The organism is uncultured Algibacter sp., assembly GCF_947487575.1.
In the GTDB taxonomy this organism is placed as follows: Bacteria; Bacteroidota; Bacteroidia; order Flavobacteriales; family Flavobacteriaceae; genus Algibacter_B.
The window spans coordinates 1-57,671 of record NZ_CANKXG010000008.1 but is presented as its reverse complement, the minus strand read 5'-3'; the positions used below and the strand labels follow the sequence as shown (position 1 = coordinate 57,671).

The 57,671-nt window shown below is 32.8% G+C and carries 55 protein-coding genes and 1 tRNA gene (1 of these 56 running past the window's edge); 24 read left to right on the top strand and 32 right to left on the bottom strand.

Features of this window, described 5'->3' with window-relative positions:
• The 3 genes from Q0870_RS10215 to Q0870_RS10205 form a co-directional block, all read right to left on the bottom strand.
• Positions 1-44, bottom strand: the 5' end (the start) of a protein-coding gene (locus Q0870_RS10215; protein WP_298555318.1) for a hypothetical protein. It extends 514 nt beyond the left edge of the window; only the first 44 of its 558 coding nucleotides appear in the window; the start codon lies at positions 42-44; its stop codon lies beyond the left edge, outside the window.
• A 44-nt stretch (positions 45-88) separates the two neighbouring features.
• The gene (locus Q0870_RS10210) at positions 89-1,630 is read right to left on the bottom strand and encodes a helicase HerA-like domain-containing protein (RefSeq protein ID WP_298555316.1); all 1,542 of its coding nucleotides are present in this window, start codon (positions 1,628-1,630) and stop codon (positions 89-91) included.
• 68 nt (positions 1,631-1,698) lie between these two features.
• Positions 1,699-2,424: a hypothetical protein gene (locus Q0870_RS10205; RefSeq protein ID WP_298555314.1), complete on the bottom strand. Its 726-nt coding sequence runs from the start codon at positions 2,422-2,424 to the stop codon at positions 1,699-1,701.
• A 114-nt stretch (positions 2,425-2,538) separates the two neighbouring features.
• Here Q0870_RS10205 and Q0870_RS10200 point away from each other — a divergent pair, with 114 nt between their 5' ends.
• Positions 2,539-3,168 carry a 7-carboxy-7-deazaguanine synthase QueE gene (locus Q0870_RS10200; protein ID WP_298555312.1) on the top strand — a complete coding sequence of 210 codons (630 nt, stop codon included), beginning with the start codon at positions 2,539-2,541 and terminating at the stop codon, positions 3,166-3,168.
• A 66-nt stretch (positions 3,169-3,234) separates the two neighbouring features.
• On the opposite strand, the gene Q0870_RS10195 is transcribed toward Q0870_RS10200, so the two are convergent.
• Positions 3,235-3,777, bottom strand: a complete 543-nt coding sequence (locus Q0870_RS10195; protein WP_298555310.1) for a DUF2911 domain-containing protein — start codon at positions 3,775-3,777, stop codon at positions 3,235-3,237.
• Between the two features lie 185 nt (positions 3,778-3,962).
• Here Q0870_RS10195 and Q0870_RS10190 point away from each other — a divergent pair, with 185 nt between their 5' ends.
• Positions 3,963-4,274 (top strand): DUF202 domain-containing protein, encoded by a 312-nt coding sequence (locus Q0870_RS10190; protein WP_298555309.1) that lies wholly within the window; start codon positions 3,963-3,965, stop codon positions 4,272-4,274.
• Positions 4,275-4,833: 559 nt separating this feature from the next.
• Here the strand turns inward: Q0870_RS10190 and Q0870_RS10185 are convergent.
• Entirely contained in the window at positions 4,834-6,099 is a 1,266-nt protein-coding gene (locus tag Q0870_RS10185; RefSeq protein WP_298555308.1) for a YCF48-related protein, read from the bottom strand.
• 395 nt (positions 6,100-6,494) lie between these two features.
• On the opposite strand from Q0870_RS10185, the gene Q0870_RS10180 reads away from it, so the two are divergent.
• Positions 6,495-6,788 (top strand): T9SS type A sorting domain-containing protein, encoded by a 294-nt coding sequence (locus tag Q0870_RS10180; RefSeq protein WP_298555307.1) that lies wholly within the window; start codon positions 6,495-6,497, stop codon positions 6,786-6,788.
• A 72-nt stretch (positions 6,789-6,860) separates the two neighbouring features.
• On the opposite strand, the gene gatB/aspS is transcribed toward Q0870_RS10180, so the two are convergent.
• Genes gatB/aspS through Q0870_RS10165 form a run of 3 tightly spaced genes read right to left on the bottom strand, consistent with a single transcriptional unit; the run spans position 6,861 to position 11,862 of the window.
• Positions 6,861-10,193, bottom strand: coding sequence for a bifunctional amidotransferase subunit GatB/aspartate--tRNA ligase AspS (gene gatB/aspS / locus Q0870_RS10175; RefSeq protein ID WP_298555305.1), 3,333 nt, complete (start codon positions 10,191-10,193; stop codon positions 6,861-6,863).
• Complete coding sequence (locus tag Q0870_RS10170; protein ID WP_298339128.1) at positions 10,193-11,593, bottom strand: amidase family protein; 1,401 nt, start codon at positions 11,591-11,593, stop codon at positions 10,193-10,195. The genes gatB/aspS and Q0870_RS10170 overlap by 1 nt, the downstream gene beginning before the upstream one ends.
• A gap of 2 nt (positions 11,594-11,595) precedes the next feature.
• Positions 11,596-11,862 carry a hypothetical protein gene (locus Q0870_RS10165; protein WP_298555303.1) on the bottom strand — a complete coding sequence of 89 codons (267 nt, stop codon included), beginning with the start codon at positions 11,860-11,862 and terminating at the stop codon, positions 11,596-11,598.
• A 900-nt stretch (positions 11,863-12,762) separates the two neighbouring features.
• On the opposite strand from Q0870_RS10165, the gene gyrB reads away from it, so the two are divergent.
• From gyrB to secDF, 5 genes are all read left to right on the top strand, one after another.
• On the top strand, positions 12,763-14,712 hold the full coding sequence (gyrB, locus tag Q0870_RS10160) for a DNA topoisomerase (ATP-hydrolyzing) subunit B (RefSeq protein WP_298555301.1): 1,950 nt from the start codon (positions 12,763-12,765) through the stop codon (positions 14,710-14,712).
• 158 nt (positions 14,713-14,870) lie between these two features.
• Positions 14,871-15,878 carry a DUF6588 family protein gene (locus Q0870_RS10155; RefSeq protein ID WP_298555299.1) on the top strand — a complete coding sequence of 336 codons (1,008 nt, stop codon included), beginning with the start codon at positions 14,871-14,873 and terminating at the stop codon, positions 15,876-15,878.
• Between the two features lie 254 nt (positions 15,879-16,132).
• Positions 16,133-17,059, top strand: a complete 927-nt coding sequence (locus Q0870_RS10150; RefSeq protein ID WP_298555297.1) for a malate dehydrogenase — start codon at positions 16,133-16,135, stop codon at positions 17,057-17,059.
• A 74-nt stretch (positions 17,060-17,133) separates the two neighbouring features.
• On the top strand, positions 17,134-17,751 hold the full coding sequence (locus Q0870_RS10145; RefSeq protein ID WP_298555295.1) for a hypothetical protein: 618 nt from the start codon (positions 17,134-17,136) through the stop codon (positions 17,749-17,751).
• A gap of 243 nt (positions 17,752-17,994) precedes the next feature.
• Complete coding sequence (gene secDF / locus Q0870_RS10140) at positions 17,995-20,976, top strand: protein translocase subunit SecDF (RefSeq protein ID WP_298555293.1); 2,982 nt, start codon at positions 17,995-17,997, stop codon at positions 20,974-20,976.
• A gap of 276 nt (positions 20,977-21,252) precedes the next feature.
• On the opposite strand, the gene Q0870_RS10135 is transcribed toward secDF, so the two are convergent.
• Genes Q0870_RS10135 through Q0870_RS10115 form a run of 5 tightly spaced genes read right to left on the bottom strand, consistent with a single transcriptional unit; the run spans position 21,253 to position 25,390 of the window.
• The gene (locus Q0870_RS10135; protein ID WP_298555291.1) at positions 21,253-21,741 is read right to left on the bottom strand and encodes a DUF192 domain-containing protein; all 489 of its coding nucleotides are present in this window, start codon (positions 21,739-21,741) and stop codon (positions 21,253-21,255) included.
• Positions 21,728-22,654, bottom strand: a complete 927-nt coding sequence (gene lgt / locus Q0870_RS10130) for a prolipoprotein diacylglyceryl transferase (RefSeq protein ID WP_298555289.1) — start codon at positions 22,652-22,654, stop codon at positions 21,728-21,730. The genes Q0870_RS10135 and lgt overlap by 14 nt, the downstream gene beginning before the upstream one ends.
• Positions 22,655-22,709: 55 nt before the next feature.
• Complete coding sequence (locus tag Q0870_RS10125; RefSeq protein ID WP_298555287.1) at positions 22,710-23,834, bottom strand: peptidylprolyl isomerase; 1,125 nt, start codon at positions 23,832-23,834, stop codon at positions 22,710-22,712.
• 1 nt (position 23,835) lies between these two features.
• Positions 23,836-24,378, bottom strand: coding sequence for a gliding motility-associated peptidyl-prolyl isomerase GldI (gene gldI / locus Q0870_RS10120; protein ID WP_298555285.1), 543 nt, complete (start codon positions 24,376-24,378; stop codon positions 23,836-23,838).
• Positions 24,371-25,390 (bottom strand): bifunctional oligoribonuclease/PAP phosphatase NrnA, encoded by a 1,020-nt coding sequence (locus tag Q0870_RS10115; RefSeq protein WP_298555284.1) that lies wholly within the window; start codon positions 25,388-25,390, stop codon positions 24,371-24,373. The genes gldI and Q0870_RS10115 overlap by 8 nt, the downstream gene beginning before the upstream one ends.
• A gap of 87 nt (positions 25,391-25,477) precedes the next feature.
• On the opposite strand from Q0870_RS10115, the gene Q0870_RS10110 reads away from it, so the two are divergent.
• Entirely contained in the window at positions 25,478-25,897 is a 420-nt protein-coding gene (locus tag Q0870_RS10110; protein WP_298555282.1) for a nucleoside-diphosphate kinase, read from the top strand.
• Between the two features lie 198 nt (positions 25,898-26,095).
• Here the strand turns inward: Q0870_RS10110 and Q0870_RS10105 are convergent, their stop codons facing one another.
• The 4 genes from Q0870_RS10105 to Q0870_RS10090 all read right to left on the bottom strand — a co-directional run bounded on the left by Q0870_RS10105 (position 26,096) and on the right by Q0870_RS10090 (position 28,599).
• Complete coding sequence (locus tag Q0870_RS10105; protein WP_298339087.1) at positions 26,096-26,287, bottom strand: cold shock domain-containing protein; 192 nt, start codon at positions 26,285-26,287, stop codon at positions 26,096-26,098.
• 107 nt (positions 26,288-26,394) lie between these two features.
• Positions 26,395-26,586, bottom strand: a complete 192-nt coding sequence (locus tag Q0870_RS10100; RefSeq protein ID WP_067150460.1) for a cold shock domain-containing protein — start codon at positions 26,584-26,586, stop codon at positions 26,395-26,397.
• Positions 26,587-26,684: 98 nt separating this feature from the next.
• Complete coding sequence (locus Q0870_RS10095) at positions 26,685-26,981, bottom strand: DUF721 domain-containing protein (protein WP_298555281.1); 297 nt, start codon at positions 26,979-26,981, stop codon at positions 26,685-26,687.
• 538 nt (positions 26,982-27,519) lie between these two features.
• Complete coding sequence (locus Q0870_RS10090) at positions 27,520-28,599, bottom strand: DNA replication/repair protein RecF (RefSeq protein WP_298555280.1); 1,080 nt, start codon at positions 28,597-28,599, stop codon at positions 27,520-27,522.
• A gap of 139 nt (positions 28,600-28,738) precedes the next feature.
• Here Q0870_RS10090 and Q0870_RS10085 point away from each other — a divergent pair, with 139 nt between their 5' ends.
• The 7 genes from Q0870_RS10085 (at position 28,739) to Q0870_RS10055 (ending at position 35,186) form a co-directional block, all read left to right on the top strand.
• Positions 28,739-29,509: a tetratricopeptide repeat protein gene (locus Q0870_RS10085; RefSeq protein ID WP_298555546.1), complete on the top strand. Its 771-nt coding sequence runs from the start codon at positions 28,739-28,741 to the stop codon at positions 29,507-29,509.
• A 2-nt stretch (positions 29,510-29,511) separates the two neighbouring features.
• Entirely contained in the window at positions 29,512-29,997 is a 486-nt protein-coding gene (ribH, locus tag Q0870_RS10080) for a 6,7-dimethyl-8-ribityllumazine synthase (RefSeq protein ID WP_298555278.1), read from the top strand.
• 417 nt (positions 29,998-30,414) lie between these two features.
• The gene (locus tag Q0870_RS10075) at positions 30,415-30,702 is read left to right on the top strand and encodes a riboflavin synthase subunit beta (protein WP_298555276.1); all 288 of its coding nucleotides are present in this window, start codon (positions 30,415-30,417) and stop codon (positions 30,700-30,702) included.
• Positions 30,703-30,705: 3 nt separating this feature from the next.
• The gene (mutL, locus tag Q0870_RS10070) at positions 30,706-32,556 is read left to right on the top strand and encodes a DNA mismatch repair endonuclease MutL (RefSeq protein ID WP_298555274.1); all 1,851 of its coding nucleotides are present in this window, start codon (positions 30,706-30,708) and stop codon (positions 32,554-32,556) included.
• Between the two features lie 2 nt (positions 32,557-32,558).
• Complete coding sequence (locus tag Q0870_RS10065; protein ID WP_298555272.1) at positions 32,559-33,287, top strand: rhomboid family intramembrane serine protease; 729 nt, start codon at positions 32,559-32,561, stop codon at positions 33,285-33,287.
• Positions 33,287-34,156: a rhomboid family intramembrane serine protease gene (locus Q0870_RS10060; protein WP_298555270.1), complete on the top strand. Its 870-nt coding sequence runs from the start codon at positions 33,287-33,289 to the stop codon at positions 34,154-34,156. The genes Q0870_RS10065 and Q0870_RS10060 overlap by 1 nt, the downstream gene beginning before the upstream one ends.
• 310 nt (positions 34,157-34,466) lie before the next feature.
• Positions 34,467-35,186 carry an endonuclease/exonuclease/phosphatase family protein gene (locus tag Q0870_RS10055; RefSeq protein ID WP_298555268.1) on the top strand — a complete coding sequence of 240 codons (720 nt, stop codon included), beginning with the start codon at positions 34,467-34,469 and terminating at the stop codon, positions 35,184-35,186.
• Between the two features lie 92 nt (positions 35,187-35,278).
• Here the strand turns inward: Q0870_RS10055 and Q0870_RS10050 are convergent, their stop codons facing one another.
• The 13 genes from Q0870_RS10050 to udk all read right to left on the bottom strand — a co-directional run bounded on the left by Q0870_RS10050 (position 35,279) and on the right by udk (position 46,878).
• Positions 35,279-35,587, bottom strand: a complete 309-nt coding sequence (locus Q0870_RS10050) for a DUF6122 family protein (protein ID WP_298555266.1) — start codon at positions 35,585-35,587, stop codon at positions 35,279-35,281.
• Positions 35,587-36,210 carry a WbqC family protein gene (locus Q0870_RS10045; RefSeq protein WP_298555264.1) on the bottom strand — a complete coding sequence of 208 codons (624 nt, stop codon included), beginning with the start codon at positions 36,208-36,210 and terminating at the stop codon, positions 35,587-35,589. The genes Q0870_RS10050 and Q0870_RS10045 overlap by 1 nt, the downstream gene beginning before the upstream one ends.
• A 3-nt stretch (positions 36,211-36,213) precedes the next feature.
• Positions 36,214-36,939 carry a M15 family metallopeptidase gene (locus tag Q0870_RS10040; RefSeq protein ID WP_298555263.1) on the bottom strand — a complete coding sequence of 242 codons (726 nt, stop codon included), beginning with the start codon at positions 36,937-36,939 and terminating at the stop codon, positions 36,214-36,216.
• A 53-nt stretch (positions 36,940-36,992) separates the two neighbouring features.
• Positions 36,993-38,576: a signal peptidase I gene (gene lepB / locus Q0870_RS10035; protein WP_298555262.1), complete on the bottom strand. Its 1,584-nt coding sequence runs from the start codon at positions 38,574-38,576 to the stop codon at positions 36,993-36,995.
• 65 nt (positions 38,577-38,641) lie between these two features.
• A complete protein-coding gene (dapB, locus tag Q0870_RS10030) occupies positions 38,642-39,346 on the bottom strand; it encodes a 4-hydroxy-tetrahydrodipicolinate reductase (RefSeq protein WP_298555261.1) in 705 nt (234 codons plus the stop codon).
• A 38-nt stretch (positions 39,347-39,384) separates the two neighbouring features.
• On the bottom strand, positions 39,385-40,002 hold the full coding sequence (locus tag Q0870_RS10025) for a DUF5683 domain-containing protein (protein WP_298555545.1): 618 nt from the start codon (positions 40,000-40,002) through the stop codon (positions 39,385-39,387).
• Complete coding sequence (locus Q0870_RS10020) at positions 39,992-40,906, bottom strand: ParB/RepB/Spo0J family partition protein (protein ID WP_298555260.1); 915 nt, start codon at positions 40,904-40,906, stop codon at positions 39,992-39,994. Before Q0870_RS10020 ends, Q0870_RS10025 begins: the two co-directional genes overlap by 11 nt.
• A gap of 2 nt (positions 40,907-40,908) precedes the next feature.
• A complete protein-coding gene (locus Q0870_RS10015; RefSeq protein WP_298555259.1) occupies positions 40,909-41,673 on the bottom strand; it encodes a ParA family protein in 765 nt (254 codons plus the stop codon).
• 114 nt (positions 41,674-41,787) lie between these two features.
• Positions 41,788-43,908: a methylmalonyl-CoA mutase gene (scpA, locus tag Q0870_RS10010; RefSeq protein ID WP_298555257.1), complete on the bottom strand. Its 2,121-nt coding sequence runs from the start codon at positions 43,906-43,908 to the stop codon at positions 41,788-41,790.
• A 5-nt stretch (positions 43,909-43,913) separates the two neighbouring features.
• Positions 43,914-44,603, bottom strand: coding sequence for a hypothetical protein (locus Q0870_RS10005; protein ID WP_298555256.1), 690 nt, complete (start codon positions 44,601-44,603; stop codon positions 43,914-43,916).
• Entirely contained in the window at positions 44,593-45,954 is a 1,362-nt protein-coding gene (locus Q0870_RS10000; RefSeq protein ID WP_298555254.1) for a methylmalonyl-CoA mutase subunit beta, read from the bottom strand. The genes Q0870_RS10005 and Q0870_RS10000 overlap by 11 nt, the downstream gene beginning before the upstream one ends.
• On the bottom strand, positions 45,951-46,271 hold the full coding sequence (locus tag Q0870_RS09995) for a septum formation initiator family protein (RefSeq protein WP_298555252.1): 321 nt from the start codon (positions 46,269-46,271) through the stop codon (positions 45,951-45,953). Before Q0870_RS09995 ends, Q0870_RS10000 begins: the two co-directional genes overlap by 4 nt.
• A gap of 1 nt (position 46,272) precedes the next feature.
• Complete coding sequence (gene udk, locus Q0870_RS09990; RefSeq protein ID WP_298555250.1) at positions 46,273-46,878, bottom strand: uridine kinase; 606 nt, start codon at positions 46,876-46,878, stop codon at positions 46,273-46,275.
• Positions 46,879-47,037: 159 nt separating this feature from the next.
• Here udk and Q0870_RS09985 point away from each other — a divergent pair.
• Positions 47,038-47,112, top strand: a tRNA-Pro gene (locus tag Q0870_RS09985).
• Between the two features lie 70 nt (positions 47,113-47,182).
• On the opposite strand, the gene Q0870_RS09980 is transcribed toward Q0870_RS09985, so the two are convergent.
• Positions 47,183-47,578, bottom strand: a complete 396-nt coding sequence (locus tag Q0870_RS09980) for a transcriptional repressor (RefSeq protein ID WP_298555247.1) — start codon at positions 47,576-47,578, stop codon at positions 47,183-47,185.
• Between the two features lie 63 nt (positions 47,579-47,641).
• Here Q0870_RS09980 and Q0870_RS09975 point away from each other — a divergent pair, with 63 nt between their 5' ends.
• The 6 genes from Q0870_RS09975 (at position 47,642) to Q0870_RS09950 (ending at position 55,413) form a co-directional block, all read left to right on the top strand.
• Complete coding sequence (locus Q0870_RS09975; protein ID WP_298555246.1) at positions 47,642-48,046, top strand: MerC domain-containing protein; 405 nt, start codon at positions 47,642-47,644, stop codon at positions 48,044-48,046.
• Positions 48,047-48,154: 108 nt separating this feature from the next.
• Positions 48,155-50,557: a TonB-dependent receptor gene (locus Q0870_RS09970; RefSeq protein WP_298555245.1), complete on the top strand. Its 2,403-nt coding sequence runs from the start codon at positions 48,155-48,157 to the stop codon at positions 50,555-50,557.
• Between the two features lie 27 nt (positions 50,558-50,584).
• The gene (locus Q0870_RS09965) at positions 50,585-51,808 is read left to right on the top strand and encodes a DUF4374 domain-containing protein (RefSeq protein ID WP_298555242.1); all 1,224 of its coding nucleotides are present in this window, start codon (positions 50,585-50,587) and stop codon (positions 51,806-51,808) included.
• Position 51,809: 1 nt separating this feature from the next.
• Positions 51,810-52,511, top strand: a complete 702-nt coding sequence (locus tag Q0870_RS09960) for an ABC transporter ATP-binding protein (RefSeq protein ID WP_298555239.1) — start codon at positions 51,810-51,812, stop codon at positions 52,509-52,511.
• A 42-nt stretch (positions 52,512-52,553) separates the two neighbouring features.
• Positions 52,554-53,990 (top strand): DUF3526 domain-containing protein, encoded by a 1,437-nt coding sequence (locus tag Q0870_RS09955; protein WP_298555237.1) that lies wholly within the window; start codon positions 52,554-52,556, stop codon positions 53,988-53,990.
• Positions 53,983-55,413 carry a DUF3526 domain-containing protein gene (locus Q0870_RS09950; RefSeq protein ID WP_298555235.1) on the top strand — a complete coding sequence of 477 codons (1,431 nt, stop codon included), beginning with the start codon at positions 53,983-53,985 and terminating at the stop codon, positions 55,411-55,413. Before Q0870_RS09955 ends, Q0870_RS09950 begins: the two co-directional genes overlap by 8 nt.
• Before the next feature lie 60 nt (positions 55,414-55,473).
• Here the strand turns inward: Q0870_RS09950 and Q0870_RS09945 are convergent, their stop codons facing one another.
• Positions 55,474-56,436, bottom strand: coding sequence for a D-2-hydroxyacid dehydrogenase (locus tag Q0870_RS09945; protein ID WP_298555233.1), 963 nt, complete (start codon positions 56,434-56,436; stop codon positions 55,474-55,476).
• A gap of 171 nt (positions 56,437-56,607) precedes the next feature.
• On the opposite strand from Q0870_RS09945, the gene trxB reads away from it, so the two are divergent.
• A complete protein-coding gene (trxB, locus tag Q0870_RS09940; RefSeq protein ID WP_298555231.1) occupies positions 56,608-57,588 on the top strand; it encodes a thioredoxin-disulfide reductase in 981 nt (326 codons plus the stop codon).
• Positions 57,589-57,671 lie beyond the last annotated feature (83 nt).

The window sequence follows — 57,671 nt, the reverse complement described above, 5'->3', positions numbered from 1 at the left end:
AAAAGGATAGTTATTACTATGACGCTGAAAATTGAATTACGCATTAATTGAGGCTTTTGTTTAGTTAATTTAAGGTCGGTTTATCGACTTATTTTTTCATCACTTTAGTTAAAATACCAAATACGCTTCTTATAAAAGTGGCACTGGTTAATACTTTAACAATAGGATTCATTCGTGTACTTTTTCGGCGTGTACTTGTTGTTCTTTTTTTAGATTCGGCTTTTTTAAGCGCTTCTTTTTCTTTTCTAGCTTTCTCATTAGCTTCTTCGGCTTCTGCTAGTTTTATTTTTTTGTTAAGCATTTCATATGCACTTTCCCTATCAATGGTTTCATTGTATTTTTTAACCATTTTAGATTTTGAAAGTAGGGTGCTCAATTCAATTTCAGTTAAAACATCCATTCTACTCATTGGTGCACGCATCATAGTTGCGGCAAGTGGAGTAGGGCGCCCTTTTTCGTCTAAAGCAGATACTAAAGCTTCTCCAATTCCTAATGAAGTTAAGATTTCAGTAGTATCATAGTACTCAGAATCTGGATAGTTTTGAGCTGTTAATTTAATCGCTTTTCTATCTTTTGCAGTAAACGCTCTTAATGCATGTTGAACTTTTAAACCGAGTTGTCCTAAAACAGCCTCAGGTACATCGGTTGGATTTTGGGTAACAAAATATAAACCAACCCCTTTACTACGTATCAATTTTACAATACTTTCAATTTGATTTAAAAGTGCTTTTGAAGCTTCATTGAAAATTAAATGTGCTTCGTCAATAAACATGATAAGCTCTGGTCTATCACTATCGCCTTGTTCTGGGAATGTAGAATAAATTTCAGCTAATAAACTTAGCATAAATGTTGAAAACAGCTTTGGTCTATCTTGAATATCGGTTAATCTAAGAATGTTTATATAGCCACGCCCATCATTATTAACACGTAATAAATCATCAACATCAAAAGACGTTTCTCCAAAAAATAATTCAGCTCCTTGCTGCTCTAGTTCAATAACTTTACGTAAAATAGCTCCGGTTGAGGCTGTTGAAATCCTTCCGTAAGCCTCGGTGAATTCTGCCTTCCCTTCTTGAGTGGCATATTGTAATATTTTTTTAAAATCTTTTAAATCTAGAACGGGCATTTTATTGTCATCGCAATACTGAAATATGACTGCAACAACTCCCGATTGCGTTTCAGATAAATCTAAAATTCTTGATAATAATACTGGGCCAAATTCACTAACTGTTGCTCGTAACCTTACACCATCTTGCTCAGAAAGTGTTAGAATTTCAACAGGAAAAGGTTTTGCTTCAAACGGGATACCAATTTTTTCATGACGTTCATCAATTTTAGGATGTCCAGGACTTGGTTGTGCTAAACCACTTAAATCACCTTTAATATCCATTAACAAAACTGGAATACCCTTGTCACTTAAATTTTCTGCTAAAACCTGTAAAGATTTTGTTTTTCCCGTACCTGTTGCTCCAGCAATTAAACCATGGCGATTCATTGTCTTAAGCGGAATTTTTACGTGTGCACCAGTTATGGTTTCTCCATCTAACATGGCTGCACCAATGGGAATAAAATCTCCTTTTGTTTTATTGCCTTCAGTAATATATTTAAAAAAAGTCTCCTTATTGCTCATGCATAATAATTTTGCATAAAAATACAGGAAATATGAAGAAGAAAAAAATGCGGTTTAGTTGAAAAAAATCATTTGATTCTTTCAATATATATATTAGAAGTACCAGAACTTCTAAAATTTGCAGGAGCAGAATTACCTCCTCTTCTGGTTTGTACACTAATGGTTTGTCCTGCTGTAATATTAAAAACTTCAGTAATATGAAGTGAGGCCTCATTATGTCCATTGGCTAGTCTTACATAGCCTGTATTGCCAATTGCTCCTGTTGGAGTTCCATTAATTGCAATTTGAGCTTCAACTGATACACGTTGATCTGAAGAGCCACTAATTGATGGAACTCTATAAGCAATATTTACTGCAATTTTGTAGCGTCCAGTTGTGTTAATGGTTAATGTATTTCCAGATTGATTGTACATGGTTGTATCGTCATTCCATCCTAAGTTGCCAAATATTGGAATATTAGTGTAAGCTGCTGAGTTAATGTTGGTAGTGGTATTTGAATTGCTGTATTTTACAGAAATGGGGTGCGAAATTTTACTCCAGTCTGGGGTAGCTGTAGTTCCACAATTAAATTGAAACTCCTTGATGTCACTATTATAAACTGTTAGCCCATTTGCAGGGTTTGTTATGGCGTTGATTTCAGCGGTAGTTAGTCTAGGTAAAAGAATGCCTTTGTCGGTAGATTCTACATCAAGTATAGATGATGCATCAGGAGTTGTTGTGCCAATACCAACTTGAGCGGCACTATAATAATAGCTGCAACAAAGCAGTATTATTAAATACGCAGTTTTTTTCATTTAGAGAGTGCTTGAGAGCAATTTACATTGGATTAATCCAATACAAACTTATGAAAATTGAATTGGATATCAAAACATACAGAATTATAAGTGGAATATGTATCTTTGCAAACTATGAAAACGGAGATACAATCGAAGGTTAATAAAGGCGAAATGCTACCCTTAATGGAGGAATTTTACACCATTCAAGGCGAGGGCTATCATAAAGGGACAGCAGCATATTTTGTGCGTATTGGTGGTTGCGATGTGGGATGCCATTGGTGTGATGTAAAAGAAAGTTGGAATGCCAATTTACATCCACCTACCGAAACCTCAAAAATTGTTTCAAATGCTAAAAAATATAGCGATACCATTGTAGTAACTGGAGGCGAACCACTAACTTGGGATATGACGGCTTTAACAAATCAACTAAAATCTGAAGGCATGCAAGTGCATATTGAAACTTCAGGAGCTTATAAACTAACAGGCGTTTGGGATTGGATTTGTTTATCACCTAAAAAAATAAAACTACCAACAAACGAAGTTTATGAAAAGGCAGATGAACTTAAAATGATAATTTACAATAAAGATGATTTTCGTTTTGCTGAAGAGCAAGCTACCAAGGTTAATAAAGACTGTATTTTATATTTACAACCCGAATGGAGTAAACGTGATAAAGTTGTTCCTGAAATTGTAGAATATGTTATGGCCAACCCAAAGTGGAAAGTGTCATTACAAACACATAAGTATTTAAATATTCCTTGATTATTTATTAAAAAAAAGTTCCGATAGCTTATAAGTTATCGGAACTTTTTTATTTCATTTAAATATTTAGTTTGTGAATGGTACAGCTAATCTCATAGTTCCCCATGCTAAGTGCATATTTGCTCCAGATTCTGTTTTTTCAAAAGCAATAGAGAAGTTTTCTATAGATGTGCTACCAGTAGAAACGGGTACTTTTACTCTAACAACATCTTTTGATTCGTTATACGAATAAGCTCCCCAAACATTTATGTCGGAGTTTAATATAATAGTCCACTCTTTTTCCCCTGGAATAGTAAAAAGCGAATAAGTTCCTGCTTCTATAGTGTCTTCTCCAATTTTCATGTTATTGTAAAAGGTGATATCAGCGGCTTCATTTGCGCCTGTTCTCCATACTTTTCCATTAGGAGCTAGTTTGCTTAAATCTCGCCCTTTTAAATAAGGTCTGCTGTATACAACTTTTATAATGGCTGGACTTTTCCGGTCATTTTTATAAAAAGATGCGTCTAATGGACTTTTATCTACATCAGCAAATTTTTGAGCGCTAACATTTGTGGTTAATAACAAGATAAAAGCAAAAGCGATAGTAGATAACAAAGTTGTTTTTTTCATGATGAATTTTTTAAAGGTTTTAGAATGGGTTAAAATTAAACTAAAAAGGTCTTAATTTTTTTATAAAAGTTGTTCGCAGATGTTAAAGTTTACAACTTACTTATATTATTTTTTAATCTCGTGATAAAATGAAATACATATTGCTTTTAAAAATGTATTTTTATATTGATTTAAAATTGAATACTATGAAGCTATTAAAATTTGGACGTGATTTTAAACCTGATGAAAAAGTGATTTTAAGAGATTATTTAGCCATCGAGCGTACAAGATTAGCAAACGAGCGTACTTTATTATCTTATATCAGGTCGTCGTTATATTTGCTTATTGGAAGCATTGCTTTTTATCAACTTAAAGAATTTCCAAATTTTAAATATTTAACATTTGTGTCCTTAACCTTTAGCGCAATCTTTTTTGTAATTGGCGTATTCCGATTTAGGTTACTTAAAAAAAGTTTGAAACGTCTGTATTATATGTCTGAAACGGCCGAAGTAGAATAACTCAGGTTAATAAAGTTTAAATTCCCGATTTATTAAATCTGTTATTTGGGCGTTACCCAAAGGGTCGGGCTTTATTCGTTGATTTCAATTTTAAAATAAAGAACTCATAAATATAAATATTTCACTACTCGCTTCCTCCTTCGTCGGCGAGCTCAAACATGCCGTTCAATCCCTAACGCAAGCTAGTTTACTGTTTGTAATCTATTATTTTCACTACTATTCAACTAGTAATATCGTTCAAATTTCTGCCAAGTTCCACCTACGTATTTTCGTTCAGCGAAATGACCTGGAGGTAAATCAAACAGCTCATTCACTGTTTTGTCCCATTGAGTTACTTGTTCCATACTGGCTGAAGTAAAACTCCATTTGTCATGAGTTTTTTTGTCACAATAAAACTCCCAAATATTTTTCAATTTGTTGTTACATACCTTAAGGATTTGTCGCTCTTTTGATTGAACGCAAGAACAAACTAAGCATTTTGCACTTTTAGGTTCATTGAATTTATAGTCCATATGATTTTATTTTCTACAAGCCAAAACAGAAGAAATGCTTTAAGTATTTATAGCTTAATAAACTTTTTAGAAGTTCTTCCTGTATTACTGTGGAAATCTAAAATATAACTTCCTGCAGCCAAGTTTTCAACCAAAAAGGAGTATGTTTTAGAAGTTTCGTTTTGAATTGAATCTCTGGTTAATTGTTTTATAAACTGGCCGTTAATAGTATACAACTCAATTAGGATATTATCATCAGTAATATAATTGATAGTAAATTCTAATAATTTGTCTACAGGATTTTTTGAAAAAGAGATGTCAAGATCTTTCCTGTATATTTTTGAATTTTCAGTATTTAAAGTCTGTGTTGTGTATTTGTAAACAGTAGCTCCAGCTGCATAAGCAAGCGAGTTATTCATTATAAAAATTCGATTTAAGTTGCCTCCTGTGCCTAAATCGGTCCAAGTTGCACCGCCATCGGTGGTTTCATGAAAGCCCGTTGTGTGGCCTCCCATCCAGCCTGTGGTTTCCGAAACAAAACCTACAGCTTCTATACCGCTTTCAGGAGCATCATAAGTTGTCCAAGTATTACCGCCATCTAAAGATTTTATTAACTTCCCTGGGTTGGGTTGCGATGCATATATAGCTCCAAACATAACATTAGGATTGCCATCTAAAATTTGAATTTTCCAAACATATTCGCCAGGAATATTTGCTTGGAATATGTTAGACCATGTTACGCCACCATCTGTTGTTTTAATAACTATAGCACCTGCGTCATTTCTGCCAGCGGCAAACCCATTTAGTTCATCTAAAAATTTTATTTCTACTAAAGCATTGGCATAAGCAGACATATCGGTGTGCGTCCAAGTATTTCCACTATCTGTAGATTTAATTATGTGAGCAGGTTGAAAATAAGCACCACAACCATAAATTGTAGAGGAACCAACAGTATTGATGCCGCAAATGGCGTTAGGATTTGGATTAATAGTTACGGCAGACCAATTATCGCCACCATCTGTCGTTTTATAAAATGCACCATCTAATGTGCCTAAAAAACCTATATTTTGATTTAAAAATTCAATATTTCTAAAATATTGGTTATTACCGGGTAATTCAGAATGATTTAATTGTTCGATCCAATTTAAACCTCCATCTGTCGTTTTAAAAATAGCGCCATGTTGTCCGTTTGCTGCCCAACCTAAATTTTCATTTAAAAAAAACACATCGTCAAAACGTGTGCCGTCAATATTAGTAACGATGTTAGGCGCAGCTTGCCATGTTTGTGCAAAAGTGCTAAAACTTATTAGTAAAAAAAGATATCTAAAATTCATAGTAACAAAATTACAGATTATTTTTTTAGAATTCGCACATTCATTTCTTGAATCTTTTTGTCAGATAGTATGAAAGGTGCGTAAAATAATAAACTTTACACGTTTCTTTTTTGGGAATGTAATTACCTCTCTAATAGGTGCTCTTTTCTCTAAAATCATCATCAATCTATCCATATTTAATGCAATTCATCCATATTTGGATTTTCTATAATGGAACACTTTATAGTTGTAGTCTTATTTTTTTATTGAGTAATATTTTTAATACAAAGTTATACATCGAAAATATTTAGAGTTCAACCCGTAATTTAAGTAAAATCGATTGGAAAGAATAGTTTAATTTTGAGGCGTTTATACCTCAAAACTATACAGGAGGATCCAAAGCATTAGTAGATAATGTGTCATTAGTTATAGATGTGGCTCTTTCTAATGAGGAACCTATTCTGTCAAATGATAAGTTGATGATTTATCCAAATCCAAATAAAGGGAATTTTACCATAGAAAATAAAAATGGACTAGAAATTAATGCTGTAGAGATTTTTGATGTGTCTGGAAGGTTGATAACAAAAAACAAATTAAGTAGCCCTTCAAATAAAACTAACATAAATCTTAATCATGTTGATTCAGGTGTGTATTTTGTGAAAATTCATGTTTATGGAACGACATCAACTCGAAGAATTATTATTGAGTAAGTTTATTATAAAACTAAAAAAAAAGAGCTATTTAATTTTAAATAGCTCTTTTTTTGCTCTAAGGTATAGGAATTATTTCCTCATCACCTTTACATTCATTTCTTCCACCTTTTTATCAGATAATTGAGAAGGTGCTCCAAAGAGTAAGTCTTCACTGGTTCCTGTTTTCGGGAAAGCCATCACTTCTCTAATGGATCCTTTTTTCTCTAAAATCATCATTAATCTATCCACGCCCCATGCAATACCACCGTGTGGAGGTGCACCATAATGAAAGGCTTTGTGCATAGTGCCAACACTCTTCATCATCTCGTCTTTATTGTAGCCCATATTTTTGTAAGTAGCTTCCAGAATTTCTGGTTTGTGCGCACGTACTGAGCCACCGCCAATTTCGTAACCATTTAAAATAAGGTCGTATTGTTGTGCAATGATGCTTCCAATTTCATCTTCTTTACCATTCATGTGTTTATCAATATCATAAATAGCAGGCATAGAGAATGGATTGTGTGTAAATGTCCAACGGCCTTCATCTGTTTTTTCAAACATAGGGAAATCAATAACCCAAGCAGGTCTTAGTTCCTTAGGATTGATTAAACGTAACATGTTACCTAATTCTTGACGCACTGCATCTAAGGCTTTATTAGCAGTTGCATAATCTGCAGCAGAAAAGAACACAATATCTCCTACTTTAGCATCTGTTGTTTTTATAATGCCTGCGGCAATTTCTTCGCCTAAAAATTTAATAATTGGCGATTGCAAATCGTTTTCATTTACGATAATATATGCTAAGCCTCCTAAACCATGACTTTGTGCCAATGCGGTTAACTTTTCAATTTGCCCTTTTGATAAACGTTTGTTGCCTTGTTCTTCTGCAGAAACTTTAATACACTTTACAATACCGCCTTCGTCAATAGGTTTACTAAATACTTGAAAGGTGGTATCTTTAACAATGTTGGTAATGTCTTGGAGCTTTAAACCAAAACGTAAATCTGGTCTATCACAACCATAATCGTCCATGGCTTGTTTATAGGTTAGCACTTCAAACGGGCGTAAAATCCATTTTTTACCATATATTTTCTCAACAATCCCATTAAACATGTTTGTGTTCAAATCAATGATTTGTTGCATGCTAGCGTATGCCATCTCAATATCCAACTGTGTAAATTCTGGTTGCCTATCGCCACGAGAATCTTCATCTCTAAAACAGCGGGCAATTTGGAAATACTTCTCGTAACCACTAACCATCAACATTTGCTTGAATTGCTGAGGTGCCTGTGGTAAGGTATAAAACGAACCTACTTGTTTACGAGTAGGTACAATAAATTCACGAGCGCCTTCATCAGTTCCTGCACTTAAAATAGGTGTTTCAATTTCCAGGAAATCTTGCTCGTCTAAAATATCACGCATCATTTTGATAACCTTATGTCGGTTAACAATTACTCTGCGTACATCATTATTTCTATGGTCTAAATATTTATATTGAAAACGTACATTTTCATTCGTTTTTGTTGCACGCTTAATTTCAAAAGGTAGGGTTTTAGAAAGGTTTAGAATCTCTAAATCTTTGGCTTCCATTTCAATTTCACCTGTTCTTAAAGCGGCGTTATAATCATCTTCTTTACGTTGCACAATAGTTCCAGATACCGTAATAACCGATTCTGGTTTTAGTTTTACCAACTCATCTAAATTAGCAAACGATTCTCGACTTAAACGTACCTGAAACATCTGTGTACTTGAATCGCGTAAATCAATAAATATCAGTTCTCCGTGGTCGCGCACGCTTGAAATCCATCCAGAAAGCGTTACGTTTTCGGAAATATTATCATCTGAGATTTCAGAAATAACGTGTGTTCTGTATTCGTCTTTTATAACAATAGGAATCTGTGGTAAAACTTCTTCTTGTTTGGTTACTGGTTGTTGGTTATTTGTTATTGGAGCGTCACTTTTGCCTTTTGTCTCTTGACTTTTAACTTCTCCTGCAAGCGCATTTAAAATCCCTTCACGAATAACTTTTCCTGAAGCACCTTTTCCGATAATACCAATAACTTTTCCAACCAGAATTCCTGCTTTTCCTTGGTTACCAGCTATAATGTCATTTGCAACCGCTTCATTTTCTGCAATAACTTTTGCAATCGCATCTTTTATTTGAGATTCTGAAATCGTGTTATCTTCAAAATATTGGTTGTAGTTAAAGTCTCTATCTTTTAAATAGGATGTTATGGCGTTTTGAACTAAAACTGATGTGATTTTTTCATCTTTGAACAACTGAAAAATTTCAATTAGATGTTCAATTCTGTGAATATCACCATAAGCTTCAGCGTCAATATTATTAACTAATGTTTTTGCAACAAACGATGGGTCTTGAATAACGTTGTTAATTGCTACAAACGTTTCAGAGCGTAATGAGTCGGCTGTAAAAAACTTTGCGTCTTGCGGTAGAACTCCACCTTTAATTAAGATGCGTTCTACTGCAAAAGGAAGCGTGCTTAAATCGACATCAATAGATTCAACCACCTCTTTTATGCTCACAAAAGGTAAATCGGGCTCTGAAATAAAACGATAATCGGCTTCAAACTCTTTTTTACGCATGGTTTTGGTTTGCTTTAATTCAGCATCCCATAACACCGTAGTTTGGTCTGGTCTAAAAGTCTTGTTTTCTAAGAAATAGTTGAGTTGTTTTTCAACTTCTTCTTTTAAAGCCTCAACCATAAACTTAAACGAGTTTAAGTTTTTTATTTCGGTACGTGGATTTAAATTATAATCGTGTTTTTTACGGAGCGACACTGAAACATCCGATTTGAATTCGCCTTTTTCAAGGTTAGCTTCAGAAATTCCTAAATTCTGAACAATACGTTGAATGTATTGTGCATAGGTTGAAGCATCTTCTATATGGCGAATACAAGGTTCGGTAACAATCTCGATAAGTGGTACACCTGCTTTGTTAAAATCAACTAAAGATACCTTCTTTTCGTGCATTAATTTTGCTGCATCTTCTTCTATATGCACTTGAGTTAAGTTTACCGTAAACTGGGAGCCATCATTTCGGAAACAAGATACTGAACCATCAGGAATCACAGGGTTGTGAAACTGCGTAATCTGAATATTTTTTGGATTATCTGGGTATTCATAATGTTTTCTATCCCAAGAAATTACTTCGTTTTCAAAAGTTGATTTCACTGCTTTTCCAAAGTAAATCGCTTTATTAATAGCTTCTTTATTAATAGCTGGTAAAACCCCCATTTGCCCTGTACAAACAGAACAAATATTTTGATTTGGTTGCTCTGTTTCCTGATTAGCACAAGAGCAAAATAACTTTGTTTTTGTATTTAATCGAACGTGTGTTTCCAGACCGATTACTAACTCTAATTCGTGCTTTTTAAGCAAGTCGTTTAATTGTTCTAGTTCCATTATATCGTGTCTTTTAAGAAGTTAGCAAACTTCAAAACGAGTTCGTCATTATGTTTTGCAGCCGTAATTTGTAAGCCTGTTGTAGTCCCTTGAGGAATTGTTAGTGTAGGTAGTTGCCCTAAACTAAAACCAACCGTATAGGCATCAGATAAATACATGGCGTGCGGATTTTTTAAACTATCTCCAATTTTTGGAGGTGTACTTGGTGTAACAGGCGAAATGATAATATCTACTTCTTGAAAATCATTTTCAAAATTGTTAGCGATGTTATCTCTAAGTGCTAATCCTTTTAAGTAGATTTCATCTGAAAATCCTTGAGATAATACTTGGTTTCCACCAACAATTCTGCGTTTTGTTTCTTCAGAGAAATTCTCAGAACGTGTTACTGCATAAGTTTCTTTTAAATTATCAGATTCAATACGGTTACCATAATTTGTACCATCTAATCTAGAAAGGTTAGACGCGGTTTCAGCCATGGCCAATGTATAATAGGTAGAAACTAAAGTTTCAGATTCAAAGAAATCTAAAGCTTTTACTTGAATACCTTTGGCTTTTATTTTTTCTATTGTTTCTAAGAAATCAGATTTGATTTTTGCATCAATAGCATCTGTTTCAATAAAGTTCTTAAAGTACCCAACTGTTTTTATATTATCAGTAGTTGAAATAGCCTCTTGAGTTATTTCCGCGGAAACGTAAGACGTTTGATCTTTAATATCTTTTCCACTCATAACATTTAGCACAATGCGAATATCTTCGATTGATTTTGCAATAGGGCCCACACAATCTGTTGATGATGCGTAAGCCATTAATCCGTAACGCGAAATACGTCCGTATGTAGGTTTTAAACCATATACATTATTGTAACCTGCTGGTTGACGAACAGAACCACCAGTATCTCCTCCAATAGAAAAAATGGTATAATCTTTAGCTACGTTAACCGCAGAACCGCCACTAGAACCACCACCAACTAAATCGGGGTTAATAGCGTTTTTAACGGCACCAAAAATGGTGTTTTCGGAAGAAGAACCGTGACCAAAACTATCACAGTTTTCTTTTACTAACGGTATAGCGCCAGCATCCAATAATTTTTGAATTGCTGTTGCGGTGTAAGCCGATTTGTAGTTTTTAAGCAAATCTGAACTTGCTGTAGTATATGTACCCTGAACCATGTACACATCTTTAATCCCGAAAGGAATACCTTCCAGTAAACCAATAGTTTCTCCGTTAGCTATTTTTGCATCTACTTTGGCGGCCAAATCAAGTGCTAAAGTATCTAGTAGGGTATTAACCGTATTATGAGTGTTCTGTTGTAGTAAGTTTAATTTTTCTTGAACCAGCGCGGTACAAGTAATGTCTTTGTTCATCAATTGCTGATGAATTTTATATATCTGCGAGCTCATAATTATTCTTCTATAACTTTAGAAACTACCAAATAGCCATTTTTTTCTTTTGGGAAGTTTTCAATAATGATTTGTTTTTCTGTATCAGAACTATCTATAACCACATCGTCTCTTAAATCATTTAAAGACAATGCGTTATTGTGATTATTGAAAGCGTTATTATTTGTTGTGTTGGCATTTTTAATAACCTCAAATAACTTGTTTACAGCCTCGGATGGCTGTGCTCCTTTAATACTCGACAATACGTCGACTGTCATAATTTTGCTCATCTTTTTTGATTTTTTATTATAAAGACGCTTTTAAAATGGTCTCAAAAAAAAGCCTTCCGATATCGGAAGGCTTTATATATTTTAAACAATAACCTTCCGCACCCTAAACATTAGGATTATTGAAATTATTATTATTGTTATTGTTTCTCATGATTTTTTAATGAGTTCAAATATATATAGAATAAATAGAGTATACACTATTTTTAAAGACATACTGTATTGTATTATGAAATTATTAAAAAAGGTAAAGTTAATTTGAAAGGTTGCTAGTGTATTTGTGTTAATTGCTTATTTATGTTTAATGTATTTTAAAAATAATAGAGCTGTTTAATGTAGTTTGATTGTCTTTTTGTGAGTGAAATGATGTATAACTAGAAGCTAAAAAATGCCATTTAAGGCGTTTTGAGTTTTGATAGTTGTGTAAAGCAAATTGAAAACCATAAAATCAATTTTAAAGCACTTTTTAGTCGATTTAAGCAACTTTTGAGTAATTAACAATTGTTGATAATTATTGTTTTACCTCGTTAAAATGCTTTTTAAAGGGCGCAAAATTTCGTATATTTGTTTGTATTCAGAAGGATGCTATTTAGCGTCTTTTTTTATGTTAATGAAACTCTGTTTTAAAGAGGTTGAAAAACCGAAATTAAAACAGTAAGTTAAATTAATCCCGATGAAAATCGGGATCATTTAAAGTTAAATATTAGCTCTGGCAAACAGAAAATTAGGATTGGTTTTGAGCTTGAATTTAGCAAATGAATGCGTTAGGGATTGCAGTGAAAAGCCCACAGCCCGACGAAGGAGGTGCGAGGACTTGAAACGTAAAGCCCGACCCTTTAGGGTAACGCCCAAAATAGTTTTGTGGTGTTTTTAAAATAAATTAAAACAAACTAAATAGATAGTATGAGCGAAGCAAAAGAAGAATTTAACAAGCATAATTATTCGGCTGATAGTATTCAGGCTTTGGAAGGTATGGAGCATGTGCGCATGCGTCCATCCATGTATATTGGTGATGTGGGTACAAGAGGTTTGCATCATTTGGTTTATGAGGTGGTGGATAACTCGATTGATGAGGCTTTGGCTGGACATTGTAATAATATTACAGTGATTATTAACGAGGATAACTCGATTACTACCGAGGATGATGGTCGTGGTATTCCAGTAGGATTGCATAAAAAAGAAGGTGTTTCTGCACTTGAGGTTGTAATGACTAAAATTGGTGCGGGTGGTAAGTTTGATAAGGATTCTTACAAGGTTTCTGGTGGACTTCACGGTGTTGGTGTAAGTTGTGTTAATGCCTTATCTGAGAGTTTAAAAGCTACAGTTTATAGAGAGGGTGAGATTTGGGAACAAGAGTATGAGCGCGGAAAAGCATTATATCCTGTTAAAAAGACGGGTGCGACTGATAAAAGAGGAACTACGGTTACTTTTAAACCAGACCCAACTATTTTTACACAAACTTTAGAGTATAGTTATGATACTTTAGCGAGTAGATTACGTGAGTTAGCGTATTTGAATAAAGGAATTACGGTACATTTAGTTGATAAGCGAGCTGTTAAGGAAGATGGTGAGTTTGAGGGCGAAACATTTCATTCTGAAAATGGATTGTCTGAGTTTATCCAGTATTTGGATGCGACACGTGAACCTTTAATGAAAAATGTAATTGCTTTTGAAGGTGAAAAGAATGGTGTGCCTGTTGAGGTTGCTATGATTTACAATACATCTTATGCAGAGAATTTACATTCTTATGTGAATAATATTAATACGCATGAAGGAGGAACACATTTATCTGGTTTCCGTAGAGGGTTGACGCATACGTTGAAAAAATATGCGGATGAATCTGGCATGTTAGATAAATTGAAGTTTGATATTGCTGGTGATGATTTCCGAGAGGGATTAACGGCTATTGTTTCTGTAAAAGTTCAAGAGCCTCAGTTTGAAGGACAAACGAAAACGAAATTAGGTAATAGAGAGGTTTCTGCATCTGTAAGTCAAGCAGTTTCTGAAATGTTAACGGATTATTTAGAGGAAAATCCTGATGATGCTAAAACCATTGTACAAAAAGTGATTTTAGCGGCGCAAGCACGTCATGCAGCCCAAAAGGCGCGTGAAATGGTACAGCGTAAAACAGTAATGAGTATTGGTGGTTTACCAGGGAAATTATCTGATTGTTCTGAGCAAGATCCTGCAAAATGTGAAGTATTTCTTGTTGAGGGAGATTCGGCAGGTGGAACTGCAAAACAAGGTCGTGATAGAGCATTTCAAGCTATTTTGCCTTTAAGAGGTAAGATTTTGAATGTTGAAAAAGCGATGACGCACAAGGTTTTTGAAAACGAAGAGATTAAAAACATATTTACTGCACTTGGTGTAACTATAGGAACGGAAGAGGATAGTAAAGCTTTAAACTTATCTAAATTAAGATACCATAAAGTGGTTATTATGTGTGATGCCGATATTGATGGTAGCCACATTGCAACGTTGATTTTAACGTTCTTCTTTAGATATATGAAGGAGTTGATTGAAAACGGACATATTTATATAGCTACACCACCTTTGTATTTAGTGAAGCGTGGTGCGAAAAAACGATATGCATGGAGTGATGCTGAACGAGACGAGATTGTTTCTGAATTTGGAGATGGCTCTAAAATCCAACGTTACAAAGGTCTTGGGGAAATGAATGCTGAACAACTTTGGGATACAACTATGAATCCTGAGTTTAGAACCATGCGTTTGGTGCAAATTGATAATGGTACTGAGGCGGATAGAATTTTTTCTATGTTAATGGGTGATGAAGTACCACCTCGCAGAGAGTTTATTGAAAAGAATGCTATTTATGCTAATATTGATGCGTAAATAAAAGATTTTAATACTATAGTATAAAAGCTCTAATATGGATTTATTAGAGCTTTTTTTGTCGACAAAACAAATAAATATCCGTTTAAAAGCATTTTTTTTCGATAAAATGTTGTTTTGTGTGATTTTTTTCCTATGTTTGTAAAACCAAATTTTTAATGATGAAAAAAATACCCTTATTTATTTTGCTCTTTTTTGTGGCACATGTTTCAAAATCTCAGGAATTAGAAAGTATTTTGTTGGCATCAAAGGATGATGCTTCAAAATTAACCGCCGGATATATCGCTCCAGGAATGAAAGGATTGATATATGGTATGAATAGTGGCTGGTATCATACAGCTAAAGTTCATAAAAAGCTAGGTTTTGATATTTCTATTGGTGCAAGTTTGTCTATGGCTCCAACAGAGGATGAAATTTTTAATATAGCAGATTTAGGTCTAACAAGTATTTCATCATCTTCAACAACTACGCCTACATTATTTGGTTCAGATGATGGAGCTCAAATGAATGTAAATGCAGTTGTACAAGGTCAAAGTGTTACGGCGTCATTTAATATGCCATCAGGAATTAGTGAAGATTTACCAATGAATGCTGTACCAACTCCTGCTCTGCAATTAAGTGTTGGACTTCCTTATAAATTTGACATTATGTTGCGTTTAGTGCCAAAGGTGGGAAGTGATGATGCAAAAGGAGATTTGTTTGGTTTAGGACTTAAAAAAGAAATTACAAGCATATTTGGCCCTTTGGATAAGTTACCATTACATGTTTCGGTATTAGCAGCTTATTCATCTATGAATGTAGATTATGGTATTGATGGAAATGTTTTAGGAGGTAGTAATCAGAGTGCCGTGTTTAAATTAAACTCCTTTACAGTTCAAGCAATTGGCTCATTAAATTTTCCTGTTATAAATATTTACGGAGGTATTGGGTATTCTGGAGGAAGCTCTTCTTTGCAAATGTTGGGAGATTATGATTTAACTTATAGTACGGGTAGCGGAACCATTGTGGAAACTGTAACAGATCCGTTGAATTTAGATTTTGACGCTAGTGGTTTTAGAACGACTATTGGTGCAAGGTTGAGTTTAGGATTCTTCAAAATTTTTGGAGATTATACACTACAAGAATACAACACACTATCAGCAGGAATTGCTTTTAGTTTCAGATAGAATTTATAAAGAAATTAATTGTTTAGTTTTAGTTAGTTATATTTAATTTTTGTTTAAAAAAAGCGCAGGATATTATCCTGTGCTTTTTTCGTTTACAGTATTTTAATTCGTAATTTTGCAGGAGTTAAATTTCACGTATTTATTGATGAAATAATTGAAGTTCATGATTAAAATCATTTAAATTAATAGGTTTTATATTGAATTTTGTAGATTGATAATAATAATTAAATACTAATAAAAAAATAATAAGAAAAATGAAAGTAACAGTTGTAGGTGCAGGAGCAGTTGGTGCAAGTTGTGCAGAGTATATTGCTATTAAAAACTTCGCTTCAGAAGTAGTGTTGTTAGACATTAAAGAAGGTTATGCTGAAGGAAAAGCCATGGATTTAATGCAATGTGCATCATTAAATGGTTTTGATACTAAAATTACAGGAGTAACAAACGACTATAGCAAAACAGCAAATAGTGATATTTGTGTAATTACTTCTGGTATTCCTCGTAAACCAGGAATGACTCGTGAAGAGTTAATTGGTATCAACGCTGGTATTGTAAAAGCTGTGTCATCTAGTTTACTTGAGCATTCTCCAAATATGGTTCTTATTGTTGTAAGTAATCCAATGGATACCATGACCTATTTAGCACATAAAACACTTGATATTCCAAAAAACAGAATTATTGGAATGGGTGGTGCTTTAGATTCTGCTCGTTTTAAATATAGATTAGCAGAGGCTATGGAAGCTCCTATTAGCGATATAGATGGTATGGTAATTGGTGGTCATAGTGATAAAGGTATGGTGCCATTAATAAGTCACGCTACAAGAAATAGTATTAGAGTTTCTGAGTTTTTAAGTGCAAAACGTTTAGAGCAAGTTGCTGCAGACACTAAAGTTGGTGGAGCAACACTTACAGGGCTTTTAGGAACTTCTGCTTGGTATGCACCAGGAGCTGCAGTAAGTGGTTTAGTTCAAGCTATTGCTTGTGATCAAAAGAAAATGTTTCCATGTTCTACATTCTTAGAAGGTGAATATGGTTTAAATGATATTTGTATTGGTGTACCAGTAATTTTAGGTAAAAACGGTATAGAACGCATCGTCGATATTCCTTTAAGTGATGCTGAAAAAGCACACATGCAAACAAGTGCAGAAGGTGTTAAAAAAACTAACGGATTGTTAGACGTGTAATACGTAAACATTATAAAACATAGATTTATATAAAGACTGTAGCAATACAGTCTTTATTTTTTTATATTTGGCCCATGATTGCAAGATGGTGCATTAGTATTTTAATCTTTGGTTTAACTTTATTTGGTGTTGTTTCACAACAGCAAATAGCGGTGCCTAATCAAGAAATTGTATTGCAGTTTGAAGATGTTAATTTAACATCTAAACAAGCTGATGATGCGGTAGTTAATGTAAAACAGCAGTTACAAAATTTAGGGGTTAAAAATATTAAAGTCCTTTCTTTAGATGCTGGTAAACTGAAAATAACGTATTTCAGTGATGCAGATATTGCCAGTATAAAGCAACTGTTTCTAGACCAAGAAACGCTAGCACTTCAATTTACTTCTCAATCACAGGATAAAGATTCATCAAAATTACCATTTCAAGAATCTAGTATTATTTATGATATTAATGTTTACGAAATCCAAAACGGACAACATTCTGGATGGGATTTTGATGGCGCTATAAGTTTAAATGTTGAGGTAAAAAGCGATAGGTTTTTAGATCCAAACTATATATCTGTAGAAAGCCTAAGTTATGATTATACAGATAACCTAATACATGTCACTTATAAAATTCGTAGAGCTATTACGATACAATTAAGTGACCCACTTCATGTTATTCCAGAAGTTAGAGCAGGACCCATCTGTTAAATGGGATAATGTTTTGTTTTTTTGAAGTAGAAATGATGACTTCAAAATGCAAAATTATTAGAGTTTACCCATTTGCTTTCATTAAATAAATTGAATTGAAAACGATTACCATTAGAACTTGTTCTCTATTAGATTTATAAGAATCATATCCAAAAAATAAAAAATTGTCAAATTATAGAGTAAATTCTATATTTGTTCGCCTGAAAATATTCAGGTTTAAAAATTTGACGTAAAAAGTATAACATGCAAAACAAAGGATTAGTAAAATTATTTGCTATTTTGTTTGGTTTGGTAAGTCTTTACCAATTATCATTCACATTCACAGCAAATTCAGTTGAAAAAGAAGCACAAGAAGTAGCGATTAATAAGATTTCTGAATCGGAAGAAAATTATCGTGCACTACGCAGTCAAGAAGAAGCTAACTTTCTTCAAGAAAAAGGAACCGATACGGTTTATAATATTGGTGTTGCAAAATTCACTTATAATGAAGTGAAGCAAAAAGCCATGAATCTTGGTTTAGATTTAAAAGGAGGTATTAACGTTATTCTTCAAGTATCTGTGAAAGATATCTTAAAAGGTTTAGCAAATAATACAACCGACCCAGTTTTTAATAAAGCATTAGAAGATGCTTCAGAAATTCAAAAGAATAGTCAAAATACATACTTAGAAGATTTCTTCATAGCATTTGATAATATTAAAGGCGATACTAAATTGGCATCTCCAGATATATTTTATACTCGAGAGTTAGATGGTGAGATTGATGGTAGTATGTCTGATGATGATGTAAAAGCTATTATAGAAACAAAAATAGACGAATCTATAGTTTCAGCTTTCGAGGTGTTACGTAAGCGTATTGATGAGTTTGGTGTGACATCACCAAACATCCAACGTTTAGGAAACTCTGGTCGTATTTTAGTAGAACTTCCAGGGGTTAAAGATGTTGAGCGTGCTACAAGTTTATTACAAAGTACTGCACAGTTAGAGTTTTGGGATGCTTATAAAGGTGAGCAATTCTACCAATTTATAGATCAAGCAAATGCTGTTTTAAAAGGTATTGTTAAAACTGATGACGTTACAGAAGCAGAACCTCAAGATGAAGAAGATGCACAGAGCGATCAAATTGATGATTTATTAGGAGATGCAGAAACAGACTCTACAGCAGTTGTAGAAAACAACCCACTTGGAAAGTTAATTAGAGGTCTTGGTTACCAAGGCGGGCCAATTATTGCTAAGTTCGAGGTTAAAGATAAAGAAACGGTTTTAGATTATTTAAACAGACCAGAGGTAAGAGCTTTACTTCCTGCAGAACAACGTTATGCAAAGTTTGTTTTTGGCAAACCAGAAAAAGATAGTGAAGTAGTAGATTTATACGCTTTAATAGGAAACAGGGAAAATGTACCACAACTAAGCGGTGCTGTTGTAACAGATGCTAGAAACCAATTTGGTCCAACAGGAAAATCAGAGGTGTCTATGCAAATGAATGCTAAAGGTGCTAAAATCTGGGAAGAAATGACTGGAAAAGCATACACTCAAGGTAGTCAAATTGCAATTGTTTTAGATAATGTTGTGTATTCGGCTCCAGGAGTAACTACAGGTCCAATTGCGGGAGGTAGTTCTTCAATATCAGGAGATTTCTCATTAAATGAAGCGATAGATTTAGCAAACGTATTACGTGCGGGTAAATTACCAGCATCTGCAGATATTATTCAAAGTGAGGTTGTAGGACCATCTTTAGGTAAAGAAGCTATTGAAAGTGGTACCATGTCATTCTTAATAGCCTTAGTATTAGTATTACTTTGGATGATTTTCTATTACGGAAAAGCAGGTGTATTCGCAGATATCGCTATGTTATTAAACCTATTGTTAATCTTTGGTATTTTATCAGGATTAGGAGCGGTATTAACACTACCTGGTATTGCGGGTATTGTATTAACCATTGGTATGTCGGTAGATGCTAACGTACTTATCTTTGAGCGTATTCGAGAAGAATTAGCTAAAGGAAAAGGACAAATAGAATCAATTAAAGATGGATTTAGTAATGCCTTGTCATCAATTTTAGATGCCAACGTTACAACTGGTTTAACGGCATTAATCTTATTCATTTTTGGTACAGGGCCAATTAAAGGTTTCGCAACTACATTATTAATAGGTATTGCAACATCTTTATTTACAGCTATTTTTATTACTAGATTATTAATCGATTGGTATGCTAATCGTGGCGGGAAATTAGATTTCTCTACAGGTATAACTAAAAACCTTTTTAGAAATATCAATATCAACTTTTTAAAGAAACGTAAAGTAGCCTTTATTATTTCTGGTGCTTTAATACTTTTAAGTTTAGGGTCGTTATTTACAAATGGATTAAACCAAGGTGTCGATTTTGTTGGAGGTAGAACCTATCAAGTGCGTTTTGCACAGGATATAAGTGCTTCAGAGGTTACAAACTTATTATCAAGTCCAGAAGTATTTGGAAGTGCAGATGCCAAAACATTTGGAGATGCAAACCAGTTAAAAATTACAACTAAATATAAAGTAAATGAGTCTGGAGCAGCGATAGATGAAGAGATTAGAAAATCACTTTACCAAGCCTTAGTGCCACATTTAGAAGGCATAACTTATCAGCAATTCATCGATTTAAATGATGAAAACAAACAAGTAGGTTTACTGGAATCGTACAAAGTAACACCAACCATTGCCGATGATATTAAGCAAGCATCTTTCTGGGCAATTTTAGGGTCGTTAATCGTAGTATTCCTATACATCTTAATTCGTTTTAAGAAATGGCAATACTCTTTAGGAGCAGTAGCAGCGGTATTCCACGATGTGTTAATTGTACTAGGTGTATTCTCATTAACATACAAATTTATGCCATTTAACATGGAAATAAACCAAGCGTTTATTGCAGCAATATTAACAGTAATTGGTTACTCGTTAAATGATACCGTGGTAGTATTCGATAGAATTCGTGAATTCTTCAATGAGCACACAAGTTGGACATTTGATAAAGTTGTAAACGTATCATTAAGCAGTACATTGAGTAGAACCTTAAATACATCATTAACAACATTAGTTGTATTGTTAGCCATCTTCATATTTGGTGGTGATTCTATTAGAGGCTTTATGTTTGCCTTAATAGTAGGTGTTATTGTAGGAACATATTCATCACTATTTATTGCAACACCAATTATGTACGATAGTGTAAAAAAATTAGAAGACAAGAATTAAGACTAACTCAAATTTTCTAAGTAAAAAGCCTGTCAGTTTTATGTTGATAGGCTTTTTTATTTTAATTATTTGGGCGTTACCCATATAGGGTCGGGCTTTCCACTGTATCTTTTTAAAACGTCATAGCTAGGAGTGAGCGACGTGGCTATCTGTTTGTTTTTAGTAAACACTTAAATTCGTTTTATTAAGTTTTTTAAAAAGGATGTCGTTTCAATCCCTAACGCGCTTACCTGATAGATTTCGTGTTTATGCATTAAACAAAGTATTTTGAATAATTTAAAAGGAAATAATATCTCCAACTGAAAGCCCCCATGTATCAACTAAGCCAGCGTTAACTTCCAGTACGTATTTAGCAGGCCCATTTGATGGTAATGAAGATTCATCAAAAGGCTGTGCATTCTTTTGGAAACTAACAATGCTTTTAGATGCGCTAATATAAATAAGGTCTAATGGAATTTTAGTGTTTTTCATGTAAAAGAAGCGCTCTGTTTCATCATCAAAAACAAAGAGCATGCCTTGTTGTTTTTTCATAGAGTTTCTATACATCAACCCAGTTTGAATATCAAAATCTGTATCAGCAATTTCAATATCTAAAGTAACCTTTGTAGAGTCCGAAACTTTAAAAATAGTAAGCTCGCCTTCTTTAGTAAAAGTAACCTCGGTTTGCTTAATAATTTTCTTATTGTCTTTACAAGCAGATAGACTTAAAACAAAAGCGATAAATAATATTGTAAATTGTTTAAAAGGCATTTTACTTAGTTGCATGTTTTGATTTGTAAACAAACATAAAATATAATCCTATTAATACAAACGGAATACTTAGCCATTGACCAGTGTTTAAGCCAAACCAATTAATATATTCTTCCCCTTGAGGTTCTTTGGTAAACTCAATAAAGAAACGGATAGTCCATAGGAGTACTAAAAACAGTCCAAATAAAAAGCCTAATTGATCTTTTTTAATCGTTTTTGTATAGAAATACCATAAAATTAAAAACACAAAAATATAGCAGAACGACTCGTAAAGTTGTGATGGATGTCTGTAAGGAACGACATCTAATAAATTTTGAAATTGCGAATTTTCAGTAACTGCATTATATGCTTTTTGAACATCTTTGATTCCTGTACGTTGTACAATTTCACTTTTGTAATATTGGTCTTGAATAAAACGAACACCTAAATTAGAGTCTGTTATTTTACCAATAATTTCTGAATTAATAAAATTACCAATTCTAATAAAAACAGCTCCAGAAGCTACCGTTATTACAACACGATCTAAAATCCAAAGCACAGATTTATACTTGTACTTTCGGCGGTATAAATACATGCCTATAATAATACCAATAGCTGCGCCATGACTTGCAAGTCCTTGAAAACCTGTAAATTCAAATCCGTTCTTAAAGCTGAATGGTAAAAAAATACTAAAAAAATCTTCTTTAATTAATTCCGATTGATAGAATAATACATGACCAAGCCTTGCACCTAGCATAGTTGCTAAAACAGTGTAAATAAATAGCGGGTCTAAATAATCTAAAGACACTTTCTCTTTAGTAAAAATACGCTTCATAATATACCAACCTAGTATAAAGGCAACCACCCACATCATACTATAAAAGTGAATCTTAAAAAATCCTAGATCTATTCCTGTTACTGGGTTCCAATCAAATTTCAATGCGTACATAGGTTTTGTTTTTCAGCGTAAATATAAAGGTTTATAGTAGCTTTAGTGTTAAAATTTATTTAAGAAGTTTTAATATTTCAACTTCAAAAATAATATTTGATTTTGCAGGAATACCTCGTCTTCCAGCTTCTCCATAAGCCAAATGATAAGGAATAAATAAAGTGGCTTTATCTCCAATATTTAATTGTTGAAGACCTTCTTTAAATCCAGCAATCATTTGTGCGTCTGGGCCTATATCTGCTGTTAATGGTTGATATCTATTAGCTGATTTACGTTTTTCGTTAACAGCATCAAGCCTTTCGGCAACTTCTAAGCTGCTAGTTTCAAGTAGTTTTCCGTTTTCAAAGTAAACCGTGTAATGGGTTAAAACTTTAGAGGTTTCCTTTAAGTTTTTGCCAGTTCCTTTTTCAGAAATATAATATTGCAATCCAGAATCTAAACTTATAGCCTTTTCTTTTTGCTTTTTAAATTTATCTTGCGTAGCTTTTAATATGGCTGCAGCTTTAGCTTTTTTTTCTTTTTCAAGTCGTTCGGCTTCAATAAAATGATTTTCAAAAACTGATGGTGCGTCAAACTGTTTTGCCGTTTTACCTTTTCGAATAATATTAACGGCTTCAATAGTGACATCTTTTAACGGCTTGTCTTTATTATCGGTTTTTACATTCGAAATGGAATCTTGAATATTTAGACCTATTACCAATGCACCATACACATTGTATTTATTATCTAGATGAGGTTTAGGTACTTCGGTTATAAAAAATTGACTTCCATTGGTATTGGGCCCAGAATTGGCCATTGAAAGAATGCCAGGTTTGTCGTGTTTTAAATCTGGATGAAACTCGTTATTAAATTTATAACCAGGATCGCCGTGTCCAGTACCTAAATGGTCGCCTGTTTGAATCATAAATTTATCTATAACACGGTGAAAAATAAGACCATCAAAGAATTTTTTATTTTTAAAGGCTTCTTTAACCATAGTATTATTTCCTTCTGCTAACGATACAAAGTTTGCTACTGTTATTGGAGCTTTTTCTTGCTCTAGTTTAGCAACCATAACACCCTTATTTGTTATGAATTCGGCATATAAACCATCTTCAAGTTCGGGATATTGAACTTTGCAAGATGATAAGTTTACTACTAAAATTAATAATACAATTTTTAAAATAGGCTTTGATAACATATTAGCGTGTTTGATTTAAGGTAATAGAATTTATTGTAACCTCGCAAATAAGAGGTGTGTTTCTGCCAATTTTGTTTTCATCACCATAATAACCGTAAGCCTTTTGAGAAGGGAATAGAAAAGTTACAGTTTCGCCAGATTTCATAAGCTTTAAACCCTCACGAAGCCCAGTGAATAACTCTTCTTTATCCATGGTGTAATTTTGTGTTTTTAATTCTTTAGTAGAATAAATTATATGCCCATTAAGAGATTTAATATTGTAGTTATAGTTGATAATATCTCCAAAAGCAGGGGTTTTTAAGCTGTCTATAGATGTTTTGTTATTATAATAATACCAAAAACCACTTTCAGAGGCTATATAATCTTGCTCTTGTAGTTTCATTAGTTTCTCTATTGATGCTTTTTCTTTAGCGTTAAGCTTTTTATTGCGCTCTACAGAGGCATCAATGAAAGAACCTGATTTTACTGAAACAGGGCGTCTTGCTTCTGGGGTTTTACAGCCAAAAACTAGCAAAAATAGGGCTAAGATAAGTAGTTTATTCATTATTTAGGGCTTTGTTATAAGTAGGTAATATACTAATAAATTTTTCAACTGTTTTTTCTAGAGATAAGTGGCTTTTGCCTCCGGCAGCGTTGGTATGGCCGCCTCCTTCAAAATGTGCTCTAGACATTTCGTTAACTGAGAAGTTGCCTTTTGATCGTAAAGAGATTTTTATAATACCCTCATTTCTGTCTTCAATAAATATAGCTGCGAGTACAACACCATTCAAGGACAATCCGTAGTTTACAACGCCTTCAGTATCTCCTTTTTTGTAATCGTATTTCTGAAGTTCATCTTGGGTAAGTGTAATATATGCGGCTCTAGATTCTGGAATAATCCTTAAATTACTTAAGGCACAGCCTAGTAGTTGTAAGCGCTCATAACTATTAGTGTCGTAAATATTATTGTGTATTTCGTTGTTATTGGCTCCATGTTCTATCAGTTTTGAAACGATTGTATGGGTTTTACTTGTTGTTGATCGAAACCTAAAAGAACCAGTATCTGTCATAATACCAACATATAAACACGTAGCAATATCACTATCAATCATTTTTGTGTTACCTAACATATCAATAAAATGATATACCATTTCACAAGTAGAACTCATTGTAATATCACTAAAAGTGTATTTTGCATAATTGTCTGGTGCTTGATGGTGGTCAATCATTATTTTAATGGCATTACTGCTTTCTAAAACAGTTTCCATATTACCAGTTCTATGAAACGCATTAAAATCTAGAGTAAAAATAATATCTGCCTTTTCAATTAAAGCTTTACAAACATCAGTTTGTGTATCATATTTTAAAATAGTTTCATTTCCAGGAATCCATTTTAAAAACTTAGGGTAATCATTAGGAGTTATAACACTAACCTCATGATTTCCTTTTATTAAATAATGAAATAATCCTAAAGTAGAACCTATAGCATCACCATCTGGGTTTTTATGTGGTACTATAACTATCTTTTTTTTGTTAGATAAAAGCTGTTTTATGCTCGCAATGTCTTGTTTATTCATAGCTGACGAAGATACAATTTTTTAGAATTAGAATTATTGCAAATCCATAGAAATAGATTACTTTTGCACCCACATAAAACAAAAATAATGGCAACAAATAGAACATTTACAATGCTTAAGCCAGATGCTGTTGAGAAAGGACACATTGGGGTAATATTAGAAAAAATTGCAGTTTCAGGGTTTAGAATTGTAGCAATGAAATTAACACAAATGACAACTGCTGATGCAGAAACATTTTATGCAATACATAAAGAACGTCCGTTTTTTCCAGAATTAGTAGAATACATGACACGCGGACCAATTGTAGCAGCAATCTTAGAAAAAGATAATGCTGTTGAAGATTTTAGAACTTTAATAGGAGCTACAAATCCTGCAGATGCTGCCCAGGGAACTATTAGAAAGATGTATGCAGATTCAATTAGCGAAAATGCAGTACACGGAAGTGATAGCGATGATAATGCAGCCATTGAAGGCGCATTCCATTTCTCAGGAAGAGAGCAGTTTTAATTCATAGATTTATCCTACTAGGTTTTCAAAACCTTGTAGGTATTCATTATACACACAAATAAGTTATATTTTGCGTAAACAAAAAATCCCGCAACTATGTTGCGGGATTTTTGTTTTAAAAAGTATAGTTTCCCGCTTTCGCAGGAATGACAAATTTATTTGAACATCTAAGATAAAAAATCTCAGATTGTTTTTTTACTAAACTACTTTTACGTTTACGGCGTTTAAGCCTTTTCTACCTTCCTGTAAATCAAACTCAACAATATCGCCCTCGCGAATTTCATCGATTAATCCAGAAATGTGAACAAAATGTTCTGTGTTTGAACCTTCTTCAGTTATAAACCCGAATCCTTTAGAATCGTTGAAGAATTTTACTGTTCCTTTACTCATTGTATTAAATTTTAATTATTATAGTTATAGTAAAGCAAAGTCTGTGCCACAAAAAAAGCCTATCATTAATGATAGGCTATTAGTTGTAATTGTGAAATAGTATATCGTTAGACTACTTTTACGTTTACGGCGTTTAATCCTTTTCTTCCTTCTTGAAGATCGAATTCTACAACATCACCTTCACGAATTTCATCGATTAATCCTGAAATGTGTACGAAATGTTCTTTGTTGTTGTCTTCTTCAACGATGAATCCAAAACCTTTAGAATCATTGAAAAATTTTACTGTACCTTTACTCATTGTATTTGTATTATAATAAATTAAGTTCCAAAGGTAAGGTAAAAAGTAATACGTTTTAATATTTTGTTATATTTTTTATAATAAAAGCTAATATCTAATTATCTTAAAATCAGTTTTTTAATAATTTCTTTACCTAATTCTTCATTAAGCATATTAATAATCTTTTCCTTTCCGTAGCTCAATTCTTCCCTCAAAACGCTTGAACTTAACTGCACATACAGCGTTTCACGCTCTAAACTTACTGCAGTTGTATAGTTGTTAATCCCATTACCCATAAGCTTTTCCCAGGCATCCGCAACGTTCACCTTATCCAATCCTTTCTCCAATTTGTTCGTTTCCACAAACTCTTTCAAAGCATCACTAATACTCAAATTTTCGTTATTACGTTTTGCCATGGTACAATAAAACTTAGGTGAAAATTAATTTTTTGTAAAAGTATTAAATTATTTGTGCCTTACCACAAGGGTCGGGCTTGAGTTTATCCTGAGCAGAGTTGAAGGGTTTCAATTTTTGTGCTTCTTTTGTTGTACTGTGGCCTATGTGCTACTAGCCCTAACGCGGACAAATTTGTTATCTTATCTTTTTTAAATCGAAATTTATTTTGTTTTTGGGAAAGTTCGTTTAACGTCCCCGCGAATAAGATTTGTTTCAATGAATTTTATTCGTTGTTGGTGTGAGTGCCTTTTGGCAGTCGCTCCAAATCTTATTCGCGGGGACGTTGGAGTGAATGACGCAGGAATTCACTCCAACTGTTCCACGGATATGAAATCGTTTTAATGTTTTATATCCGAGGTTAAACGAAGGTAGCTGAAATTTTTTACAAAGTCAAGGGTAAACTAAATCGATATTACAAATTTGTGGTTGAGTAATGCTAATTAATTCAAGTCATAGAAATTACCATAATTATCTATGTCTTGTCTTTTTTTTTAAAACTCACAATCTAAAAACTTCGTAAGATTGATGTACCTGTTTTACAGCATGTTCTGTGCGTTCAGCATGAGTGTCACTGATAAACAATTGCCCAAAATTTTCATCATCAACAAGTTTTATAATTTGTGCAACACGTTGTTCATCTAATTTATCAAAAATATCATCAAGAAGTAAAATAGGGTTTGCACCGCTTTGTGTCTTAATAAAATCAAACTGAGCCAATTTCAAAGCAATTAAAAACGATTTTTGCTGCCCTTGACTACCAAACTTTTTAATAGGATACTTGTTAATATTAAAATGCAAATCGTCCTTATGTATACCAATACTTGTGTATTGCAAAGCCTTATCTTTATTTACCGAAGCTTTTAAAAGCGTATTTAAATCATCATCAAATAAGTGGCTGTTATAAATCAAATCAACAGATTCGTTACCATTACTAATGGCCTTGTATCGCAATTTAAAAATGGGGATAAAAGCCTTTAAAAAAGCAGCGCGTTTTTCAAAAATCTGTGTACCATAATCTGTAAGTTGCTCATTATAAACCTCAAGAGTGTCATTGTTAAACGTATGGTTTAGTGCAAAATATTTCAATAAAGCATTACGCTGTGCCAACACCTTATTGTAATTAATCAAGTGATTTAGGTAGCTTTTATCGCTTTGTGAAATTACACTATCAATAAATTTACGCCGTGTAGTACTACCTTCAATAATTAAATCTCTATCGGCAGGAGATATAATAACAAGAGGTAAAAAACCAATATGTTCACTAAATTTTTCGTAAGCTTTTCCGTTGCGTTTAATTACTTTTTTTTGCCCACGTTTTAAACTAATAGCTACTTTTTCTAGTTTTTCATTTTTATCATAATCGCCATTAATCACAAAAAAGTCTTCTTCGTGTTTAATATTTTGAGTTGAAACTGGGTTAAAATAACTTTTTCCGAAGGATAAATGGTAAATAGCATCAAGCACATTTGTTTTTCCAATACCGTTATTGCCAACAATACAATTTATTTTTTCGTTGAAAATGAACGATTTACTATCGAAATTTTTATAATTAAGTAAAGAAAGCGATTTTAAAATCATACAAATAGCAACTTTAAGAGCTTTTCTAGGTTAAACTCTTGAAAAGAAGTGCAAATTATTGAAAAATATCAAATAAATACCCTTTTAGTTATGAAGAAAAATTATATTTTTGCGCGACAATAATTTTAGAAAGCATACAATGGCAACTTATAAGAAAAGAGGTTATAAACCAAAAACACAAGCAGAGAAAGAACAGAATATTGAAGAAGGTTCTACAACTGCAGAGGTTTTTAATACACTTGATGAAACAGCTTCTAAAACAGAAGACTTTGTAGCAAAAAATCAAAAATATATTTTTATCATAATTGGTCTTGTTGCAGCTGTTGTTTTAGGATCTTTAGCATATAAAGAATATGTTGCAAAACCAAAGCAACAAAATGCTATGAACGATATGTTTCAAGCACAAAAATATTTTGATCAAGCCGTTACCGGAGCAGCAAAAGACTCGTTGTATAATTTGGCATTAAATGGAGGTGAAGGCAAATTTGGAATGTTAGATATTATTGAAGAATACAGTGGTACGCCTTCAGCTAATTTGGCAAGCTACTATGCTGGTACGGCTTATTTAAGATTAAAAGATTATAAAAATGCAATTGATCATTTAAGTAATTTTAAAAGTAGCGATGAGATTTTAGCACCTTTAGCTAAAGGAAATATCGGTGATGCATTTGTTCAATTAAATCAAGTAGAAGATGCTTTGGGGTATTATGAGCAAGCTGCCGAAATGCGTGATAACGCATTTACAACACCAATGTATTTATTTAAAGCAGGTACAATTGCTTTAGGTTTAGGGAAAGCTGATAAAGCATTAGTATATTTTGAAAGAATAAAAAACGATTATACCAATTCTACTGAGGCAACAAAGGTTGATGTGTTTATTGGTAAGGCGGAAGTTTTAGCAAACAAATAAAAATGGCTACGGCAAATAAAAATTTATCAGATTACGATAAAGCAACAATCCCAAACGCGAGTAAATTTCGGTTTGGGATTGTTGTTTCTGAGTGGAACGATAGTATAACAGAAGGTTTGTATCAAGGCGCTTATGCTGCACTTATAGAAAATGGTGCATTGCCGAATAATATTATACGCTGGAATGTGCCAGGTAGTTTTGAGTTAATTTATGGTTGCAAAAAAATGCAAGAACAAATGGTTGATGCTGTTATTGCAATTGGTAGTGTAATTCAAGGGGAGACTAAGCATTTTGATTTTGTTTGCGAAGGTGTAGCACAAGGTATTAAAGACTTAAATGTAATGCACGAAACCCCTGTAGTTTTCTGTGTATTAACTGATAATAATGTGCAACAAAGTATTGACCGTTCTGGAGGTAAGCATGGTAATAAGGGTACTGAAGCCGCTATTGCTGCTATTAAAATGACAGAACTTCGTAAAAACAGTTAAGTTTTAGTGCTTCCTAGTTCTTGCTTTCAACTTCAAATCTCTTTGTTTTCTTAACATTTTTTGGCACTTAAACTTTCTATTTCTGCCTGCTTTTAAGTATTTTTGAAAAGACGAGCAATGTCAATAAATTTCAAGTTTAATTGACATAAAAACTAGATTTTGTTTAAACAACGCAAAAATAAAAGGTTTAATTATCAATCCAGATTTTCACAAGAAAATCAATCAGACTCTAGTTTGAATAATGATTCGGACACCAAGGAATTTGTTTCAAAATGGAAACGCGCAAGTGGCACTAAAATTAAAACACGAGGTGCTATGTCAATGAGGGTATTAATCTTGGTTTTGGTATTATTATTGATTTGTATGTATTTACTAGAAAAAAAATACATGTAAAACCGAATTAAAATCTAAGAAATCATGGGAATTTTAAAACTTCGCAAAAACAAAAAATTTAGCTACACACCTCGTACTTATGATGATAAAGGAGAAGGTAATCCATATGAAATCAAGCATAAGTTTGACGAGCATAGAAAAACTGTTGGGGCTAATAAAAGTTTAAAAGGGAAGTTTAATGATGCCTTGGACGATTATAAAAACAACCCAGATACCAGTGTTAATAAGCGTGTTTTGATAATTGTTGGTATTCTTATTTTAATATTTTTATTCATTATCGATTTCGATTTATCTATATTTTTACCTAAATAACATATGGCAGACATCATACAGCTTTTACCCGATCATGTTGCAAATCAAATTGCAGCTGGAGAAGTTGTACAACGTCCAGCTTCTGTAGTTAAAGAACTTCTTGAAAACGCTATTGATGCAGGAGCAGATACTATAAAACTTATTATAAAAGATGCTGGTAAAACCCTTGTTCAAGTTATTGACAATGGTAAAGGTATGAGTAATACAGATGCACGATTAAGTTTTGAGCGCCATGCTACATCAAAAATTAGAAATGCCGAAGATTTATTTCAATTGCATACAAAGGGTTTTCGTGGCGAAGCTTTAGCCAGTATTGCTGCTATTGCTCATGTAGAATTAAAAACAAAACAAGAACAGGATGATGTTGGTAACACATTAATTATAGAAGGAAGTAAAGTGACTTCACAGGAAGTTGTTGTTACACCAACAGGAACTTCGGTTTCTGTGAAAAACCTCTTTTTTAATATTCCTGCAAGGCGTAATTTTTTGAAATCTGATACTGTTGAGTTACGTCATGTTATCGATGAGTTTCATCGCGTGGCATTAGCACACTCCAATATTAGTTTTGCTATGTATAACAACGGTAGTGAAAGTTTTAATTTACCAATTAGTAACTATCGTCAACGTATTGTAAATATCTTCGGAAATAAAATCAATGAAAAGCTTGTGCCTGTTGAGGAAGATACCGAAGTACTTAAAATTTCAGGTTTTGTAGGTAAGCCAGAGTTTGCTAAAAAAACAAGAGGCGAACAATTCTTTTTTGTGAACAATCGTTTTGTTAAAAGTGCCTATTTAAATCATGCCATTGCATCAGCTTTTGAAGGTTTGCTTAAGAATGGAACGTATCCTAGTTATTTTTTAAACTTAACAGTTAACCCGCAAACTATAGATATTAATATTCATCCAACAAAAACAGAAATTAAGTTTGATGATGAACATACACTGTATGCACTATTACGTTCTGCAGTAAAACACAGTTTGGGACAGTTTAATATTGCACCAGTACTTGATTTTGAGCGTGATCCTAATTTGGATACACCTTATAGTTTTAAAAAAGATAGTACAAATGCTCCGAAAGTTGAAGTAGATAAAAGTTTTAATCCATTTCAAAATGAAGAAACTTCTAAAGCTAGAGCTGTAACATATAAAAAAGAACCAACAACAAGTTGGGAAAGTTTATATGTTGGTTTAGAATCTAAGGGGAATGACTCCAAATCAGATTTTACAGAAATCCAATTTGAAAGCGAGGAACGTACAGCATCCATTTTTGATGATGATAAACAAGTAGAGAAAACTCATACAACCTATCAGTTACACAATAAATATATTGTAAGCGCTATAAAATCAGGCATGTTGGTTATAGATCAACACCGTGCGCATCAGCGTATTTTATATGAAGATTTTTTAAACAATTTAACCATAAAAGAAGCTGCAAGTCAACAATTATTATTTCCGCTTCAACTTCATTTTTCGCCACAGGATATTACTATTATAAATCAGTTAAAAGTTGATTTAGAACATACGGGTTTTGTGTTTTCTAGCGTTAAGGAAGAGTTGGTTGAAATTACAGGTGTTCCTGTAGGTGTTCCAGAAAGCGAAGTGTCTATTATTTTAGAACAGTTAATAAGTGATGTTGAAAACGAAGTGCCAGAGAGTCATTTTAGTGCTTCTGATTTGTTAGCAAAATCAATGGCAAAGAGTTTAGCTATTAAAACAGGGCAATCCTTGCAAAAAGATGAACAAGAACATTTAGTAAATAAGCTATTTGCTTGTAAAGAACCAAATGTATCTCCTACTAATAGAACAACATTTGTAACTATGAGTGTTGATGAATTAGATAAAAAATTTATATAGATATGATGCGAATTTCAGACACCGTTAAGCATTTAATAATCATTAATGCCTTAATGTTTATCGGCACGTTAGCAATTGGAAATGGAAATTTATTTTACGAGTGGTTTGCTATGTATTTTCCAAAGAATGATGCATTTAAACCTTGGCAAATTATAACGCACATGTTTATGCATGGTGGTGCAATGCATATTTTCTTTAATATGTTCGCGCTTTGGATGTTTGGTTCACCAGTAGAGCAAGTATTAGGCTCTAAGCGATTTTTGTTTATTTATATTTCAGCTGGATTAGGGGCTGTTGCATTACAGGTTGGGTATTACTATTTTAAATATTTGCCAATGGAGGCTGAAGCTTTAGCTCTTGGTGCAACTAATGACCAAATTATCGAGGTTTTCAAAGAAGGAAAGGTTTTTACCGCAATTGGTCAAGAGTTTAATGAAATATACTATGCATCAATGGTTGGTGCTTCAGGTTGTATTATGGGAATTATGGCAGCTTTTGGTATGATGAATCCAAATGCAGAATTGATGATGATATTTTTACCAATACCAGTAAAAGCAAAATACTTTATTCCAGGTATAATTATTTTAGATTTAATTTCTGGTATAACAGGTCAATCGTTTTTTAGTCCTAGTAATACCGCTTATATGGCCCATGTTGGAGGCGCATTAACAGGTTTTTTAATTATGTGGTATTGGAAAAAAACGCAGTTTAATAAAAACCGTTGGAATTAATGACAACACTCACCCAAGACATAAAAAAGAAACTATCTAACCTTAATGTACTAGAAAAAATAATAGCCATTAATGTTGTAGTTTTTCTATTGGCTTTAATATTAAGAATGAGTTTTGGTTGGTTTGAACTACCAAGCGATTTTTCAAGCTTTATTGCAAAACCATGGAGTATTTTTACTTATGCCTTTCTGCATTATGATATTTGGCATATTGTATTCAACATGCTTTGGTTATATTTTTTAGGCCGTATGTTCTTAAATTTATTTAGCCCCAAAATGGCTTTAAATATTTATTTTTTAGGTGCTATTTCAGGAGGCTTATTATTTATGTTATGTTATTCCTTATTTCCAAGTGTATTTGGAGGTCATTCTAAACTCCTCGGAGCCTCAGCAGCAGTTAGGGCATTGTTGGTTTTTCTTTGCGCTTATATGCCAAATCAAGAGGTTCGATTTTTTACTTTTAATTTAAAACTGTGGTATGTTGGAGCAGTCATTGTAGTTTTAGATGTTGTTGGTATCTTTTCAGGTATAAGGGAACCCGTAACTGGAAATGCTGGAGGGAACTTAGCACATTTAGGTGGTGCAATTCTAGGTTATGTTTACGCTAAACAATTAGTTAAAGGGCGAGATATTGGTAAAGGTTTTGGAAGCTTAATAGATAGCATAGTAAATATATTTAAGCTTTCAAAAAAAGGCCCATTAAAGACAGTACATAAAAACAAAAGTAAAGTTGGTGGATATACGAAAGCCGATTTTTCTGCTTTTAATAATCAAAAGAAAGTTGATGTTATCTTAGATAAAATCAGTAAAAGTGGTTATGATAGTTTAACTTCAGAAGAAAAAGAATTCTTATTTAGAGCAGGTAAATAGATACATGAAAAAACTAAGCTTCATAAATAAAATAATATATTTTATAAATGTTACTGTAGCTATATTGCTTCTGCTGTCTTATGTTTTACCTTTTTTGCCACCTAAAACATTTTCCATATTATCGGTGGTTAATTTAGGGGTTTCGTTTTTAATTTTGATTAATGTATTATGCTTTTTGTACTGGGTGTTTCGATTGAAAAAGCAGTTTATGTTATCGCTGGTAGTGCTAATAATTGGTTATTTTTCATTTGGATCTTTATATAAATTTGCATCATCTAAAAAGATTGAAAGCCCGAAAAACATTAAAGTAATGAATTACAATGTTAGGCTATTTAATCTTTATGAATGGATTCCTGAAAAGGGTATTGAAACTAAAATTGTTGATTTTATTAAAACAGAATCTCCCGATGTTTTGAGTATACAAGAATATCATCCGCACAAAAATATAAATTTGTCTTTTTTTAAATATAAATTTGAAAAGCTTTCAGGTAAAAAAACGAAGTATGGCCAAGCTATTTTTTCACAATTTCCAATTATAAATTCAGGGTCTATTGAATTTCCAGACACAGCAAATAATGCTATTTTTGTTGATGTATTAAAAGGAAATGATACCATAAGGTTCTATAATATTCATTTAGAATCAATGCGAATTGATACTAAAGTAGAAAACCTTAAAACAGAAGATTCTGAACGTCTTTTTAAACGTATTAGCACAACATTTAAAATGCAACAGTTTCAGACCGAATTGTTTTTAATGCATAAAAAACAATGTAATTATAAAATGGTGATTTGTGGCGATTTTAATAACACCGCATTTTCGTATGTATACAGACAGATTAAAGGTGATTTAAACGATACATTTAAAGAGGCTGGAAATGGATTTGGTCGTACTTACGATTTTAAATTTTTCCCAGTTAGGATAGATTTTATTTTTGCCGACGAAGCGTTTAATGTGAATGGTTTTAAGGCTTTTAATAATCATTATTCTGATCATTATCCAATTATGACAACCTTGAACCTGAAGGAATAGTTTACAGTTTCAGTCTTAGTTTTTAGTAGTTTACGTGAAATTTATAGTTTCTTTTAGCATTTCAAATCTTAGCGACTTTGGGCGATTATTTTTTACATTAAAGAGCAATCTACAAAATCTGAAATAATATGAATCATCAATCCCAACCCAACCAATCGTGATTTCTTAGGAAAGCATAAAAAGAAATAAAACAAAATAGCAAAAGAAGAGTGGAGTGGGTGAAAACCAATACTACATCGGTTAGGGTTGAAAATAGGAGTTGCTAATAAGTGATCTAAATCAATTAACATACCCGCAATCATAATGAGATAGGCGTACTTCCAATTGGATTTAAAAAACAGTAAAGCAACTACGAGTGGCAGTAAAAAATGACAACCGTAATGAGCAAATGTTTGTAACATTATAATGGAGTTACTGTTTGAGATTCTAAATAATTTAAGGCATTTGGCCCTTCGTTAAAAAGTAAATCTAAAATACTTAAGTTTTGAATAAAACCATGTTTGTTATTGAAAACTTGTGTGTATTTTTCAAAAGTATAAATAGGTTCTTTTTTAGCATTTACTAACTGTCTGAAATCTGTTTTGTTGGTAATATGCTTTTGGTATATTTCTGTTTTTGTCGTATTTAAATCTAGCTGTAAACAATCACAAACTACCTCAAAACATTTCAAATTATAATCTAATAGAAAATCTGCTTTTTCTGTGAATAAATGCTGAAGTTCATCTTCATAATATTCAAAAAAAGGAGATGTTCTATAAGCTGAAAGCAACGATTTCCAATGTAGACTTTGCCAATTATCTTCATTGTAAATTTTAACATCTCTATATTTTTGGCGATTCTTTTGCGTATGAATCACAGGAATATTTAATCCTAATTTTCCATTAGCACCATAGATATATGTTCGATTTCTATAGGTTTGTTTCAAGAAATTATCATCCGTTTCAAAAACAACTTCATTTGATGCTACGATAGCTATAAAGTGAGCTACATTTGGAAAATAGGTTGGGTGAATAACAATTTTCATGTATTAGTTTTTAGTGCTTATTTGGACTTCATTCGAAATGCCATTAACATATTCAGGAATAATTTTCAAGATATTGGAGAGTTCGGAACCTGTAAAGTCTTTAATATCAGAATCGACAACATGTGTGTTGTAAAAACTAAGAAACTTACTTGCTAAGGGCATGTAAGACCAATGCCAGCGTTCTAAATTATAGCCAGTTCTTCCAGTAGTTCTATCAGTGTAAACTTGATAAAAGCCATACTTGTTCGCATTTTTTAATAGCCAATCATATTCTCTTTTTCCTTGACCTTTTTCAAAATAAAAATTTGAAAAACTATTCAAATCAATATCTGTGCCCCAATGATGACGGGATGTGGAGGGCATAGCGCTATATTCTAATATTTTTTTTGCTCTTTCAATAGGTTTTAAAATATTATACTTTTTCCATTTACGTTCCCAAATAGCTTTCTGTTCATTAAAGTTTCTAGTTCCAGAAATAATTTTTAAAGAAATACTATCCGTTTTGGCATGATTGAACATATTAATAAATGCAGTATAAACGTCTTTGTTTAAATACGTGGTCTTAGAAGAATGACTAGGATGTGTTTTTATGAATAAATCATGATTTGTATAGTTGAATTTTCCCAATACAAAATCTTTAGTAAGCTCATGGTTTTCTATAGCCGTTGGGTTCTGACCGAAAGAAATAGCCGAGATAAAAAGAGCAATAAAAACCCCTTTAATATTCATATAAGTATGCCTAGTTTTCAAAAAGTTGAATTTAAGCAAAAATACATTAAAGTTTATTTGCTTTCTTTTTTACGGTTTCTCCATTTGTTGAATCCTATCCAACCAAATAACAATACTAAAAATGGTATAAGGAATGAAGTTGCTTTTCCACTTCCGCTAACAGTTGTAAAGAAACGCTCCCATCTGGCATTTGGAAAACCATCCCAACTCATCCAAATAAATACTGGTTTCCCGATTACATGATTAAATGGAACAAACCCCCAACGCCTAGCATCAATGGAGTTGTGTCGATTATCACCCATCATCCAATAATAATTCTGTTTGAAAGTATAGGTGTCTGTTACAGCACCGTTAATTAGAATTTGATTGCCTTTTACTTGCAGTGTGTTACCTTCATATTCCGTAATAACACGTTTGTATAATGGTAAAACATCAAGATTAATAGCGATAGTTTTTCCTTCTTCAGGAATATATAAAGGTCCAAATTGATCCACATTCCAATTGTAATTTGGATCATGAGGAAAAATGTTTGAATCCCGAACACCTTTTTCTTGAATATTAGATTTAATACTAGCTACATTAGGGTGGTTCTTAAACTTAGCTAGGGCTTCATCAGAAATTGCAGAAAAATAGTAAGTGTTTTGGGCATTCATTATACCAAAACCATCTGTAATATCGTAGCGATTTTTAACGAAATTAGGATTAAACTGATTCGCTTTTGGTTGTACTAAATAACTAAACTGTAAATGAGCTCTATCTGGTAATTCGTTTTTCTTTCCGTTAATGTAAACATAACCATCTCTAACTTCAAGAGAGTCGCCAGCAACACCAACACATCGCTTAACTAAGTTGGTCTTTTTATCAATGGGTTTGTAATAATTTCTTTTTGGAGTGAAATCATTCATATCCAACAATGTATCTGCTGGTTGATTGAAAACCACAATCTCATTTCTATCAATTTTTTCAAAACCAGGAAACCTTAAGTAAGGCAATTGTAATTTGTTTTTCCATGATGTTTTACGTTCTTCAAAATTATCATCAAATAGATATGATTTCTTGTTTAAACCAGGAATAGTGTCATGTACCATAGGTGCGCCAACGGTGGTCATTGGTACCCTTGCTCCATAGTGAAACTTGCTTACAAAAAGAAAATCGCCTACAAGCAATGATTTTTCTAGTGATGATGAAGGAATCGTAAACGGTTGCATAAAATAGGTGTGTACTATAGTTGCGGCTACAATAGCAAATAAGATGGAACTTGTCCATTCCCCTGAAGCTGATTTTGGTTGTAAACTTCTATTTTCAATAGAGTTTACATCTGCTACATAGTTTAAGTAGTAATTATAAAAACCTAGTGAAACAACAGCTAAAACAGTGTCTAGTGTGGCGTTCTTTCCAAAACTTCTAGCTGTTTCAACCCAAACCACAGGAAACATAATAAGATTAACAATAGGTAGAAACAGTAGAATAATCCACCACCATGGACGATTAATTATTTTCAATAATACGATACCATTATAAACGGGGATAAAGGCTTCCCAAGCTTGTCTGCCTGCTTTGATGTATAGTTTCCAAGTACCTAAACCATGAATTACTTGTATTATTAGAATGAAAATAAACCATTGTGTCCAAGTCATAATTTCAAAATTTTAATTTTTTGTTAGTAGTAGCCGTGTTTGTTTTGTTACAGGTTTATTTAGTGTTAACGAATATTTAACACATCATTCATTGTGAAAACACCTGTTTTTCCTGCAATCCATTCTGCTGCTACCACAGCACCTAATGCAAACCCTTGTCTTGTATGCGCAATATGCTCTATGTTTATAGTGTCTACTTCGCTTTCGTAAGTAACGGTATGTGTACCAGGAACATCTTCAATACGTTTAGCTGTAATAGGAATGGTGTTTTCTCCATTTTCATCGAGTTTCCAAGTGTTATAGCCTTCATGTTGATTAATAACGCCATTAGCTAAAGAAATAGCAGTTCCGCTTGGAGCATCTAGCTTTTGTGTATGATGAATTTCTTCCATAGAAACATTATACTGTTTCAAGGTACTCATCATTTTAGCCAGTGTTTTATTCAATTCAAAAAAGATATTTACACCTAAACTAAAATTTGAAGCATAAATAAATGCGCCTTTTTTTTCTTTACAAAGTGCTACAGCATCATTGTATTTATCTAACCATCCTGTAGTTCCAGAAATGACAGGAACATTATTGTTAATGCAATTTGTAATATTATTAAAAGCAACATTTGGGATACTAAAATCTATGGCAACATCTGCTTTTGTAATATCATAATCGCTATCTCCTTTATCAATAGTCAATACCACATTATGCCCGCGCTTTAAGGCAATCTGCTCGATGGTTTGCCCCATTTTTCCATATCCAAGTAATGCTATATTCATATATTTTTGTCTATTATTTGCTTAATATTCATTAAGTACTAAAATTTAAAATTTAAAGTTAATCCTAAATCGCTTGATGCGTCAAAACTATTTATTTTATAATGCGGTGATAAAGACAAGTTTTCATCAATATTATATTGTAACAAATGGGCATCTACATTAGCATCAATTATGTTTAATGCATAGAAGCCTATGGTTACTAAAAGAGACATTTCTCTGTTACGACTATAGAATTCTTGTGCATCCTCAAGTTTTTCTGTAGAAACTGTTGGCGTGCTTAACTGATTTCCATTGGAGTCTAAATAAAATTCATCATTAGTAAAACCAGCAAGTCTACTTTTGTAAGCATCTCTATACCTGTTGTATTGCTCATTATTATTGATGTAAAAATAAATACCAGAGCCAATAGCAGCCCAAACAATAGGGATTTTCCAATATTTTTTATTGTAAGCCTGGCCTAAACCTGGTAATATTGCCGAGTAGAATGCTGCTTTTGCTGGCGAAAGAGGATTTATTGGGTTACTAACTTTAATGACAGAATCAATAACAGCTTCTTTTGGAAGCTCTTTTATTTCTTTCTCCTTTTTGCTTTGAGCGAAAGAAGAGAAACAAAGTAAGCATGCTATTATTCCTATTATTAGAATTTTATTTGGAATCACCTTGAACTAATTTTTTTATACGATTAAAATCTTCTTCAGAATGAAAAGGAATTGTAATTTTTCCTTTCCCGTTTTTAGAGACTTTAACGTCTATTTTATGTCCAAAGTATTCAGAAAATGCAGTTATACCTTTTTTAACAAATTTTGGCATGTCATTATCTTCTGGTTTTTTTGAAGTTGTTTCTGTATTTTTAGAATTATTGAAATCGCGAACAAGGTTTTCAGTTTCTCTAACAGATAGTTTGTTTGATAGTATGTTTTCGTAAATGTCTAATTGATTCGATTGGTCTTCAATAGCAATTAAAGCACGCCCATGGCCCATAGAAATAAACCCGTCGCGCATCCCTGTTTGAATGATAGGATCTAGTTTTAATAAACGCAGGTAATTAGCAATGGTAGAGCGTTTTTTGCCAACGCGTTCACTCATTTGTTCTTGGGTTAAATTGATTTCGTCAATTAAACGTTGGTATGATAAGGCAATTTCAATTGGGTCTAAATCTTGACGTTGAATGTTTTCAACCAAAGCCATTTCAAGAGATTCTTGATCGTTTGCAATTCTAACGTAAGCAGGAATTGTTTCTAAACCTAATAATTTTGAAGCTCTAAAACGACGTTCTCCAGAAACTAATTGATATTTGTTTAAGCCTAATTTTCTAACCGTTATTGGTTGAATAATACCTAATTCTTTTATAGATGAGGCTAATTCACGAAGTGATTCTTCACTAAAGTTTGTACGTGGTTGAAACGGGTTAACTTCAATAAAATCTAAGTCTAATTCAACTATATTACCAATAACTTTATCAGCATTTGTATCTTGAGCCGATTGTATATCATTACTTGGGTCTTTTAACAGAGCCGATAAGCCTCTACCCAAAGCCTGTTTTTTAGTTGCCTTAGCCATAATTAAGCGTTTTTATTGATGACTTCTTTTGCCAAACTTAAGTAATTGTTAGCACCTTTACTACTTGCATCGTAATTAATTATGCTTTCGCCATAACTTGGTGCTTCACTGAGTCTTACATTTCGTTGAATGATGGTTTGGAACACCATATCGTTAAAATGTTTTTGAACTTCTTCAACTACTTGATTTGATAATCGTAAGCGTGAATCGTACATAGTTAATAACAAGCCTTCAATATCTAATTCTGTATTATGTATTTTTTGAACACTTTTTATCGTGTTTAATAATTTTCCTAAACCTTCCAATGCAAAATATTCACATTGAATAGGAATAATTACTGCATCTGCTGCTGTTAAAGCATTTAATGTTAATAAGCCTAATGACGGTGCGCAATCAATAATTATAAAGTCATAATCATCTTTAGTATCAGTTAATGCTTTTTTAAGCATATATTCTCGTTCATCTTTATCAACAAGTTCTATTTCAATAGCAACTAAATCGATATGCGCAGGAATAACATCTAAATTTGGTGTTTCGGTTGTTACAATAGCTTGTTTTGCTGTGTTAGAATGTTCTAAAAGTTGATAGGTTCCAATGTTAACAGTTTCTACATCAATTCCAATTCCAGAAGTTGCATTTGCTTGAGGGTCAGCATCTATAAGTAGTACTTTCTTCTCTAGAACACCTAGTGAAGCTGCTAAATTAATTGAGGTTGTTGTTTTACCAACACCACCTTTTTGATTAGCAATTGCAATGATTTTACCCATTAAATGATTTGGTTTTATTAACTACAAAAATACAATTATTTATGTGGAATAAAAGTGGAACTTGTTAACAAATCTATTAACGGAAAATCAATTATGTTATTGATAGTTATTTGCTTAATCTATTAATATTTCCAAAATTTTAATAGTAGCATCACTAATTTTCGTTCCTGGCCCAAAAATGGCGACTGCTCCAGCATCAAATAAATATTGGTAATCTTGTTTAGGGATTACGCCACCAACTATAACCATAATGTCATCACGACCATAAGTCTTTAACGCATCAATAACTTGAGGGACTAGGGTTTTATGACCGGCTGCCAATGAGGACACACCCAAAATGTGTACATCGTTTTCAACAGCTTGTTTTGCTGCTTCTTGCGGAGTTTGGAATAACGGACCAATATCAACATCAAAGCCAACATCGGCATAACCAGTTGCTACTACTTTTGCACCACGGTCATGGCCATCTTGTCCCATTTTTGCTATCATGATTCGAGGGCGTCTGCCATCTTGCTCTGCAAAAATATCAGCTAACTCTTGAGCTTTTTTAAAGGATTTATCGTCTTTTATTTCTTTACTATACACGCCAGAAAATGATTTAATTTGTGCTTTGTGCCTTCCAAATTCTGCTTCTAATGCATCACTAATTTCTCCTAGAGTGGCACGTTCACGAGCAGCTTCAATAGCTAAAGCTAGTAAATTTTCTTTTCCCGTTCGAGCAGCTTTAGTTAATTTTAATAAAGTAGCTTTAACTTTATCTGAATTTCTTTCAGCCTTAATTCTATTTAATCGCTCTATTTGAGAATACCTAACTGTTTGATTGTCGACTTCTAGTGTCGAAATTGGATCTTCTTCTTTGAGTCTATATTTATTAACGCCAATAATAATATCTTGCCCAGAATCTATTCTAGCTTGTTTTCTTGCTGCAGCTTCTTCAATTCTAATCTTAGGTATGCCAGCTTCAATAGCTTTAGTCATGCCTCCAAGTTCTTCAATTTCTTCAATTAAAGTCCAAGCCTTTTTAGCAATATCATGGGTTAGTTTTTCAACATAATAACTTCCTGCCCAAGGGTCAACAGTTTTTGTTATTTTGGTTTCTTCTTGTAAAAATATTTGGGTGTTTCTAGCAATTCTTGCTGAAAAATCAGTTGGTAAAGCAATAGCTTCGTCTAAAGCATTAGTATGCAAACTTTGTGTGCCTCCAAAAGCTGCTGCAGCAGCTTCTATTGTAGTTCGAGCTACATTGTTAAAAGGGTCTTGCTCCGTTAAGCTCCATCCAGAAGTTTGACAATGTGTTCGTAATGATAAAGATTTTTGGTTTTTAGGACTGAATTGTTTTACCAATTTCGCCCAAAGCATTCTAGCAGCTCGCATTTTGGCAATTTCCATAAAATGGTTCATGCCAATAGCCAAGAAAAAAGATAGGCGAGGAGCAAAGGTGTCAATATCCATGCCTGCTGCTAACCCTTTTTTAATATATTCTAATCCGTCTGCTAGTGTATATGCTAGCTCAATATCGCAGGTGGCACCAGCTTCTTGCATGTGATAACCAGAAATGCTAATGCTATTGTATTTTGGCATATTTTTACTAGTGTATTCGAAAATATCAGAAATAATTTTCATAGAAGGGGTAGGCGGATAGATATAAGTGTTCCTAACCATAAACTCCTTTAAAATATCATTTTGAATTGTACCAGCTAATTGTTTTAGTTTTACACCTTGCTCTTCGGCAGTGACAATATAAAACGCTAAAATGGGTAATACGGCTCCATTCATAGTCATAGAAACCGACATTTTATCTAAGGGAATTTGATCGAAGAGTATTTTCATGTCTTCAACCGAGTCAATCGCAACACCAGCTTTACCTACATCTCCAACAACGCGTTCATGGTCTGAGTCGTAACCCCTATGCGTAGCTAAATCAAAAGCAACCGAAAGGCCTTTTTGTCCTGCAGCTAAATTTCTTTTGTAAAAAGCATTGCTTTCTTCAGCAGTTGAAAATCCTGCATATTGACGAATAGTCCATGGTCTTCGTACATACATGGTGCTATATGGACCTCTGAGATTGGGAGCAATTCCTGCTACAAAATCTAGATGCTCTAAACCTTCAATATCATTTTTTGTATAAGTTGATTTTATATCAATATTTTCAGCAGTTCGAAAAATTGAAGTATCAAACTCCTTATTTTCGACCTCTGACTTTAATTTGATATGTTGAAGATTTTTTCTGCTCAAGTTATTTAATGATTATGTCCTGCATGTGGATCTATTTCTGTTTTTTCAACAGCTGGAAGTTGGTTAAAATCTACTTTTTGCTCAGGTTTTTCCAAGTTAACTTTATTAAAATCTATGTCAAATAGTTTGGCATAATATAAATCTAAAGCTACATATAAGGCTAAGTTTTTATCGGCTAACGCATTTCTGTATTTGCTAACTAAAGCTGGTCCAAAAAGTTTAGGAGCCATACTGTTTGTAGATATAAGTGCATTTAAAGTGGTTTTTAAATTACTGTCTTTTATATTGTTTGCAATACAACTTAAGGTAGTACTATTATAATTTAAGTGACTTTTAGTGTTAGCGGCATCCCACAGATCATCTTCATTTTTTAAGGCCTCAAATATTTCAACAGTGTGTTTTGAAATAATGTCTTCTAGTTTTAATTTTCCAAAAACAGAATTTCGTATAATTTGTGAGTAAGCTTGATCTAATCTACGGTTTTGTTTGCCTTTGTTAAAATGATTTGTAATATCATCTTCAAAACTATAAAGTGCTTCGTTTAATAATTTAGCATTAACACCTTCACATTCAAAGGCAACAGGTTTGTCGGCATATTTAAAGTTTGAAAATGGACTTTCTTTTTTACAGCTAAAAGCAATAAAAAATAATAAAAAAGTAAGAAGCGTAATTTTTGAGTTCATTTTAATTTTCATTTTTTAATCGTTTTTGTTCTAAATGTTCTGATAATCTTTTTTCTATTATAGGTTCTATTAATGTTTTTCTTGTTTTGGTTTTAACAAAAGGATAAAGTTCTAACTCGTTTTTCATTTTATCATTTTTGTTTGGGTGTTTATTGGAACCCAACAAAACTTCGTTACCTTTATCAAAATCATATTGCTCTTTTATGGCACTTTCTTTAATTTTTCTCTGAATAGTCCCTGTTTTTAGCTGCTTTAAAAAACCGCCATTGGCTTCAATGTTTTTAAATAACTCTAAAGCATTTTTTGAAAGTTGATGGGTTAAATTTTCAATATAATATGAACCGTCTGAAGGGTTATTAACTTTGTTAAAATAACTTTCGTGTTTTAAGACTAAAAGTTGATTTCTTGCAATGCGTTCTCCAAATTCATTCGTTTTATGGTAAAAAAAATCATAAGGTAAATTACAAATTGTATTGGAGCCTCCTAGAATTGCACTCATACATTCTGTTGTGGTGCGCAACATGTTTGTATTATAATCGTAAAGTGTTTTGTTTCGTTTTGTTGGAGTAACAATAATTTCGCAATCTGGATTTGCATTGTATTCCAAGGCTAAAGTATTCCAAAGCTTTCGTAAAGCCTTTAATTTTGCTATTTCAAAAAAATAATTTGTTCCAACTGAAATACGAAATGTGACGCTAAGTGATTTTAAATTAAGGTCTTCGTTTTCTGAAATATTCAAATATTCATTGGCATGAGCTAAAGCATAAGCTAATTGCTGAGTTATGTTAGCGCCTGCATTTTGGTAAAGTGAAGCATTTATACTACACGATGCTGAGTTTTTTATAATAGATTTAAATGTTTTAAAATCCGTTTTTAAATTTTCAAACCAGTTACCAGTTTTAGCTAAATGCCCAATAATATCTGTTTGAATCTTAGCTTTTGGAGCGATTTCGTGTATTTTTTTAATAAAATCTTCTGAAAGAAATTGCAGTTCAAAATATAAAATCGTGGTGTTAAGATTGATTTTTTTAATTAAGCTTTCAATTGAAATGTTTTCCGATGGAATAATAAATTTAATGCTTTCAGCACCTCGCTCAAGAACATCAATAGCTTTTAAATTTGATTTATTAACATCAGCAACAAATATAGATTGGCAAATTTTCCAGTGTTTAGTTTTTGTATTAGAAATATCAATGGGTTTTTCGAAATCATCACCATGATAAAAGGGTTTTACATCAATATCCTCATTAGTTTTCCAAATAAGTGTATTGTTGTAATCAGCACCTTTTAAATCGAACTGTATTTTTTGTTTCCATTGTTTTGCAGAAACAGCGTCAAACTCATCAAACAAATTATTACTCATTTTTTTTTTGTTTTTAAGCTATCTTCATACTCAATAATGTAAATTTCTTCATTATCACGTTTCATGTAATATTCTTCTCTTGCAAATTTCTCTAAACCTTCCTCTGTGCTAATTTTTTTTAAATCTATTTTGTCTTTTTCTATTTCTTTTTTATAGTACTCTTTTTCGTTGTTTAAATCTTCAACTTCAGTATTTAATTCATGGTGAATAAGCCAAGAATTGGCATCAAAAAACAACATCCAAACCGCAAATACAACTAATATAAGTATGAATATATTTTTAAAAGGTTTTAAATATTTGTTTTTTTGAAGTGCCATGTTATAATTTTTCTGTTATTATAGTTTTAACTATATCTATAGCAACTGTATTGTGTTTGTTGTTAGGGATTATAATATCTGCATATTCTTTCATAGGTTCAATAAACTGGTTATGCATCGGTTTTAACGTGGTTTGATATCTATTTAAGACTTCATCTAAGTCTCTTCCTCTCTCTGATATGTCGCGTTTTAAACGCCTTATTAAGCGTTCATCACTATCTGCATGAACAAAAATTTTAATATCAAACATATCTCTTAATTCAGGGTTTGTAAGGATTAAAATACCCTCTATAATCATTACTTTTCGAGGGTTTGTTAATAAAGTTTCACCAGTTCTATTATGTTTTACAAAAGAATATACGGGTTGGTGTATGGCTTTGTTGTTTTTTAAATCTTTTACATGTTCTGCTAATAATTCGAAATCGATACTTCGCGGGTGGTCAAAATTAATTTTCACTCGTTCATCATAAGATAAGTGAGAAGTATCTTTGTAATATGAGTCCTGTGATATTACACCAACTTCACCTTCCGGGAGTTCATTAAGTATTTGGTTTACAACAGTAGTTTTACCACAACCTGTTCCACCTGCAATCCCAATAATTAGCATAACTATTAATTTTGGCTTTAATTAAACAAATTTAAGATTAATTTTTGCAAAAATTTTATTGAGAAATAATAATTTAAAAAACTAAAAAAAGAGTTTAAAAATGATTTTTAATGTAAAAGAAAACTCTATATTTGCATCCCGTTACAGATAACCATAAATCGGGGTGTAGCGTAGCCCGGTTATCGCGCCGCGTTTGGGACGCGGAGGTCGCAGGTTCGAATCCTGCCACCCCGACAAAAAGTCGAACTTTATAAAGTTCGACTTTTTTTATTTTACAGCTTTTTCTTTTAATTCTTAATAATAACTAAGAGCAATTATTACACTCTCCAATCATTAGTAAGTTAATGGACTCAACTTTATAACCATTTACAGGAGGTAAAGTAAACTTTACGGGTAAACATTCAACTTCTCCACATGTTTTACATTGAAAATGTGGATGCACATCATTATGAGTATCACAACTACAATCTTGACACTTTGCGTACCATTTAAGGCCACCTTTACCCATAAATGAATGTACAATACCATCATCCATAAGCTTGTCTAAAATGCGATATACGGTAGTTTTATTCATTTCAGATTCTAAGGATTTTACCAAATCTACAACCGATATAGCTCTGTTTTCATTATCAAAAATAGCAATCAACGTTTTTACCTGTTTTGTTTGTCTTGTAATGCCCATAACACAAATATATTGCAACTGAGTTGCATTTTAAAAAAATCTAAAGTAATATTGCAACTAGGTTGCATTAAAATTATCTCAATGACTTTTACCATTAATAAATCAGATACAATAGGTATTCTGTCAAGTAGCTTATGTCTTATACATTGTCTCGCCACTCCATTTTTATTTGCAGTTCAAGTTCATGTTATAAAGTGCTGTGAAGCTAAACCTTTGTGGTGGTCTAGTATAGACTTTATTTTCCTAATTATTTCTGCGCTTGCAATATATAAATCTAGTACGACTGTATCAAAAAAATGGATTACAATTACGCTTTTTGCGAGCTGGTTATTACTAGTGTTTATAATAGTGAACGAGAAAGTAGGTTGGTTTAACATTTCAGAAGTCGCTATTTACTTGCCTTCTTTAGGTTTAATATTTTTTCATTGGTATAGCAGTCGGTTTTGTCAATGTAAAAATAAAACATGTTGTGTGAATAAACTCTAAAAAAATGAATAAGGATAATATTGAATTTATTGACGATAATCATATTGCTACAAATTATAGAGATGCATTTGTTAATACAATTAATTACAAATTAAGTCGTAAAAGATTATGCTAAAAGCAAGAGGCTTACCAAAAAATCGTGTGGGCAAACAAATTAGTAATTCAATAAAAACAGCTCATAGCGGTATTGTTATAACCGTTATGGCTTTTGCCTTTTTTATACCAGGTTTCTCCCAAGAAACCTCATTTTTAGGAAAAATAACAGATATAAATGGTGCCCCATTAACAGGAGCTCATGTAAGTTTTATAGCACTAGAAAAAAGTGCCATTACTAGCACAGATGGAAGCTTCAAGGTACAAGGAGTTCCTATTGGCAATCATGTAGTAAATGTTTCTTATATAGGGTATAAATCTATTCAAAGAAAAATTATACTGGAAAAAGGAGCGCCTTTGAAATTGATTTTCAAAATGGAAGAAGAAGTTTCAGCACTTGACGATGTTACTGTAATAGCAAAATCAAAATCCCAAAAATTGAGACAAAGTGTTGCTAGTGTTAGCGTACTAGATACTAAAGAACTTTATACACAGAATAACAATACAAGTGATGTTATTAAACAAGTGTCTGGTATAAATGTACGGCAATCAGGGGGCTTTGGAAGTAATGCAGAGATTTTTATAAATGGAATGTCAGGCAAACAAATTAAATTCTTTTTAGATGGTATTCCTATGGAATATTACGGTTCAGGATTGGGAATCAACATAATTCCCATAAATCTTATGGAACAGATTGAAGTTTACAAAGGTGTTGTTCCTGTTGATTTGGGTGCCGATGCTTTGGGAGGGGGAATCAACATCATCTCTAGAAAAAGTTATACTAATTATCTAGATGTTTCGTATTCGGCAGGTTCTTTCAATACACATAAAGCAAATGTAAATGGCCAGTATGTAAATACTAAGAATAATACCATATTAGGGTTAAATTCATTTTACAATCATTCAGACAACAACTACAAGATTGATATAGAAATTCCCGATGAATTTGGTAATCCAAACCCTGTTACTGTAAAGCGATTTCACGATAAGTTTTCTAATTATATGATGAGTTTATATGCGGGGGTTTATGATAAATCTTATGCAGATAGATTGATAATTAATGCCAGATTTTCTGGGTTAGATGATGAAATACAGCATAACGCTATAATGGCGCAACCTTACGGCGAGGTAACTTATGATGAAAACACGCTTGGGTTTTCAGCATCCTATGAAAAAAGAGCGCTTTTACAAAATTTAGGCGCAAAATGGTATGTAGGCACTAACCTAACCAATGGGCATTTTAAAGATACAAGTTTAAACGCCTACACTTGGGATGGCGAAATTTTCGATACCAGACCTTCGGGAGGGGAGGTATCTTCCTCTGGAAATTCACTACAGCTTACTTCAAAAAATGCTATTAGTAGATTGAATTTAAAATATGATGCTTGGGAAAGAGGACAGTTTACCTTAAATGTTTTTACGTCTTGGTTTCACAGAGTAGGAGAAGACCCTATAGCTGCAGAATTTTATGGAGAAGATTATTTTACCAACCCTACCAAGCTGTTTAAGAATGCCATAGGTTTGGCATACCAACATACTTTTAAAGAAAAAATTACCAGTTATACAGCCATAAAGCACTTTATTTTAGAGGCTGATGGCTATGCCATTGAGAATCTTAATTTTTTACCCAATAAGCAATCCTTATCCAATATTGGAGTGTCCCAATCTTTTAAATACCAAATGTCATCCAAGATGCTGGCAAAAGTATCCTATGAATATGCTACACGTTTGCCCGATGAATTTGAATTGTTTGGTGATTTTATCTTAGTAAGGCCCAACCCATTTTTAAAACCTGAGCAAAGCCATAATATTAATTTGGGCGTGCAATGGAATACTTCAAAACTAAAACTTGAGTTACAATCGTTTTATAGACTTACCGATCATGTAATCTGGTTAAGAACATCACAATTCTTTGCTCAATATCAAAACCTATTGAAATCTTTAACCACTGGTGTTGAAGCAGAAGCAGTATATCACCCCTACAATTTTTTAGATATAAAACTCAATGCCACATATCAAGACTTAAGAAATCGTTCTCCCCAAAATGTAACAGGAGTTGTAGATAACCGATATTTTAATGCGCGATTACCCAATATTCCTTATCTCTTCGGAAATGCAGAAGTACGCTATCAAAAAGGAAATTTTCTAGGAGGTAAAAATAAATTTTCGGCTTGGTGGAATTCCAATTATGTGCATGAATATTTTTTGTTTTGGGATGTCGATGGTAACAAAGATTTAAAAAATACCATTCCCGCTCAGTTTATTCAAAATGTAGGCATATCGTATGCAATACCTAAGAATAATATGTCTATAACCCTAGAAACAACCAATGTTTTTGATGAAAAAGCATTCGACAATTTTAACGTACAACGCCCAGGAAGGGCATTTTATATAACCCTTAGAACTTTTTTAAAATAAATTATAATAATTAAAGTAAGATTAAAAATGAAAAACAAAACAAAAACATCGGTATTAATTAACTTAAAAAGCCTTTTTCTAGGTGTACTGACCCTAGCATTAACAGTAGGTTGCAGTAGTGACGATTCTTCAAATGATGATTCGCCTTCCATGAAAAAAGAAATTAAGTTTGGAATGGCTACCGTTAGTGGTGCATGGCCAAACACCACTACCTATTTACAAGGATTTGAGAATCTTAATTTTTCTACCATTGGAAACGATAAAGCAACAGAACTTACGGGTACCTCAAGTGTTGTTGTAGAAGGGGATTATATGTATGCTAAACCTTTTGGGGCACCAGCAAACCTTGTTAAATATAAGTTTGATGAAAATGGACTTGCCCAAGAAGATAATAAAATTGTAGTACCAGGTGCTAATACGTTTAGTACCATACATTTTAAGGACGAAAATACGGCTTATGCAACAGTTGCTGGAGGAATTTCTAAGCTTATAGTATTTGATCCAACAACAATGCGTATTCAAGATGAGGTTTCTCTTAAAGATGTTACCGATAAATTTCCTGAAGCTAATCGTACTTATTATTTAGATATGGTTGAACGTGACAATAAATTATTTATGACTGTTCATTATGAGAATAATTTTGTGCCAATTAATGATTATGCGTATGTGGCAATTATTAATCTTGAAACTAATACCGTAGAGAAAGTAATTGAAGACCAGAGAACAGGGATGCTTTTTGGCGGACCTACTTCTAATGCAGGAATGATTAAAATGGCCAATGGCGATATTTATGTGCAAGGTAAGGGAACTTCTGATGGTGGAGGAAATGCACCTAGTGGTATAGTAAGAATTAAGAATGGTACTTCTGAATTTGATGCAGACTATTTTCTTAATCTTAGCGAAGCAACAGGTAATATTTGTTATGGGATTTTACATGCAAATGGCAAAACCTATACTGCAAAAGTTGAGGATGAAACTGATTTTTGGGAATTTAGTACGGGTAACCCTCAATTCAAGTATTTTGAAATTGATTTAGAAAATAAAACAAGTTTAGGAGCTGTTGCTGGGTTGCCAACAACTTATGGTACAAGAGGGATGAGTGTTACTTCTTTTAATGATAATGAAGTGGCATTTACTATTGCTACAAATGATGAAAATGCACTTTATGAGTTAAACGCCGGTGCTAACACTCCAACAAAAATGTTTACATCAACAGGAGGGTATATCACAGGGTTTAAAAGTTTGGATTAAGATGCTTAAAACAAATGGTTTAACAAAAAAATACGGAGCGTTCACAGCATTGAACGCTCTTGATTTAGAAATTAAAGAAGGCGACATTTTTTGCCTTTTAGGAGCTAATGGCGCAGGAAAATCTACAACCATAAACTTGTTTTTAAATTTTATAGAACCTACTAGTGGTAGTGCAACTATAAATGGTATAGACGTTACTAAGCATCCGTTAGAAACGAAACAAATTCTATCCTACATCCCAGAAAACCTAATGCTTTACCCGAATTTGACAGGTTTAGAGAACTTAGATTTTTTCTGTGGATTGGGTGGTAAAAATTATGCTAAAGCGGAGTTGGGGGTATTACTTGAGCAGTCAGGTTTGCAAATAGATTTTATAAATAAAAGGGTGCAAAACTACTCTAAGGGCATGCGGCAAAAAGTGGGTATTGCTTTGGCAAGAGCTCGTGAGGCAAAAGTATTATTGTTGGATGAGCCAACATCAGGTTTAGATCCTAAAGCAAGTAATGAGTTTTCTGAACTTTTGTTAGAAATGAAAGCTAAAGGAGTAGCTACGTTAATGGCAACTCATGACCTTTTTAGAGCAAAAGATACGGGCACCCATATTGGTATTATGAAAGAAGGTGTACTAGTTGAAAAGTTTGAATCCAAAGACGTTAATTTTCAAGATTTGGAAAAATTATATCTAAAGCATATGCATAATTAATTCATGTTGGTGTTTTGCAAAGCACTAAAGAAAAGTATAAAGATGAAAACTTACATTCTTATTGCTAAAAAAGAAATAAAAATTGCCCTTAGAGAAAAATTGGTACTCGCACTTTCCAGTATTATACTAGTGCTGTTGGGTATCTCGTTATTCACAGGTGTTATATCATATCAGCAGCAACAGAAGGCTATTACCAAAGCTCAAGATGAAAAGCGTAAAGAATGGCTAGAGCAGGGAGATAAGCATCCACATATTGCAGCACATTTTGGAACTTTTATTTTTAAGCCTAAAACGGTATTAAGTTTATTTGATTTTGGATTGGATACTTATACAGGGACTTCTGTTTATTTAGAGGCGCATTATCAGCATCAATTTATGTTTAGACCTGCGCAAGACCATAACAGTATGATTCGGTTTGGTGAGTTAAGTTCTGCTCTAGTACTACAAATTTTAATGCCGTTGCTTATTATTTTTTTAGCCTATGCATCTTTCACAAAAGAAAAAGAAAGAGGCACATTACGGTTGTTAAACAGTCAAGGTGTAACATTAACCAGTATTGCTTGGGGAAAGGTTATGGCGTACTTTATAATACTGCTCACTATTTTAACACCATTTATATTGGGTATTTTATTACTGTCTTATTGGCTAAAAACCCCAGATACAATTACGGATTTAGGGATGCGTATTGGGTTGCTAGGTACTACCTATATGGCCTATATTTTTTTGTTTGTTGTATTGTCTGTATTGGTGTCATTAAAGTCATCTGTAAGTAGGAATGCCTTGTTAACCTTACTTACCTGTTGGATACTGTTTACTATTATTATTCCTAAAACCATGGCCAATTTTGGAGAGAGTTTATACCCATTGCCTTCAATGAAAATCTATAAAGAAGGTATTTTAAAGGATAAGGAAAATGGATTGGACGGAAAAACACCAAAGGCTGTAAGAATGGCGAAATTGGAAAAGGAACTTTTAAAGAAATACAAGGTAGATTCCGTACAACAACTCCCTTTTAATTTTGAAGGTGTAAGCATGCAGGCAGGAGAAGAATATGGAGATAAGGTGTACGATGTACATTGGGGTAGACTTTTAAATATTTTCAATAAACAGAATAAATTAGGAAGTTACGTAAGCCTATTTAACCCTTACATGGCATTGCGAAATATATCTATGGGGCTTAGTGCCACAGATTTAAGTGCCTCAGTAGATTTTCAAAAAAAAGTAGAAAATTACCGTAGAATCTTCATAAAAAAAATGAATAATGATATGGCGCAAAACTCTAATTATGGGGAATTTTATGAATATAGCGTTGGATTGGATATGTGGAAATCGGTAGAAGATTTTAAATACAAAACGCCTTCAATTTATAGCACTTTAAAGAAATATGTATTGGAATTTGTTTCTCTTTTTAGTTGGATAATATTGCTCATTCTATTACTGAATTACATAACCCGTAAAACAAAGCTAAACAATGGATAAAATAACCAAAACAATTATACGCTATGAATGGAGGTCTTTTGTGCGTAATAAATTTCAGTTATTGCTTTTGGCAATTATTTTTATTTTTGGAATGTACGCTATTTATTATGGCGCATCTGTAGTGAATGTGCAGAAAAAAACCATTTCTGATGTTCAAAAAATAGAAGAAGATGAGTTTTATCAATATCAAATAAGCTTTGATGAAGAACTAAACTCGGTTGATGCAAAAAGAAAAAGAGACATTGCATCAAACCCTTCTTATGCTTGGTTTAGGCATGGATATCATGCCGTGCTTCCTCCACATAACTATGCAGCACTTGCCATAGGTCAGCGCGATTTGCACCCTTACTACCATCGTTTAACAGGAATGAGTTTGTATTATCAGCTTTTTGAAAACGAAATTGCCAACCCTGTTAAACTGTATGTTGGTAATTTTGACTTGTCATTTGTCATCATCTATCTTTTTCCATTACTTGTCATAGCCTTTGCTTTTGGACTTTATTCTATAGAAAAGGAAAGCGGTGTACTTGCATTTTTAAGAATTCAATCCATTAGTATTAGAAAAATAGTAGTAACAAGATTACTGTTTTATTTTATGCTTATTACTGGTTTAGCACTCCTTATTTCTTTAATAGGACTACTTGTTTTAAGCAATATATTTTCTAACGAAAACTTTTTAGCGGCTGTGGCTTGGTTAGCAGGAGTTATTTTATACAGTGCCTTTTGGTTTAGCTTGATGTTTTTAATTATTAGTTTTTTTAAAAGTTCAGCATTCAATGCCATTTGTGCTGCAGGATGTTGGTTGCTATTTTTATTGGTTATACCTGCTGTATTAAATGTTTGGATGATAAGTAAATACCCTATTGATACCACCCATTTAGCAGAGCTTACCCGTAGAACAGGTTTGGAAAATGAAAATGATGAAAAGGAACAAACAGAGGTGCTCTCCGAATTTTTGGAACACAACCCGAAATACAAGGCTAGTGATAGCTTGTTTAACAATAATCGTTACGCTAAAGTTTATGCAGCCTTTACTGCTTTAAAAGATAGCCATAGCAAAAAAGATGTTGATGCGTATAATAGCCAAATCGGTAAAAGAAATAAATGGGTTAACCAATTTCTTTGGATAAATCCTGCAGTAAATATGCAAGATGCTTTTACATTGATTTCAAAGACTGATTTAAATACTTTTTTGAACTATCAATCTGCATTGACTAAATTTCATAAAGATATCACTTCGTTTTATTATGATAGACTTTTTTGGGATAAATCAATCACTCAAGAGGATTATTCTAAACGTCCAGTTTTTAAAATGAAAGAAAGTAATGAACGATGGAGTATGGTACTATTTAGTTTTCTAAAGATTGCCCTTATCTTGGTACTTATAGGACTAGTAGGTTTTATGAAGATGAAAAATAGTTAATTGGGGAACACCTCTATATTAAGTTGAATGATTATTTATGCTAATATTATATAACGATTTCTAGTTAACAACATTTAAAGGTTTACCATTTAAAAACGCTTTTAAATTTTCGATACTAGTATCCATTAAACGTTGTCTTGCTTCTTTGGGAGCCCAAGCAATGTGTGGCGTAATAATACAGTTTTTTGCATCTAATAAAGGATTAGTTTCTTTCATAGGTTCTTCTGAAATTACGTCAATAGCAGCTCCGGTAATTTTATTCTTATTTAATGCATTAGTTAGATGTTTTTCGTTTACTAAAGGTCCACGAGATGTATTAATCAAAAACGCACTGTTTTTCATTTTTTCAATAGAAGTACTATTTATGATTTCTTCTGTTTCAGGAGTTAACGGGCAATGTAAACTTACAAAGTCAGAGTTTTGAAGTAAATCATCTAATGAAACAAATTTTAAATTACTGGTTTCTAACTCAGGATAAATTGTTCTACTATAAACCAAAATATCCATGCCAAAAGCTTCGGCAAGTTTCGCAGTAGCTTTACCAATTTTTCCAAAACCTACAATACCTAGGGTTTTACTAGCTAATTCAATTAAAGGATAATTCCAAAAGGAAAAGTCTTTACTTTTTACCCAATCCCCTCGCTGAACAGCATTATTATGTGCGCCAATATGATGACATAATTCTAAAATTAATGCCATAGTAAATTGAGCTACGGATTGCGAGCTATAATCTGGGACATTAGTAACTGTAATGTTTCGTGCCTTTGCCGTTTCAATATCAACAACATTGAAACCAGTAGCTAAAACACCAATATATTTTAACGAAGGTGAATTGATTATAGTTTTCTTGTTAATAGGTGTTTTATTGGTAAAAATAATTTCTGCATCGGAGATATTATTCAAAATATCTTCGTTGTTATAAGTCGTTCTGTCAAAAACTGTAACATCTCCAAATGTCTTTAACTCAGTCCAGTTTAAATCTCCAGGGTTTAAGGTGTACCCGTCTAAAACTACTATCTTCATAAGTTTTAAATTTAGGCTAAAGATAGTGCTTATGAAGTAACAATAAATGTTTGAATAGGATTTTAATGGGTTATAGTTTTTAGATATTATGTTATAGACAACTGTTAATAACTTAACTGTAAGGATTCAATCAAAAATTCTACTTTTGTTCATATAAAATTTAAAGAAATTATGTCTGAAAATATAGAAAAAGTAAAATGCTTAATTATAGGTTCTGGGCCAGCAGGTTATACTGCGGCTATTTATGCTGCAAGAGCTAATATGAGTCCTGTATTATATCAAGGTACACAACCAGGTGGGCAATTAACTACAACTAATGAAGTTGAGAATTTTCCAGGATATCCAGAAGGTGTTACAGGGCCAGAAATGATGATGCAATTACAGGCTCAAGCACAACGTTTTGAAACAGATGTGAGAGATGGATGGATTACAAAAGTTGATTTTTCAGGAGATATTCATAAAGCTTGGGTAAATGAAACTAAAGAAATTCATGCGGATACGATTATTATATCAACAGGTGCGTCAGCAAAATATTTGGGTTTAGATTCTGAGCAGAAATATTTAAAACTTGGAGGAGGCGTATCAGCTTGTGCCGTGTGTGATGGATTCTTTTACAGAAATCAAGAAGTCGTGATTGTAGGTGCAGGAGATTCAGCTTGTGAAGAAGCCCATTATTTATCAAAACTTTGTAAAAAAGTAACTATGTTGGTAAGACGTGATGAGTTTAGAGCTTCGAAAATAATGGCAGCTAGAGTTCAAAATACAGAGAATATTGAAATTCTGTTTAATACGGAAACCAATGAGGTTTTAGGTGATGGACAAGTGGTTACGGGTGTTCGTGTTTTTAATAATCAAACTAATGAGAAACATGATATTGAAGCAACAGGTTTCTTTGTTGCTATTGGTCATAAACCAAACACTGATATTTTTAAAGGTTTTTTAAATTTAGATGAAACAGGATATATAATTAATACACCGGGAACATCTAAAACAAACATTGAAGGAGTGTTTGTTTCAGGAGATGCAGCAGATCATGTATACAGGCAAGCAGTAACTGCCGCTGGAACAGGTTGTATGGCAGCTTTAGATGCAGAACGTTATTTAGCCGCAAAAGATTCTACATTTGAAGTGTCTACTTCAAATTATAATTAGTAAAAATTTAAATTGTCTAGTCCTAAATAGTCGATACAGATTATTAAAGGATTAAATTTATTAATTAAAACTGAACAATCATA

Coding starts and splice junctions, on each gene's coding strand:
- Q0870_RS10210 (WP_298555316.1), bottom strand. CDS start 1,630: ATGAGCAATAAGGAGACTTTTTTTAAATATATTACTGAAGGCAATAAA.
- Q0870_RS10205 (WP_298555314.1), bottom strand. CDS start 2,424: ATGAAAAAAACTGCGTATTTAATAATACTGCTTTGTTGCAGCTATTAT.
- Q0870_RS10200 (WP_298555312.1), top strand. CDS start 2,539: ATGAAAACGGAGATACAATCGAAGGTTAATAAAGGCGAAATGCTACCC.
- Q0870_RS10195 (WP_298555310.1), bottom strand. CDS start 3,777: ATGAAAAAAACAACTTTGTTATCTACTATCGCTTTTGCTTTTATCTTG.
- Q0870_RS10190 (WP_298555309.1), top strand. CDS start 3,963: ATGAAGCTATTAAAATTTGGACGTGATTTTAAACCTGATGAAAAAGTG.
- Q0870_RS10185 (WP_298555308.1), bottom strand. CDS start 6,099: ATGAATTTTAGATATCTTTTTTTACTAATAAGTTTTAGCACTTTTGCA.
- gatB/aspS (WP_298555305.1), bottom strand. CDS start 10,193: ATGGAACTAGAACAATTAAACGACTTGCTTAAAAAGCACGAATTAGAG.
- Q0870_RS10170 (WP_298339128.1), bottom strand. CDS start 11,593: ATGAGCTCGCAGATATATAAAATTCATCAGCAATTGATGAACAAAGAC.
- Q0870_RS10165 (WP_298555303.1), bottom strand. CDS start 11,862: ATGAGCAAAATTATGACAGTCGACGTATTGTCGAGTATTAAAGGAGCA.
- gyrB (WP_298555301.1), top strand. CDS start 12,763: ATGAGCGAAGCAAAAGAAGAATTTAACAAGCATAATTATTCGGCTGAT.
- Q0870_RS10155 (WP_298555299.1), top strand. CDS start 14,871: ATGATGAAAAAAATACCCTTATTTATTTTGCTCTTTTTTGTGGCACAT.
- Q0870_RS10150 (WP_298555297.1), top strand. CDS start 16,133: ATGAAAGTAACAGTTGTAGGTGCAGGAGCAGTTGGTGCAAGTTGTGCA.
- Q0870_RS10145 (WP_298555295.1), top strand. CDS start 17,134: ATGATTGCAAGATGGTGCATTAGTATTTTAATCTTTGGTTTAACTTTA.
- secDF (WP_298555293.1), top strand. CDS start 17,995: ATGCAAAACAAAGGATTAGTAAAATTATTTGCTATTTTGTTTGGTTTG.
- Q0870_RS10135 (WP_298555291.1), bottom strand. CDS start 21,741: ATGCAACTAAGTAAAATGCCTTTTAAACAATTTACAATATTATTTATC.
- lgt (WP_298555289.1), bottom strand. CDS start 22,654: ATGTACGCATTGAAATTTGATTGGAACCCAGTAACAGGAATAGATCTA.
- Q0870_RS10125 (WP_298555287.1), bottom strand. CDS start 23,834: ATGTTATCAAAGCCTATTTTAAAAATTGTATTATTAATTTTAGTAGTA.
- gldI (WP_298555285.1), bottom strand. CDS start 24,378: ATGAATAAACTACTTATCTTAGCCCTATTTTTGCTAGTTTTTGGCTGT.
- Q0870_RS10115 (WP_298555284.1), bottom strand. CDS start 25,390: ATGAATAAACAAGACATTGCGAGCATAAAACAGCTTTTATCTAACAAA.
- Q0870_RS10110 (WP_298555282.1), top strand. CDS start 25,478: ATGGCAACAAATAGAACATTTACAATGCTTAAGCCAGATGCTGTTGAG.
- Q0870_RS10105 (WP_298339087.1), bottom strand. CDS start 26,287: ATGAGTAAAGGAACAGTAAAATTCTTCAACGATTCTAAAGGATTCGGG.
- Q0870_RS10100 (WP_067150460.1), bottom strand. CDS start 26,586: ATGAGTAAAGGTACAGTAAAATTTTTCAATGATTCTAAAGGTTTTGGA.
- Q0870_RS10095 (WP_298555281.1), bottom strand. CDS start 26,981: ATGGCAAAACGTAATAACGAAAATTTGAGTATTAGTGATGCTTTGAAA.
- Q0870_RS10090 (WP_298555280.1), bottom strand. CDS start 28,599: ATGATTTTAAAATCGCTTTCTTTACTTAATTATAAAAATTTCGATAGT.
- Q0870_RS10085 (WP_298555546.1), top strand. CDS start 28,739: ATGGCAACTTATAAGAAAAGAGGTTATAAACCAAAAACACAAGCAGAG.
- ribH (WP_298555278.1), top strand. CDS start 29,512: ATGGCTACGGCAAATAAAAATTTATCAGATTACGATAAAGCAACAATC.
- Q0870_RS10075 (WP_298555276.1), top strand. CDS start 30,415: ATGGGAATTTTAAAACTTCGCAAAAACAAAAAATTTAGCTACACACCT.
- mutL (WP_298555274.1), top strand. CDS start 30,706: ATGGCAGACATCATACAGCTTTTACCCGATCATGTTGCAAATCAAATT.
- Q0870_RS10065 (WP_298555272.1), top strand. CDS start 32,559: ATGATGCGAATTTCAGACACCGTTAAGCATTTAATAATCATTAATGCC.
- Q0870_RS10060 (WP_298555270.1), top strand. CDS start 33,287: ATGACAACACTCACCCAAGACATAAAAAAGAAACTATCTAACCTTAAT.
- Q0870_RS10055 (WP_298555268.1), top strand. CDS start 34,467: ATGAATTACAATGTTAGGCTATTTAATCTTTATGAATGGATTCCTGAA.
- Q0870_RS10050 (WP_298555266.1), bottom strand. CDS start 35,587: ATGTTACAAACATTTGCTCATTACGGTTGTCATTTTTTACTGCCACTC.
- Q0870_RS10045 (WP_298555264.1), bottom strand. CDS start 36,210: ATGAAAATTGTTATTCACCCAACCTATTTTCCAAATGTAGCTCACTTT.
- Q0870_RS10040 (WP_298555263.1), bottom strand. CDS start 36,939: ATGAATATTAAAGGGGTTTTTATTGCTCTTTTTATCTCGGCTATTTCT.
- lepB (WP_298555262.1), bottom strand. CDS start 38,576: ATGACTTGGACACAATGGTTTATTTTCATTCTAATAATACAAGTAATT.
- dapB (WP_298555261.1), bottom strand. CDS start 39,346: ATGAATATAGCATTACTTGGATATGGAAAAATGGGGCAAACCATCGAG.
- Q0870_RS10020 (WP_298555260.1), bottom strand. CDS start 40,906: ATGGCTAAGGCAACTAAAAAACAGGCTTTGGGTAGAGGCTTATCGGCT.
- Q0870_RS10015 (WP_298555259.1), bottom strand. CDS start 41,673: ATGGGTAAAATCATTGCAATTGCTAATCAAAAAGGTGGTGTTGGTAAA.
- Q0870_RS10005 (WP_298555256.1), bottom strand. CDS start 44,603: ATGAAAATTAAAATGAACTCAAAAATTACGCTTCTTACTTTTTTATTA.
- Q0870_RS10000 (WP_298555254.1), bottom strand. CDS start 45,954: ATGAGTAATAATTTGTTTGATGAGTTTGACGCTGTTTCTGCAAAACAA.
- Q0870_RS09995 (WP_298555252.1), bottom strand. CDS start 46,271: ATGGCACTTCAAAAAAACAAATATTTAAAACCTTTTAAAAATATATTC.
- udk (WP_298555250.1), bottom strand. CDS start 46,878: ATGCTAATTATTGGGATTGCAGGTGGAACAGGTTGTGGTAAAACTACT.
- Q0870_RS09975 (WP_298555246.1), top strand. CDS start 47,642: ATGACTTTTACCATTAATAAATCAGATACAATAGGTATTCTGTCAAGT.
- Q0870_RS09970 (WP_298555245.1), top strand. CDS start 48,155: ATGCTAAAAGCAAGAGGCTTACCAAAAAATCGTGTGGGCAAACAAATT.
- Q0870_RS09965 (WP_298555242.1), top strand. CDS start 50,585: ATGAAAAACAAAACAAAAACATCGGTATTAATTAACTTAAAAAGCCTT.
- Q0870_RS09960 (WP_298555239.1), top strand. CDS start 51,810: ATGCTTAAAACAAATGGTTTAACAAAAAAATACGGAGCGTTCACAGCA.
- Q0870_RS09955 (WP_298555237.1), top strand. CDS start 52,554: ATGAAAACTTACATTCTTATTGCTAAAAAAGAAATAAAAATTGCCCTT.
- Q0870_RS09950 (WP_298555235.1), top strand. CDS start 53,983: ATGGATAAAATAACCAAAACAATTATACGCTATGAATGGAGGTCTTTT.
- Q0870_RS09945 (WP_298555233.1), bottom strand. CDS start 56,436: ATGAAGATAGTAGTTTTAGACGGGTACACCTTAAACCCTGGAGATTTA.
- trxB (WP_298555231.1), top strand. CDS start 56,608: ATGTCTGAAAATATAGAAAAAGTAAAATGCTTAATTATAGGTTCTGGG.